The 57,671-nt window shown below is 71.4% G+C and carries 50 protein-coding genes, 1 pseudogene and 1 riboswitch (1 of these 52 cut by a window edge); of the genes and pseudogenes, 23 read left to right on the top strand and 28 right to left on the bottom strand.

The window, feature by feature from the left end; genetic code table 11:
• The 3 genes from QF027_RS11935 to QF027_RS11925 all read right to left on the bottom strand — a co-directional run.
• Positions 1-1,093, bottom strand: partial view of a peptidoglycan D,D-transpeptidase FtsI family protein gene (locus QF027_RS11935; protein ID WP_307074390.1) — the 5' portion only. Its footprint begins 359 nt before the window's first position; only the first 1,093 of its 1,452 coding nucleotides appear in the window; its start codon is at positions 1,091-1,093; its stop codon lies off the left edge, out of view.
• Between the two features lie 104 nt (positions 1,094-1,197).
• A complete protein-coding gene (locus QF027_RS11930; RefSeq protein ID WP_306983342.1) occupies positions 1,198-1,668 on the bottom strand; it encodes a GNAT family N-acetyltransferase in 471 nt (156 codons plus the stop codon).
• A 3-nt stretch (positions 1,669-1,671) separates the two neighbouring features.
• Positions 1,672-2,445, bottom strand: a complete 774-nt coding sequence (locus QF027_RS11925; protein WP_007381154.1) for an IclR family transcriptional regulator — start codon at positions 2,443-2,445, stop codon at positions 1,672-1,674.
• Positions 2,446-2,627: 182 nt separating this feature from the next.
• On the opposite strand from QF027_RS11925, the gene QF027_RS11920 reads away from it, so the two are divergent.
• The 6 genes from QF027_RS11920 (at position 2,628) to QF027_RS11895 (ending at position 8,416) form a co-directional block, all read left to right on the top strand.
• Positions 2,628-4,094 (top strand): aldehyde dehydrogenase (NADP(+)), encoded by a 1,467-nt coding sequence (locus QF027_RS11920; protein WP_306986741.1) that lies wholly within the window; start codon positions 2,628-2,630, stop codon positions 4,092-4,094.
• A 45-nt stretch (positions 4,095-4,139) separates the two neighbouring features.
• Positions 4,140-4,748 (top strand): DUF1349 domain-containing protein, encoded by a 609-nt coding sequence (locus QF027_RS11915; protein ID WP_306983347.1) that lies wholly within the window; start codon positions 4,140-4,142, stop codon positions 4,746-4,748.
• Between the two features lie 91 nt (positions 4,749-4,839).
• Positions 4,840-5,565 (top strand): DsbA family oxidoreductase, encoded by a 726-nt coding sequence (locus tag QF027_RS11910; RefSeq protein ID WP_306983349.1) that lies wholly within the window; start codon positions 4,840-4,842, stop codon positions 5,563-5,565.
• Between the two features lie 98 nt (positions 5,566-5,663).
• Complete coding sequence (locus QF027_RS11905) at positions 5,664-6,716, top strand: aminotransferase class V-fold PLP-dependent enzyme (RefSeq protein WP_307074389.1); 1,053 nt, start codon at positions 5,664-5,666, stop codon at positions 6,714-6,716.
• A gap of 58 nt (positions 6,717-6,774) precedes the next feature.
• Positions 6,775-7,383: an RNA polymerase sigma factor gene (locus tag QF027_RS11900; protein ID WP_307074387.1), complete on the top strand. Its 609-nt coding sequence runs from the start codon at positions 6,775-6,777 to the stop codon at positions 7,381-7,383.
• A gap of 34 nt (positions 7,384-7,417) precedes the next feature.
• Complete coding sequence (locus QF027_RS11895; RefSeq protein WP_307074385.1) at positions 7,418-8,416, top strand: maleylpyruvate isomerase family mycothiol-dependent enzyme; 999 nt, start codon at positions 7,418-7,420, stop codon at positions 8,414-8,416.
• A gap of 21 nt (positions 8,417-8,437) precedes the next feature.
• On the opposite strand, the gene thpD is transcribed toward QF027_RS11895, so the two are convergent.
• The 5 genes from thpD to QF027_RS11870 form a co-directional block, all read right to left on the bottom strand.
• A complete protein-coding gene (gene thpD / locus QF027_RS11890; protein WP_307074383.1) occupies positions 8,438-9,328 on the bottom strand; it encodes an ectoine hydroxylase in 891 nt (296 codons plus the stop codon).
• An 8-nt stretch (positions 9,329-9,336) separates the two neighbouring features.
• Positions 9,337-9,747, bottom strand: a complete 411-nt coding sequence (locus tag QF027_RS11885; protein WP_266379969.1) for an ectoine synthase — start codon at positions 9,745-9,747, stop codon at positions 9,337-9,339.
• A gap of 44 nt (positions 9,748-9,791) precedes the next feature.
• Positions 9,792-11,063, bottom strand: coding sequence for a diaminobutyrate--2-oxoglutarate transaminase (ectB, locus tag QF027_RS11880; protein WP_307074381.1), 1,272 nt, complete (start codon positions 11,061-11,063; stop codon positions 9,792-9,794).
• 40 nt (positions 11,064-11,103) lie between these two features.
• Entirely contained in the window at positions 11,104-11,631 is a 528-nt protein-coding gene (gene ectA, locus QF027_RS11875; RefSeq protein ID WP_307074379.1) for a diaminobutyrate acetyltransferase, read from the bottom strand.
• A gap of 340 nt (positions 11,632-11,971) precedes the next feature.
• Positions 11,972-13,072 carry a pyridoxal-phosphate-dependent aminotransferase family protein gene (locus QF027_RS11870; RefSeq protein ID WP_307074378.1) on the bottom strand — a complete coding sequence of 367 codons (1,101 nt, stop codon included), beginning with the start codon at positions 13,070-13,072 and terminating at the stop codon, positions 11,972-11,974.
• A 249-nt stretch (positions 13,073-13,321) separates the two neighbouring features.
• Here QF027_RS11870 and QF027_RS11865 point away from each other — a divergent pair, with 249 nt between their 5' ends.
• The 10 genes from QF027_RS11865 to QF027_RS11820 all read left to right on the top strand — a co-directional run bounded on the left by QF027_RS11865 (position 13,322) and on the right by QF027_RS11820 (position 25,455).
• Positions 13,322-14,524, top strand: a complete 1,203-nt coding sequence (locus tag QF027_RS11865) for an RNA-guided endonuclease InsQ/TnpB family protein (protein WP_307074375.1) — start codon at positions 13,322-13,324, stop codon at positions 14,522-14,524.
• Positions 14,525-14,712: 188 nt separating this feature from the next.
• Entirely contained in the window at positions 14,713-15,564 is an 852-nt protein-coding gene (locus QF027_RS11860) for a transporter substrate-binding domain-containing protein (RefSeq protein WP_306983365.1), read from the top strand.
• Complete coding sequence (locus QF027_RS11855; protein WP_306983367.1) at positions 15,561-16,394, top strand: amino acid ABC transporter permease; 834 nt, start codon at positions 15,561-15,563, stop codon at positions 16,392-16,394. The genes QF027_RS11860 and QF027_RS11855 overlap by 4 nt, the downstream gene beginning before the upstream one ends.
• A complete protein-coding gene (locus tag QF027_RS11850) occupies positions 16,391-17,173 on the top strand; it encodes an amino acid ABC transporter ATP-binding protein (protein WP_307074373.1) in 783 nt (260 codons plus the stop codon). Before QF027_RS11855 ends, QF027_RS11850 begins: the two co-directional genes overlap by 4 nt.
• Positions 17,174-17,498: 325 nt before the next feature.
• On the top strand, positions 17,499-18,590 hold the full coding sequence (locus QF027_RS11845; RefSeq protein ID WP_307074371.1) for an amidohydrolase family protein: 1,092 nt from the start codon (positions 17,499-17,501) through the stop codon (positions 18,588-18,590).
• Positions 18,591-18,858: 268 nt separating this feature from the next.
• Complete coding sequence (locus tag QF027_RS11840; RefSeq protein ID WP_307082344.1) at positions 18,859-19,713, top strand: ABC transporter permease; 855 nt, start codon at positions 18,859-18,861, stop codon at positions 19,711-19,713.
• Positions 19,710-20,597, top strand: coding sequence for a carbohydrate ABC transporter permease (locus QF027_RS11835; protein WP_306983373.1), 888 nt, complete (start codon positions 19,710-19,712; stop codon positions 20,595-20,597). The genes QF027_RS11840 and QF027_RS11835 overlap by 4 nt, the downstream gene beginning before the upstream one ends.
• A gap of 202 nt (positions 20,598-20,799) precedes the next feature.
• Positions 20,800-22,437 carry an extracellular solute-binding protein gene (locus tag QF027_RS11830; RefSeq protein ID WP_307074369.1) on the top strand — a complete coding sequence of 546 codons (1,638 nt, stop codon included), beginning with the start codon at positions 20,800-20,802 and terminating at the stop codon, positions 22,435-22,437.
• A 43-nt stretch (positions 22,438-22,480) separates the two neighbouring features.
• Positions 22,481-23,554 (top strand): LacI family DNA-binding transcriptional regulator, encoded by a 1,074-nt coding sequence (locus QF027_RS11825; RefSeq protein WP_306983377.1) that lies wholly within the window; start codon positions 22,481-22,483, stop codon positions 23,552-23,554.
• Complete coding sequence (locus QF027_RS11820; RefSeq protein WP_307074367.1) at positions 23,551-25,455, top strand: DUF2264 domain-containing protein; 1,905 nt, start codon at positions 23,551-23,553, stop codon at positions 25,453-25,455. The genes QF027_RS11825 and QF027_RS11820 overlap by 4 nt, the downstream gene beginning before the upstream one ends.
• Here QF027_RS11820 and cobC read toward each other — a convergent pair.
• Genes cobC through cobM form a run of 6 tightly spaced genes read right to left on the bottom strand, consistent with a single transcriptional unit; the run spans position 25,403 to position 31,702 of the window.
• Positions 25,403-26,473 carry an Rv2231c family pyridoxal phosphate-dependent protein CobC gene (gene cobC, locus QF027_RS11815; RefSeq protein ID WP_307074365.1) on the bottom strand — a complete coding sequence of 357 codons (1,071 nt, stop codon included), beginning with the start codon at positions 26,471-26,473 and terminating at the stop codon, positions 25,403-25,405. The genes QF027_RS11820 and cobC overlap by 53 nt on opposite strands.
• Positions 26,463-27,392 carry a sirohydrochlorin chelatase gene (locus QF027_RS11810; protein ID WP_306983383.1) on the bottom strand — a complete coding sequence of 310 codons (930 nt, stop codon included), beginning with the start codon at positions 27,390-27,392 and terminating at the stop codon, positions 26,463-26,465. Before QF027_RS11810 ends, cobC begins: the two co-directional genes overlap by 11 nt.
• Entirely contained in the window at positions 27,389-27,979 is a 591-nt protein-coding gene (locus QF027_RS11805; RefSeq protein ID WP_307074364.1) for a precorrin-8X methylmutase, read from the bottom strand. The genes QF027_RS11810 and QF027_RS11805 overlap by 4 nt, the downstream gene beginning before the upstream one ends.
• Positions 27,976-29,661: a precorrin-3B C(17)-methyltransferase gene (gene cobJ / locus QF027_RS11800; RefSeq protein WP_307074361.1), complete on the bottom strand. Its 1,686-nt coding sequence runs from the start codon at positions 29,659-29,661 to the stop codon at positions 27,976-27,978. The genes QF027_RS11805 and cobJ overlap by 4 nt, the downstream gene beginning before the upstream one ends.
• Complete coding sequence (gene cbiE, locus QF027_RS11795) at positions 29,658-30,887, bottom strand: precorrin-6y C5,15-methyltransferase (decarboxylating) subunit CbiE (RefSeq protein WP_307074359.1); 1,230 nt, start codon at positions 30,885-30,887, stop codon at positions 29,658-29,660. The genes cobJ and cbiE overlap by 4 nt, the downstream gene beginning before the upstream one ends.
• A complete protein-coding gene (cobM, locus tag QF027_RS11790) occupies positions 30,884-31,702 on the bottom strand; it encodes a precorrin-4 C(11)-methyltransferase (protein WP_306983392.1) in 819 nt (272 codons plus the stop codon). The genes cbiE and cobM overlap by 4 nt, the downstream gene beginning before the upstream one ends.
• A 95-nt stretch (positions 31,703-31,797) precedes the next feature.
• On the opposite strand from cobM, the gene QF027_RS11785 reads away from it, so the two are divergent.
• Positions 31,798-32,526, top strand: coding sequence for a ZIP family metal transporter (locus QF027_RS11785; protein ID WP_306983394.1), 729 nt, complete (start codon positions 31,798-31,800; stop codon positions 32,524-32,526).
• 56 nt (positions 32,527-32,582) lie between these two features.
• Here QF027_RS11785 and cobI read toward each other — a convergent pair whose 3' ends face one another.
• The 11 genes and pseudogenes from cobI to tnpB all read right to left on the bottom strand — a co-directional run bounded on the left by cobI (position 32,583) and on the right by tnpB (position 47,621).
• On the bottom strand, positions 32,583-33,329 hold the full coding sequence (gene cobI, locus QF027_RS11780; protein WP_307074358.1) for a precorrin-2 C(20)-methyltransferase: 747 nt from the start codon (positions 33,327-33,329) through the stop codon (positions 32,583-32,585).
• The gene (locus QF027_RS11775) at positions 33,314-34,852 is read right to left on the bottom strand and encodes a cobyrinate a,c-diamide synthase (protein ID WP_373432412.1); all 1,539 of its coding nucleotides are present in this window, start codon (positions 34,850-34,852) and stop codon (positions 33,314-33,316) included. The genes cobI and QF027_RS11775 overlap by 16 nt, the downstream gene beginning before the upstream one ends.
• Positions 34,849-35,457: a cob(I)yrinic acid a,c-diamide adenosyltransferase gene (cobO, locus tag QF027_RS11770; RefSeq protein WP_307074354.1), complete on the bottom strand. Its 609-nt coding sequence runs from the start codon at positions 35,455-35,457 to the stop codon at positions 34,849-34,851. Before cobO ends, QF027_RS11775 begins: the two co-directional genes overlap by 4 nt.
• Positions 35,457-37,448 (bottom strand): putative cobaltochelatase, encoded by a 1,992-nt coding sequence (locus tag QF027_RS11765; protein ID WP_307074352.1) that lies wholly within the window; start codon positions 37,446-37,448, stop codon positions 35,457-35,459. The genes cobO and QF027_RS11765 overlap by 1 nt, the downstream gene beginning before the upstream one ends.
• Positions 37,445-41,101, bottom strand: a complete 3,657-nt coding sequence (gene cobN, locus QF027_RS11760) for a cobaltochelatase subunit CobN (protein WP_307074350.1) — start codon at positions 41,099-41,101, stop codon at positions 37,445-37,447. The genes QF027_RS11765 and cobN overlap by 4 nt, the downstream gene beginning before the upstream one ends.
• Positions 41,098-42,609 carry a cobyric acid synthase gene (locus QF027_RS11755; protein WP_307074349.1) on the bottom strand — a complete coding sequence of 504 codons (1,512 nt, stop codon included), beginning with the start codon at positions 42,607-42,609 and terminating at the stop codon, positions 41,098-41,100. Before QF027_RS11755 ends, cobN begins: the two co-directional genes overlap by 4 nt.
• A complete protein-coding gene (locus QF027_RS11750) occupies positions 42,606-43,547 on the bottom strand; it encodes a cobalamin biosynthesis protein (protein ID WP_307074347.1) in 942 nt (313 codons plus the stop codon). Before QF027_RS11750 ends, QF027_RS11755 begins: the two co-directional genes overlap by 4 nt.
• 101 nt (positions 43,548-43,648) lie before the next feature.
• Positions 43,649-43,788, bottom strand: a riboswitch (cobalamin riboswitch).
• 149 nt (positions 43,789-43,937) lie between these two features.
• Positions 43,938-44,159, bottom strand: coding sequence for a hypothetical protein (locus QF027_RS11745; RefSeq protein WP_020121372.1), 222 nt, complete (start codon positions 44,157-44,159; stop codon positions 43,938-43,940).
• Positions 44,160-44,185: 26 nt separating this feature from the next.
• Positions 44,186-45,424 carry an inorganic phosphate transporter gene (locus QF027_RS11740; RefSeq protein ID WP_306983410.1) on the bottom strand — a complete coding sequence of 413 codons (1,239 nt, stop codon included), beginning with the start codon at positions 45,422-45,424 and terminating at the stop codon, positions 44,186-44,188.
• 153 nt (positions 45,425-45,577) lie between these two features.
• Positions 45,578-46,090, bottom strand: a pseudogene (locus tag QF027_RS11735) (GH25 family lysozyme); the annotation flags it as partial.
• A 67-nt stretch (positions 46,091-46,157) separates the two neighbouring features.
• The gene (gene tnpB / locus QF027_RS11730; RefSeq protein WP_307074345.1) at positions 46,158-47,621 is read right to left on the bottom strand and encodes an IS607 family element RNA-guided endonuclease TnpB; all 1,464 of its coding nucleotides are present in this window, start codon (positions 47,619-47,621) and stop codon (positions 46,158-46,160) included.
• 553 nt (positions 47,622-48,174) lie between these two features.
• Between tnpB and QF027_RS11725 the strand changes: the two genes are divergently transcribed.
• The 3 genes from QF027_RS11725 to QF027_RS11715 all read left to right on the top strand — a co-directional run bounded on the left by QF027_RS11725 (position 48,175) and on the right by QF027_RS11715 (position 52,145).
• Positions 48,175-48,909, top strand: coding sequence for a class II aldolase/adducin family protein (locus tag QF027_RS11725; RefSeq protein ID WP_307074343.1), 735 nt, complete (start codon positions 48,175-48,177; stop codon positions 48,907-48,909).
• Between the two features lie 505 nt (positions 48,910-49,414).
• A complete protein-coding gene (locus QF027_RS11720; RefSeq protein WP_307074341.1) occupies positions 49,415-50,590 on the top strand; it encodes an alpha/beta hydrolase in 1,176 nt (391 codons plus the stop codon).
• Positions 50,591-50,747: 157 nt separating this feature from the next.
• On the top strand, positions 50,748-52,145 hold the full coding sequence (locus QF027_RS11715) for a hypothetical protein (protein ID WP_307074338.1): 1,398 nt from the start codon (positions 50,748-50,750) through the stop codon (positions 52,143-52,145).
• Between the two features lies 1 nt (position 52,146).
• On the opposite strand, the gene QF027_RS11710 is transcribed toward QF027_RS11715, so the two are convergent.
• Both QF027_RS11710 and ypfJ read right to left on the bottom strand, forming a co-directional pair.
• Entirely contained in the window at positions 52,147-52,560 is a 414-nt protein-coding gene (locus tag QF027_RS11710) for a VOC family protein (protein ID WP_307074336.1), read from the bottom strand.
• A gap of 118 nt (positions 52,561-52,678) precedes the next feature.
• The gene (gene ypfJ, locus QF027_RS11705) at positions 52,679-53,569 is read right to left on the bottom strand and encodes a KPN_02809 family neutral zinc metallopeptidase (RefSeq protein ID WP_307074335.1); all 891 of its coding nucleotides are present in this window, start codon (positions 53,567-53,569) and stop codon (positions 52,679-52,681) included.
• A gap of 198 nt (positions 53,570-53,767) precedes the next feature.
• Between ypfJ and QF027_RS11700 the strand changes: the two genes are divergently transcribed.
• The 3 genes from QF027_RS11700 (at position 53,768) to QF027_RS11690 (ending at position 56,881) form a co-directional block, all read left to right on the top strand.
• Positions 53,768-55,366, top strand: coding sequence for an ABC-F family ATP-binding cassette domain-containing protein (locus tag QF027_RS11700; protein ID WP_266525017.1), 1,599 nt, complete (start codon positions 53,768-53,770; stop codon positions 55,364-55,366).
• A gap of 350 nt (positions 55,367-55,716) precedes the next feature.
• The gene (locus tag QF027_RS11695) at positions 55,717-55,938 is read left to right on the top strand and encodes a helix-turn-helix domain-containing protein (RefSeq protein ID WP_004002281.1); all 222 of its coding nucleotides are present in this window, start codon (positions 55,717-55,719) and stop codon (positions 55,936-55,938) included.
• 130 nt (positions 55,939-56,068) lie between these two features.
• Entirely contained in the window at positions 56,069-56,881 is an 813-nt protein-coding gene (locus tag QF027_RS11690; RefSeq protein WP_306983421.1) for an enoyl-CoA hydratase/isomerase family protein, read from the top strand.
• Here the strand turns inward: QF027_RS11690 and QF027_RS11685 are convergent.
• Entirely contained in the window at positions 56,878-57,594 is a 717-nt protein-coding gene (locus QF027_RS11685) for a nucleopolyhedrovirus P10 family protein (RefSeq protein ID WP_307074334.1), read from the bottom strand. The genes QF027_RS11690 and QF027_RS11685 overlap by 4 nt on opposite strands.
• Positions 57,595-57,671: the final 77 nt, after the last annotated feature.

The raw sequence follows: 57,671 nt of genomic DNA, 5'->3' as shown, positions 1-57,671 counted from the left end.
CGGTGATCGTCGACACCATGTGGGGCGTCACCAGCTTGCCGCCGTTGGCTATGGCCGCGGAGACCATGGCCATCTGGAGCGGGGTGGCCGTGACATCGAACTGGCCGATGCCGGTCTGGGCCGTCGAGGACTTGTCCATGCCGGAGGGATAGACGCTGGTGTAGGCCCGCACCGGCACGTCCTGCTGGTCGTCGTTGAAGCCGAACTTCTCGGCCATCGCCTTCACCTTGTCCTGGCCGAGGTCGACGGCCATCTTCGCGAAGACGGTGTTGCAGGAGTACCGCAGCGCGGTGCGGATCGTGGCGTTCTCGCAGGGCGCCGAGGCGCTCTCGTTCCCCAGCTCGGTCACCGTGCCCGGCAGGGTGTACGGGTCCGGACTGGTCGTCTTCTCGTCCACCGAGGAGTACAGGCCGTCCTCCAGCGCGGCCGCGGCCACCACCAGCTTGAACGTCGAGCCGGGCGGCAGCGGCTGGCGCAACGCGCGGTTGGTGAGCGGCTTGTCGGAGTCCGTGGTGAGCTGCTTCCAGGTACTGGCCGCGGTGTTGGCGTCCGTCAGCGAGGACGGGTCGTACGACGGTGTCGACACGACCGCCAGGATCTTGCCGGTCGTCGGGTCGATCGCGACGGCTCCGCCCTTCTTGTCGCCGAGCGCGTCGTACGCCGCCTTCTGCACGGCGGGGTCGATCGTCGTGATCACATCACCGGGCTCGGCCCGCTGATTGGTGACCGTGTCCATGACGGTCTTCAGCCTGCTGTCGGTGCCGTTGAGGAGGTCGGCGTAGATGCCCTCGAGCTGGGTCGGGGCGTAGGCCTGCGAGGCGTAGCCCGTCACCGCCGCGTACAGCTTGCCGTTCGTGTACGTCCGCTTGTACGCGAGGTCGCTGTCCGTCACCCTCTCGGAACCCGTGACCGCTTTTCCGGCCACGATGATGTTCCCGAGCGGCGAGGAGTACGTCTCGATCGCGTTCCGCCGGTTGTCGTTGTCGTCCGCGAGTGCCTGGCCCTCGTAGAACTGCACCCAGGTCGCTCGGATCAGCAGAGCGAACACCAGGAGCAGCGCGAAGACCGATGCGCGCCTGATCGTCTTGTTCATCCCACTGAGAAGACGATCAGGCGGCAGCGGATCGTTCCCATGCGTCCGCTTTTCTCATCGGACGTTCATCCGAGGCCTGTCGTACGGCTTGTTCCGCGGCGGTCTCACGCGCCCAGCGTGAGCACCAACTCGTCGATCTCCGCTCCGCGCGCGTGGGCGTACCCGGACGCCTGAGCGGTCACCCGGAATCCGCACTTCTCCAGGACGCGCAGGGAGCCGGTGTTGTCGGCGGCCGCGCGGGCGTACAGGGGACGCTCGGGCACCTGGGCGACCAGCTCCCGCAGCGCCGCCGTGGCGATGCCGCGCCCCCAGTAGGCGCGGTCGATCCAGTACGTCACCTCGCGCTCGCCCGGTTCGCCGTACACGGCCGCGCTGCCCACCACGTCCCCGTCGGCCAGGATCGTGCGCTGCACGTCCGCGGAGGCCCGGATCCGTTTCCAGTGGGCGTCGAAGGCGTCCCGGTCGGCCGGGTCCTTCGGCGTGAAGGCCGCCATGTGCAGGGCCTCTGGGTCATTCATCTGCCGGAAGAAGACCGGCAGATCGCTGTCATGAACCTCGCGGAGAACGATCTGCATGCCTCAGAGCCTACGGGTGGCCAGTGTCAGCCGGTCCCGCGCGTCGAACAACGCGTCCTTCACCATCTGCTCGTGGGCCGGGGTCAGCCGCGCCACCGGCACCGAGCAACTGATCGCGTCACGCGCGGGCGTGCGGTACGGGATCGCGACGCCGAAGCAGCGCAGCCCCAGCGTGTTCTCCTCGCGGTCCACGGAGAAGCCCTGCTCCCGGATCTGGTGCAGCTCCTCGATGAGCTTCTCGCGGTCGGTGATCGTGTGCTCGGTGAGCGCGGGCAGGGTCTCCGGCAGCATCTTGCGGACCTGCTCGTCGGAGTACGTGCTCAGCAGCGCCTTGCCGAGAGAGGTGGAGTGCGCCGGGAGCCGGCGGCCCACTCTCGTGAAGGGCCGCAGGTAGTGCTGCGACTGCCGGGTGGCGAGGTAGACGACGTTCGTGCCGTCCAGACGCGCGAGGTGGATGGTCTCGGTGGTGTCGTCGGAGAGCCGGTCCAGGGTCGGCCGGGCCGCCGCGACCACCTCGTCGCCGTCGATGTAGGAGGTGCCGACGAGCAGCGCCCGCACCCCGATGCCGTACCGCGTGCCCGTCGCGTCGGTCTCCACCCAGCCCAGCTCGACAAGCGTGCGCAGCAGCATGTAGAGACTGGACTTGGGGTACCCGACGGCCTCCTGGACGGCCGCGAGGGAGTGCATGCCGGGGCGTCCGGCGAAGTATTCGAGCAGTTCAACCGTCCGTACCGCGGACTTGACCTGTGACCCGCCGCCCGTCTCGCCAGCCGACATCGCCTTGACCCCTTCGTTCGACGGGAAATAGTCTCCAACAGCATATTCACCATCAGGGACAGCGTTCAGCATATCGAACGGACCTGGTGACTGACCCAGATACACGTGGAGGGACCGCGGTGGCAGCAGCACCAGTCTGGAGTGTCGACCCCCGAACCGGGAAGCAGCGCGAGCAGGTTGCGGTGGAGGCCACAGCCCAGGAGGTGGACGCCGCCGTCCGCGCCGCGCACGACGCGCGCGCGTCCCTCGCCGACCGCACCGTCCGCGCGGCCTTCCTGCGCACCGCCGCCGACCGGCTCCAGGACTCCAAGGACCACCTCGTCGAAGCCGCCGACGCCGAGACCGCGCTCGGCCCGGTCCGGCTGACCGGCGAGCTCGCCCGCACCAGCTACCAGCTGCGGGCCTTCGCCGACATCGTCGACGAGGGCGAGTTCCTCGGCGTGGTGATCAACCACCCCGACGACACCGCCACGCCGCCGATCCCTGACCTGCGCCGCTACAAGGTCCCGCTCGGTGTCGTCGCCGTCTACTCGGCCTCCAACTTCCCCTTCGCCTTCTCGGTCGCCGGCGGCGACACCGCAAGCGCGCTCGCGGCCGGCAACCCCGTCGTCGTCAAGGCCCACCCCGACCACCCGGCCCTGTCCGAGCTGGTCGCGTCCGTGCTGCGCCGGGCCGCCGCCGAGCACGGCATCCCCGCGGGTGTGCTCGGTCTCGTCCACGGCTTCGAGGCCGGTATCGAGCTGATCAAGCACCCGCTGGTCGCGGCCGCGGGCTTCACCGGTTCCGTGAAGGGCGGCCGTGCCCTGTTCGACGCGGCGGCCGCGCGGCCGGTGCCGATCCCGTTCCACGGTGAGCTGGGCTCCCTGAACCCCGTCGTGATCACCGAGGAGGCTGCGGCCGAGCGCGCGGAGGCCATCGGCGCCGGGCTCGCGGGCTCCATGACCCTCGGCGTCGGCCAGTTCTGTGTGAAGCCGGGCCTGGTCCTGGTGCCGTCCGGCGCGGCGGGCGACGGCCTGGTGAAGTCCCTGACCGACGCCGTCAGCGACACCGACGCGGGTGTCCTTCTCGACCACCGCATGCGGGACAACTTCGTCGCCGGGGTCGCCGAGCGCACCGAGCTTCCCGAGGTCGAGTCGCCGGTGACGCCCGGAGCGGGCGGCGAGCACACGGTGAGCGCGGGCTTCCTGACGGTGGCGGCGGAGAAGCTGACCACCGAGGGGGCGTACGACCTGCTCCTGGAGGAGTGCTTCGGCCCGGTCACCGTGGTGGCGCGCTACGAGGACGACGACGAGGCGCGGGCCGTGCTGTCCCGGCTCCCGGGCAACCTCACCGCGACGGTGCACCTGTCGGCGCAGGAGGCCGCGGGCGAGGGGCGTGGCGCCGAGATCCTGGCGGAGCTGACGCCGCTGGCCGGCCGGGTCCTGGTGAACGGCTGGCCGACAGGCGTGGCCGTGGCCCCGGCCCAGCAGCACGGCGGCCCCTACCCGGCGACGACGTCCACGTCGACGTCGGTGGGCGGGACGGCGATCGAGCGCTGGCTGCGGCCGGTGGCGTACCAGAACGCGCCGGAGGCCCTGCTCCCGCCGGAGCTGAGGGACGACAACCCGCTGGGCCTGCCCCGCCGTTTCAACAACCGTCTCGAGCGCTAGACACCCGAGACCCGCGCGCGGAGAGGGAGCTGGAAAACTCTGAGGATGGACGTCGAACTTCCCGAACTCCCTTTCCCTCTCCGCACCTACGGCCCCGACGGGCACTGGGCCCATGAGGACGGCATCCTCTCCGGGTGGGCCGGTCCCCGGCAGGACCGGTTCGTGCCGCCCACCGGGGAGTCCCTGGACCCCGCCGCCGACGCGCCGCGGCTGCTCGGTGCCCCCGAGGGCGACTTCCAGCTGATAGCCCGCGTCACCGTGGGCTTCAACGGATCGTTCGACGCGGGCGTGCTCTACGTCCATGTCGGCGAGCGGGCCTGGGCCAAACTCTGCCTGGAGAACTCCCCGGACGTGCCCACCGTCTGCACGGTCGTCACCCGTGGGCACTCCGACGACTGCAACTCCTTCACCGTGGACGGCAGTTCGGTGTGGCTGCGGGTCAGCCGCACCGGCCGCGCCTTCGCCTTCCACGCCTCCCGCGACGGCAAGCACTGGACCTTCGTCCGCCTCTTCACCCTGGGCGACGAGAAGGAGACCGGCGCGGCCCTGATCGGCTTCATGGCGCAGTCGCCGATGGGGGAGGGGTGCGTGGTGACCTACGACCACATCGAGTTCAGGCCCGAGTGGCCGGCCGACCTGCGCGACGGAACCTGAGCGACCCCGGGAATGGAACCCGCTGCTTGAACGTTCATCCAACCAGTGGAGGGAGTCTCCGCAGCCGTCCGACCTGGAGAGAGCCGTAGACATGCGCGTCGAGATCTGGAGCGACATCGCCTGCCCCTGGTGCTACGTGGGCAAGGCCCGCTTCGAGAAGGCGCTGGAGGCCTTCCCGCACCGTGACGGCGTCGAGGTCGTCCACCGGTCGTTCGAGCTGGATCCTGGGCGGGACAAGAGCGACGTGCAGCCCGTCCTCGCGATGCTCAGCAAGAAGTACGGCATGAGCGAGGCCCAGGCCCAGGCCGGCGAGGAGAACCTCGGCGCCCAGGCCGCCGCCGAAGGGCTCGCCTACCGGACCCGGGACCGCGACCACGGCAACACCTTCGACCTGCACCGGCTCCTCCACCTCGCCAAGGAACAGGGCAGGCAGGACGAGCTCGTCCAGATCTTCTACCGGGCCAACTTCGCCGAGGAGAGGTCCCTGTTCACCGAGGGCGACGAGCGCCTCGTGGAGCTCGCCGTGGAGGCCGGCCTGGACGCCGACGAGGTCCGCAAGGTCCTCGCCGACCCCACCGCCTACGCCGACGACGTCCGCGCCGACGAGCGCGAGGCCGCCGAGCTCGGTGCCAACGGCGTCCCCTTCTTCGTCCTGGACCGCACGTACGGCGTCTCCGGAGCTCAGCCCGCCGAGGTCTTCACCCAGGCCCTCACCCAGGCCTGGGGCAACCGCTCCCCGCTGAAGCTGATCGACCAGGGCGACGCCGGTGCCGAGGCCTGCGGTCCCGACGGGTGCGCCGTACCCCGGCAGGGCTGACAAACCCGCAGGTCGGGGCGGACGTATAAGCGTTCCTTGGCGAAACCACGCAGAAAATCGCAATGGACCGACAGGTCTCCCGGCCCCACAGTGGACCCATGGAGACCTTCGAGAGCCTCGTCCGCGCCGAGTTCGCCCCGAAGAACACCTTCCTCAACACCGCGAGCAGCGGCCTGCTCCCCGCACGCACCGTGACCGCCCTCCAGGAGGCCGCGCTGATCCGTGCCGAGGGCAGGCCGCTGGACCCGCTGTTCCAGGACGTGGAGATGTCCCGTGCCGCGTTCGCCAGGCTCGCCGGCGTCCCGGTCGCCCGGGTCGCGGCGGGACCGTCCGTGTCCACCCACTCGGGCCTGGTCGCCGCCTCGCTGCCGCCGGGCGCCGAAGTCCTCACCGCCGAGGACGACTTCACCTCCGTCGTGAACCCCTTCCACACCCGCGGCGACCTGAAGGTGCGCATCGTGCCGCTGGAACGGCTCGCCGACTCCGTCCGCCCCGGCACCGCCCTCGTCGCGGTCAGCGCCGCCCAGTCCGCCGACGGCCGGATCGCCGACCTGCCCGCCCTGCGGGAAGCGGCCAGGGACCACGGAGCCCGCACCTACGTCGACTTCTCGCAGGCCGCGGGCTGGCTCCCGGTGGACGCGCGGTCGTACGACTACACCGTCTCCACCACCTTCAAGTGGCTGCTCGGCCCGCACGGCGCGGCCTTCCTCGCCGTGCCGGAGGACTTCGGCGACCTGAAGCCGGTGCTCGCCGGCTGGGTCGCGGGGGAGATCCCGTGGGACAGCTGCTACGGCCCCGTCGCCGAACTGGCCCACTCCGCCCGGCGGTTCGACGTCAGCCCGGCCCTGTTCACCTACACGGGCACCCGCCGCTCCCTCGAACTCCTGGAGGAACTCGGCGTGGACGCCGTGCGCGCCCACGACCTCGCCCTCGCGGACCGCTTCCGTACGGGACTCGCCGCCCTCGGCCACGCACCGCTGCCGGCCCCCGGCTCCCCGATCGTGTCCGTGCCCGGACTCGGCCACCGGCAGCGCGAGTTGAGCGCCGCCGGCATCGAGGTCTCCGACCGCGCGGGCAACCTGCGCGCCTCTTTCCACCTCTACAACACCGCCGCCGATGTCGACCGGCTCCTGGACGCCCTGTCTGCCTGAACCGCTGGCGCCGCGCCGCCCGGGACGCTAGGAAGGGGCATCAAGGGGTGGTGGTGCCGTGGAGTCCACGGACGGGACGACGTCCGTACAGCGACCCGCAGACGCGGAGCTGCACCGGCGGCTGGTGTACGGCGACGAGTCCGCGCTGGCCGAGGCGTACGGGACGTACGGCGGGCTGGTACGGGCGGTCGCGGTGCGCGTGACCCGCAGCCGGGCCGCCGCCGAGGACGTGGCGCAGGAGGTCTTCGCGCAGCTGTGGAGCAGGCCGTACGCCTTCGACGCGCACCGGGGCAGCCTGCGGACCTGGCTGTCGGTGCTGGCGCACCGGCGGGCCGTGGACTGGGTGCGCAGCGAGGCCCGGCACCGCAAGGACGTCCGCGCCGACGACCCGGCCCTGCACGGCATCCCGGACGCCTCTCCCGGCCCCGCCGAGGCGGTCGTCGACCGGGAGCGGTCCCTCCTGCTGCACACCGCTCTCGCCGAACTCCCGCAGCCACAAAGGGAGGTGGTGCACCTCGCCTACTTCGCGGGCCGCACCTACCGGCAGGCCGCCGCCGAGCTCGGCATCCCCGAGGGCACCGCGAAGACCCGGCTCCGCACCGCCCTGCGCGCCCTCGCGGAGACTTTGGCCGACCCACCCGACCCGGCGTGGGAAGAGGGCGCATGATGGCGACAGGGGAACACAGGGAAGGGGGCGGGCGGTGACCGATCACGACGACGTACGCGACCTGCTGGCCGCCTGGGCCTTCGGCGCCCTGGAACCGGCCGAGGAGCGGCTGGTCCCACCGCACCTGGCCGAGTGCGAGCGCTGCGCGGCGGAGGCGGAACGGCTGCGCGCGACCGTACGGCTGCTGGACGGCCCGCCGCCCGACGAGCCGCCGTCCCCCCTCGACACCCCTCTCACCGGCGCCCTCCGCGCCCGCCCGGCGCCACCCCGCGTGGCCCGGCACGCCGCCCCCTACGCGGCGGCCGTCGCCGGGCTCGAGGCGCTGCTGCCGGAGATGGCGGGGCGCTGGTCGACGCCGGTCGTGCACGACTGGGACGTGCACGCAACGGTCGCCCATCTGCTGGCCGCCGACGAACATCTGGCCCTGCGGCTCGGGATCGACGCCCGGGTGCCGGGCGCGCGGATCGACGAGGACACGGACTGGACGGACGCCTGGGAGAGGCGTACCGCCGAGGTGATCGCCCATGAGCACGGCCGTACGCCCGAGGAGACCGTGGCCGACTGGTCCGCGCAGGCGGCCGCGCTCCTCGGCACCCCGCATGCCCGCGATCCCGAACTCGCCGCCGGTACAACCCTGTTGATGGGCCTTCGGCTGTCCGTCACCGAGCACTTCCTGGCGCGGGCCTTCGAGGCGTGGATCCACACCGACGACATCGGCTGCGCCCTGGGCCTGGCCGTGCCGCCGCCGCCCGAGGAGCACCTGGGGCAGCTGGTCAGGCTGGCCGTCCGCGTTCTCGGCACCGTCCTCGGGGCCGAGGCGCCGCCGGTGCTGTTCGCGGTCAGGGGCGGCGAGGAGTGGATCCTGGGTTCGCAGAGCGACCCCGTGGCCGCCGAACTCACCCTGGACGCCGTGGACTTCTGTCTGCTGGTCGGTGGGCGGCACGCGCCGGACACGGTTCCCCGGGACACCACGGGCGACGCGGCCGCCGTACGGAACGTACTGGAGCGGGCCGCGTCGCTGTCGTGGCTGTGAGGGGCACCCCACAGAACGGGGTCACTTCACCGGAGTGAAATCCCTTGCTCCGATGAACTCCGGCCGCCGGATGGGCGCCGCGAACGGCTCCACGGCCTGGTTCTCCACGCTGTTGAACACGATGAACACGTTGCTGCGCGGGAACGGCGTGATGTTGTCCCCGGAGCCGTGCATACAGTTGCAGTCGAACCAGGTCGCCGAACCGGCCTTGCCCGTGAACAGCTTGATGCCGTACTCCGAGGCCATCGCCGTCAGCGCCTCGTCCGACGGCGTGCCGGCGTCCTGCATCTGCAGCGACTGCTTGTAGTTGTCCTTCGGGGTGGACCCCGCGCACCCGAGGAAGGTGCGGTGGGACCCCGGCATGATCATGAGGCCGCCGTTGGTGTCGTAGTTCTCGGTCAGCGCGATCGAGACGGACACCGTCCGCATGTTCGGCAGACCGTCCTCGGCGTGCCAGGTCTCGAAGTCGGAGTGCCAGTAGAAGCCGCTGGCCCCGAAACCGGGCTTGACGTTGATCCGCGACTGGTGGACGTAGACGTCCGAGCCGAGGATCTGCCGGGCCCGGCCGACGACCCGCTCGTCGCGCACCAGATTCGCGAACACCTCGCTGATCTTGTGCACCTCGAAGACCGAGCGGATCTCCTTGGACTTCGGCTCGATGATCGAGCGTTCGTCCGCGCGGATGTCCGGGTCGGTGACGAGCCGCTCCAACTCATGCTGGTAGACGGGGACTTCGTCGGGGCCGATGATCTGGTCGACGGCGAGGAAGCCGTCGCGCTCGAACGCCTCCAGGTCGCCGGTGGCGATCGGTCCCGGCGCGCCGGGGGCCGACCAGACGACCGGGTCCTTGCGGGGGATCGACACCTCGGTGGCGCCGCGGCTGGGGTAGAGATCGGTGACGGTGGTGGTCATGGGTGCGGTCACACCTCCTCGGACTCGGGTTCGGTGAGCAGCGGGTAGACGCCGTTCTCGTCGTGGTCCTCCCGGCCGGTCACGGGCGGGTTGAACACACAGATGCAGCGGAAGTCCTCCTTGACCCGCAGCGTGTGCCGCTCGTGACCGTCCAGCAGGTACATGGTCCCGGGCGTGATCGAGTGCGTCTGCCCGCTCTCGTGGTCGGTCAGCTCGGCCTCGCCCTCGACGCAGACGACGGCCTCGATGTGGTTCGCGTACCACATCGACGTCTCCGTACCCGCGTACAGGATCGTCTCGTGCAGCGAGAAGCCGACCCGCTCCTTGGCGAGCACGATGCGTTTGCTCTCCCAGGTGCCGGACGCGGCCCTCACATGCCGGTCGGTGCCTTCGATGTCCTTGAAAGAACGGACGATCACGGTGCTGCGATGCCTCCTACGTAGACGGTGGTTCAGACAGTGATTCAGACGGTTTCGCGTACGGAACGGGCGAGGATGCTGAGTCCCTCGTCCAGTTCCTCGGGGGTGATCGTGAGTGCCGGAAGCAGCTTCACGACCTCGCTCTCGGGGCCCGACGTCTCGATGAGCAGCCCGAGTTCGAAGGCGCGGTGCGCCACCCGCCCGGCGCGCTCCTTGTCGTGGAACTCCAGGCCCCACACGAGCCCGCGCCCGCGGTACTCCTTCACGTCGGCCAGGTTCTCCTCGGTGATGGAGATGAGCCCCTGCTCGACCTGCTCGCCACGCTTGCGGGTCTGCTTCTCCATCGCGGACCCGTCCGCCCAGTACTGCTCAAGGGTGGCGGTGGCCGTGACGAAGGCGGGGTTGTTGCCGCGGAAGGTGCCGTTGTGCTCGCCCGGCTCCCAGATGTCCAGCTCCGGCTTGAACAGGCAGAGCGACATCGGAAGGCCGTAACCGCTGATGGACTTGGACACGGTGACGATGTCCGGCGTGATGCCCGCCTCCTCGAAGGAGAAGAAGGCACCGGTACGCCCGCAGCCCATCTGGATGTCGTCGACGATGAGCAGCATGTCCTGCCGCTCGCACAGCGCGGCGAGCGCCTGCAGCCACTCCCGCCGGGCGACGTTGATGCCGCCCTCGCCCTGCACGGTCTCGACGATCACGGCGGCCGGCTTGTTCAGGCCCGAGCCCTGGTCCTCCAGGAGCCGCTCGAACCACAGGAAGTCCTCGACCGTGCCGTCGAAGTAGTTGTCGAACGGCATCGGCGTGCCGTGCACCAGCGGGATCCCGGCGCCGGCCCGCTTGAAGGCGTTGCCGGTGACGGCGAGGGAGCCCAGCGACATCCCGTGGAAGGCGTTGGTGAAGGACACGATGGCCTCGCGCCCCTTGACCTTCCGGGCGAGCTTGAGCGCCGACTCCACGGCGTTGGTCCCCGTGGGCCCCGGGAACATGACCTTGTACGGCAGGTCGCGCGGCCGCAGCACCAGGTCCTGGAAGGTCTGGAGGAAGGCGCGCTTGGCGGTGGTCGACATGTCGAGCCCGTGCGTGACGCCGTCGCGCTCCAGGTAGTCGATCAACGCCCGTTTCAGCACGGGGTTGTTGTGGCCGTAGTTCAGTGAACCGGCGCCGGCGAAGAAGTCCAGGTACGCGTGGCCGTCCTCGTCGTACATGCGACTGCCCTGCGCGCGGTCGAAGACGGTGGGCCAGCCGCGGCAGTAGCTGCGCACCTCGGACTCGAGGGTCTCGAAGACGCTGAGGTCGGGCTGGGTGATGGTCACGACGAATCGCTCCTCGGGTGCGTGGGGGGCGTGGGGGTGGTCAGGCGGAGGGAGTGGGGGAAGCGGGGGAGAGGGGCCCGATGCGGTAGAGGACCTCGGGGTCGTGCGGCCCGTCGGGGAACAGGCTCGAGTGGAACAGCACCTCGCGCTCCAGGCCGGCGCCACGGCGTTCGGCGAACGCCGTGAACAGCCGCTCGGAGGCGGTGTTGCCCGGCGTGATGGTGGTCTCGACGGTGGTCAGCCCGCGCTCGGCGGCGAGCCGCGCGGTCAGTCCGTCGAGCAGGGCGGCGGCGAGTCCGCGGCCGCGGTAGGCCGAGTCCACCGCCACCTGCCAGACGAGCAGGGTGCCGGGCCGGTCCGGGCGGACGTACCCGGTGACGAATCCGATCGGCTCCCCGCTGTCGTTCCGTGCGACGGCCGACGTGGCGGCGAAGTCGCGGCACCACAGCAGATAGCTGTACGACGAGTTCAGGTCGAGGACCTCGGAGTCGCGGGCGATCCGCCACAGTGCGGCTCCGTCCGCGACCGTGGGCCGGTCGATTTGCAGGTCTGCTTGTGCGGCAGTCATGCGAATTGAATTTACCGAGGGAAATTCAAAATTGCATCGCCGGATGGGGTTACGTGCGGGCGCTCCATGTGTTATCACGCGGGCGCGCGCCGACGCGCAAGAAGTGACCGTTATGCACCGTTACACCCAGCAAATAAGGGGCAAACCGATCACGGTGTGTAACGCGTCACAGGCATGTAACCCCCACGAGATCTCCCCGAATTCAGCCGGTTCGCGTTCGCAGAATCTTTGCGTTTAGGTCCAGGAAAAGCGGGCAGGAGAATACGGGAAGCTATTCTCTGATAAACCCCAGAATTACCCTGACAATTATGGGCCCGTTAATGAAAAAGCCGGAAGAGGGCTACCGCCACGCGTCCTCCGCCGCGCGCAGCGCGCCTTCCACTTCCACCGCGAGTCCCTTCTCCCGCAGTGCCGCGCCCAGTGCCGCCAGGCTCGCCCGCACGGCCCCCCGTGTCGCGTCCGCCCCGTAGTGGTTGACGCGGATCATCTCCTTGGCCAGCGCGCCCCCGCCCGCGGCCAGCGGCAGGGCGGGGGCGGAGGACAGGGCCCGGGACACCAACTCGGAGGCGACGACCCCCGCCGGGGTGCGAAGGGTCGTGGCGACAGGGGCGGCCTCGCGGTCCTCGTACACGTAAGGCTCCAGACCGCCGCCCAGGGCCCGCGCTCCCGCCCGTGTCGCCGCGGCGGCGGCCCGGTGCCGGGCCATCACCGCGTCCAGCCCGTCCGCCTCGATCCGCTCGACGCACGCCTCCAGCGCCAGCATCTCCAGCTGCGCCGGAGCGTGCAGCAGGGCCTTGCGGCCGCCGTCGATCCAGCGTTCCTTCCAGTCGAGGAGGGAGAGGTACGACCGTCGCGGCGCCCTCGGGTTCGCGGCCATCCGCGCCCACGCCCGCTCACTCACCGACACCGCCGACACACCCGCGGGCCCGCCCATCGCCTTCTGCGCCCCGATCACGCACAGGTCCACACCCCACACGTCCGGCAGCACCGGCTCGGCACCGACGGAGGCGACCGCGTCCAGGTAGAAGAGGGCGCCCCGCCGCCGTACGACCTCTCCGATCTCCGCGACCGGGTTCGTGTTGCCGGTCGCCGCCTCCGCGTGCACCAGGGACACGAAGTCGATCGCCGGGTGCTCCTCGAACGCCGCGGAGATCTGCGTGGCCGTCACCGCCGTGTGGAACGGCACAGCGAGGTCGATCACCGTAGCCCCGCAGTCCCGCAGCCAGTCCCCGAAGGTCTGCCCGTACGGGCCGGTGATGACGTTCAGTGCGGTCGTACTCGGACCTGCCGTGGCGCGAATCGCCCCTTCCAGCGGCAGCAGCGCCTCGCCCTGCATGATCACGACGTCCTGCTCGGTGCGCAGCAGCCGCGCCACACGGTCCTCGATCGAGGCGAACTGCGTCGCGCCGAGCGGAGCCAGGTCCAGGAAAGGGTGGGTCAAGGCGGTGCTCTCTTCGTTCACGTTCTTGCGAGGACGCCCTGGAGTTTACGCCGGGCAGGAATCGCCTCTCGTGTCGGTGACGCGGGGCGTCGGCAAGGCCGTCACGCGCCAAGAAGGCGAACGGGTGTTCTCGATTTCGCTGGTTGGGATGAGAGTGCGCGATCGGGGCACGGTTGTGCGTGTGTCGTACGTACGGTCTTTCCGTGGGGGCTGGGATGACGCCGTGGAGCGTGTGGCGGGGGTGGGTTCGTGTCGGCATTTAAGGAGGTCGGTGGGACCGGGCAGGTCCGCTACACGTACCGGCTGCGCCCGTCCTCCACCGGCCGTGATGCGCTGTTGACGGAGTGGGCGCGGTGCCGGTGGGTGTGGAACGAGTGCGTGGCCCGCTCGAAGAAGGCCCACCGGGACGGTGAGACGTGCGGTCCGGCCCGGCTCGACAGGCTACTCACCGAGGCCCGGGGTGCGAACGCTTGGCTGCGGGCTGGTAGTTCGGTGCCGCAGCAGCAGATCATCCGCGACTTCGGCAAGTCGCGCGCCAAGGCACTCAAGGATGTCAAGGACCGGCTGCCCATGCGCCAGCGGGCCGGAATGCCCCGGCCCAAGAAGAAACGCCTGGCCGACCCCACGCTGAACTACACGCGGCGCGGCTTCCGCCTCAGGGACGGGCGCCTCCACTTGGCGGGCGGGATCGTGCTGGGCGTCGTGTGGTCGCGGGACCTGCCTGCCGAGCCGTCGTCGGTCCGCGTCTACCGCGACAGTCTCGGCCACTGGTACGCCTCCTTCGTGGTATCTGCCGAGGCTGAGCCGTTGCCGGAGACCGGCCGTGTCATCGGCATCGACTGGGGGATGACGGAGACCGCCACCACGACATCCGACGCACACGACCTGGCGCACCCTGAACACGGCAAGAGGGCCCAGGCCAAGGTGTCACGGTATGACCGGATGATGGCTCGCCGTAAACCCGCTAAGGGGCAGGCCGCATCGAAGGGCTACCGCGCGGCCAATCTGCTGCGCGCCAAGGCCCACAAGAAAGTGGCCCGGCAGCGGCAAGGCACCGGCCGCAAGCGGGCCAAGAAAGTGGTCCGGGACCATGACGCGATCGCGGTGGAGGATTTCCGCCCGAAGTTTCTCGCCAAGTCGAGCATGGCCCGCAAAGCCGCCGATGCCGCGATCGGCGCGACCAAGAAGGCCCTTACCGAGATGGGCCGCAAGCACGCGCGGGACGTGCGCCTCGCACATCCGGCCCACACCACGATGGACTGCAGTAGGTGCGGGGCGAGAGCCAAGCACGCCCTGCCGCTGTCCGAACGCACCTACACCTGCATCGCGCGCGGAGCCGTCTCTCCCAGGGACAAGAACTCCGCCCGCGTGATGCCGGCCCGGGCAGGTTTCATCCCGGCTGGTGTCGAGGGCATAAGACCTCCCGGACCGTCGGTCCGGGAGGCAGCCTGAGCCAGGAATCCCCTCCCCCAGGGAAGGGGAGGATTCAATGGGGTAGACGTGATCGAGGTAACCCCTGGGGCACCCCCCGACGACCGGCGACTCCCAGGCTGAACGGCCTCGCAACCATCGGATTGGTTTGAGAGACTCAAACCTCTCCTTATAATCGGAACCCACAGTTCCCCCACAGGAGGCCTCCCGTGAACACCCTCTCCGGGCGCCGGACCCGCGTCCTGGCCGCCACCACCGCGACGGCCGGGCTCCTGCTCGTCGCTGCCTGTACCTCCAGCGACGACGGCGGCAGCGGTTCGAAGACCGCCGCGGGCGGGGTCGAACTGGTCAAGGGCGGGCAGCTCACCACCTGCACCCACCTGCCGTACCCGCCCTTCCAGTCGGAGATCGACGGCAAGGTCCAGGGCTTCGACGTCTCGCTCATCGACCTGGTGGCCAAGGACCTGGGGGTGAAGCAGGAGATCCTCGACACCCCCTTCGAGAACTTCAAGACCGGCGCCTTCCTCAACTCCGGCGAGTGCGACCTGGCCGCGGCCGGTATGACCATCACCGAGGAGCGCAAGAAGAACGTCGACTTCTCGGACCCCTACTTCGACGCCACCCAGGCACTCCTGGTCGCCAAGGGCAGCGGGATCTCCTCGCTCGCCGACGCCAAGGCGAAGAAGGTGCAGCTCGGCGCCCAGGCGCAGACCACCGGCGAGGACTACGTCAAGAGCCAGGGCTTCGACCCGGTCTCCTTCGAGTCCTCCGACGCCGTCCTCAACGGCCTGCGCTCCGGCCAGGTCAAGGCCGTCGTCATCGACTACCCGGTCGTCCAGGGCTGGCTCAAGAACAAGGCCAACGCCGACGCCTTCCAGGTCGCCGACAACATCAACACCGGCGAGCAGTACGGCTTCACGGTGAAGAAGGGCAACAGCAAGCTGCTGGCCGCCGTCAACAAGGCGCTCTCGGACGCCAAGGCCGACGGCACGTACAAGAAGCTCTACGAGAAGTGGATCGGTCCGTACGACGAGTCGGTCGCGTCCCCCTCCGCCTCATGACCGCTACGGACGCACAACTCCAGCCTCGTAAAAAGGGTCTGACCCGACGTCAGAAGCGCAGCCTGTCCCGTGGCGTCCAGTACGTCGTCTTCGTCGGCGTCGTGATCGCCTTCGCGGTCTCGGCGGACTGGGGGCGGCTGAAGAACCAGTTCGCGCAGGCGGACATCGCCGACCAGATGTTCCCCGACGTCATCACCCTGGCGCTGAAGAACACCGTGCTCTACACGCTGTCCGGCTTCGTCGTCGGACTCGTCCTCGGCATGGTCATCGCGCTGATGCGGCTGTCGTCGGTGGGTCCGTACCGCTGGTTCGCCGGCGTCTACATCGAGATCTTCCGCGGTCTGCCCGCGCTGCTGATCTTCATCTTCATCGGCGTGGCCGTACCGCTCGCGTTTCCCGGTACGGAGATCATCGGCGGCACGTACGGCAAGGTCGCCCTCGCGCTCGGTCTGGTCGCGGCGGCGTACATGGCGGAGACGATCCGCGCGGGCATCCAGGCGGTGCCCAAGGGGCAGATGGAGGCGGCCCGTTCGCTGGGCTTCTCACCGGCCCGCGCGATGGTCTCGATCGTCATCCCGCAGGCGTTCCGGATCATCCTCCCGCCGCTGACCAACGAGTTGGTGCTCCTGTTCAAGGACTCCTCCCTGGTGTTGTTCCTCGGCGTCACCCTGGAGGAGCGCGAACTGTCCAAGTACGGCCGCGACCTGGCCAGTACGACCGCCAACTCCACGCCGATCCTCGTCGCGGGGCTGTGCTATCTGCTGGTGACGATCCCGCTCGGGTTCGTGGTCCGCCGTATGGAGGCCAAGGCCCAGGAGGCCGTGAAATGACCGTTGAGACGAGCCGGCCGGAGATCGAAGTACGCGGCCTGCACAAGTCGTTCGGCACCAACGAGGTCCTCAAGGGCATCGACCTGGAGATCGGCCAGGGCGAGGTCGTCTGTGTGATCGGGCCCTCCGGCTCGGGCAAGTCGACGCTGCTGCGGTGCGTGAACCTCCTGGAGGAACCGACGAAGGGCCAGGTCTTCGTCGGCGGCACCGAACTCACCGACCCCGACGTCGACATCGACGCGGTACGCCGCCGTATCGGCATGGTCTTCCAGCAGTTCAACCTGTTCCCGCACCTCACGGTGACCGAGAACCTCACGCTGCCGCAGCGCCGGGTCCTGAGGCGGGACAAGGCGCAGGCGGCAAAGGTGGCCGCGGAGAACCTGGAGCGCGTGGGGCTGGCGGAGAAGGCGAACGCCTACCCCGCCTCCCTCTCCGGCGGACAGCAGCAGCGCGTCGCGATCGCCCGCTCGCTGTCCATGGGCCCCGAGGTGATGCTCTTCGACGAGCCGACCTCGGCTCTCGACCCGGAGCTGGTGGGTGACGTCCTCGCGGTCATGCGGATGCTCGCCCGGGAGGGCATGACGATGATGGTCGTCACCCACGAGATGACCTTCGCCCGTGAGGTCGCCGACCGGGTCGTCTTCATGGACGACGGACTGATCGTCGAGGACGGCACCCCGGCCCAGGTGATCGGCGCCCCGCGCCATGAACGCACCCGCCACTTCCTCTCCCGGCTCCTCGACCCCGCGATGGCCGACGTGGAGGAGGACGGCGCCTGAAAGGGACGTCCATTCCCCTGTCGCGCGACGCCGGGTAACCGCCGTCATCCGGGCATGGCGACTCTCGACGACACGGGCGGCTTCGCAGCGGGCGGCACCCTGCCCCCGCTGCCGGAGGACGGGGAGCGCTGTCGGGCCGTGGCGGGGCACCCGGGCGACATCGAGTGCCGGAGCCTTCGAGCCGCGCCCCTTCCTGACCTGGGCGGCTCGGCAGGGCGGACCCGCCCCCGGCGTCGGGGCGGCGGTCCTCTTCGACGTCCATCAGCTCGCCTTCGAGGGACCACCGCCCTGCGAGCAGTGACCTCGCGCTGGCTAGGGTGCGGTCATGAGCGATCGCGCGGTGCTGCACGTGAAGGGCCGGATCCTGGCCGGCCCCGAGGACGTCCGGGACGAGCTGTGGGTGGTCGACGGGCGGATCTCCTACGACCGCCCCGTCGCCGCCCGTGACATCCGTACGGTGTCGGGCTGGGCGCTGCCCGGTCTGGTGGACGCGCACTGCCATGTGGGCCTGGGCGCGCACGGTCCGGTCGACCAGGACGTGGCCGAGAAGCAGGCCCTGGCCGACCGGGAGGCCGGCACCCTGCTGATCCGCGACGCCGGGTCGCCCTCCGACACCCGCTGGGTGGACGACCGCGAGGACCTGCCGAAGATCATCAGGGCCGGCCGGCACATCGCCCGCACTCGCCGCTACATCCGCAACTACGCCTGGGAGATCGAGCCTGAGGACCTCGTGGCGTACGTCGCCCAGGAGGCCCGGCGGGGTGACGGCTGGGTCAAGCTGGTCGGCGACTGGATCGACCGCGAGGTGGGCGACCTGGCCCCCAGTTGGCCCCGGGAGGCCATCGAGGCGGCGATCGCGGAGGCCCACCGCCTGGGCGCCCGGGTCACCGCGCACTGCTTCGCCGAGAACTCCCTGGAGGACCTGGTCGAGTCGGGCATCGACTGCGTCGAACACGCGACGGGCCTCACGGAGGACCTGATCCCGCTGTTCGTCTCCCGGGGCGTCGCGATCGTGCCGACCCTGGTCAACATCGCGACCTTCCCGAAGCTCGCGGACGGCGGCGAGGCCAAGTTCCCCCGCTGGTCCGCCCATCTGCGCCGACTCCACGAACGCCGCTACGACACCGTACGGAACGCCTACGACGCCGGCATCCCGGTCTACGTCGGCACGGACGCGGGCGGCACCCTCCCGCACGGCCTGGTGGCGGCGGAGGTCGCGGAACTGGTGACGGCCGGCATCCCCCCGCTGGAGGCCCTGTCGGCGACGGCATGGGGCGCCCGGAAGTGGCTGGGACGCCCCGGCCTGGAAGAGGGCGCCGCCGCGGACCTGGTGGTCTACGCACAGGACCCGCGCACGGACGTACGCGTGCTGGCGAACCCGCTCCAGGTCGTGCTGAACGGCCGGGTGGTGCAGTAGGTCCCGGGCCGCCGCCCGGCACGCTCCCGGATGGCGCAGCGGCCTTCCCCCGTGCGCGCCCCGTCCTGACCGGCCTGAGAGCGTTTTCACTCGCGGACATGCTTCTGTGCACCGCCCTGACCTGCGTCAACTCATCAGCTTTGTCAGAACTGTTGACCCCTGCATGAAAGCGCTTTAACTTCCTCTTCGGTCTGAGCCACCAGGAAGAGGGAGAGCCTTGGCAGTCGTCCGACGAAAACGCTTTCAGAGCAGGGTCCTTTTCCTGCTGATGCTGCCCGGCCTCGCCTACTTCCTGCTCTTCCACTACGGCGCGCTGGTCGGCAACGTCATCGCGTTCAAGGAGTACGTCCCCTTCGACGGCCTGTGGGGCAGCCCCTGGACCGGACTCGGCAACTTCCGGCGGATGTTCGAGGACACCGCGTTCTGGGACTCGGTGCTCAACACCGTCTGGATCGCCGTCCTCCAGCTCGTCTTCTACTTCCCGGTCCCGCTCGGCCTCGCCCTGCTGCTGCACAGCCTCACCCGGAGCAGCGTCCGCCGGTTCGTGCAGTCGGTCGCCTATCTCCCGCACTTCATCTCATGGGTGATCGTCGTCGCCCTCTTCCAGCAGCTGCTCGGCGACACCGGACTGCTCAACTCCGGCCTGGACGGCATGGGGTTGCACACCGTCGACATCATCGGCAACCCCGACGCCTTCAAGCCGCTCGTCGTCGCCCAGGTCATCTGGAAGGACGCCGGCTGGGGCACGATCATCTTCCTCGCCGCCCTCGCCCAGGTCGACGAGCAGCAGTACGAGGCCGCCGCGATCGACGGAGCGGGCCCCTGGCGGCGCTTCTGGCACGTCACCCTGCCCGCCATCCGCCCGGTGGTCGTCCTGCTGCTCATCATGCGGCTCGGCGACATCCTCTCGGTCGGCTTCGAGCAGATGCTGCTCCAGCGCGACGCGGTGGGCCCCGAGGCCTCCGAGATCATCGACACCTTCGTCTACTACCAGGGCATCGTCGGTGGCGACTACGGATTCGCCGCCGCCGCGGGCCTGTTCAAGGGCGTCATCGGCGCCCTTCTCGTCTACGCCGCCAACAAGGTCGCCCACCGCCTCGGCGAACAGGGGGTCTACAAGTGAGTGCCCAGGCCCGTCCGGGATGGATGGAGAAACCGAAGCCGGTGACGCAGGCCGCGAAGGCGGTGGCCCTCGCCGTCGTCGTGCTGCTGGTCTGTGTGCCGTTCCTCGTCATCGTGTCGACCTCGCTCGCCTCCACCGAGGAGGTCGTCGACAACGGGGGCTGGGTGCTGTGGCCCACCGACCCCTCTCTCACGGCCTATCGCGACATCCTCGACGGCGGCATCGTCACCCACGCCCTGGGCGTCAGCGTCGGCGTCACGGTCGTGGGAACCCTGCTGAGCCTCCTGTGCACGGTCACCCTCGCCTACGCCCTCGCCCGCCCCGGAGTCTTCGGCGGCCGGCCGGTGCTCCTGCTGGTCCTGTTCACCTTCCTCTTCCCACCCGGCATGATCCCGAGCTTCCTGCTGGTCAAGGAGCTCGGCCTGCTGGACAGTTACGCCTCGCTGGTCCTGCCCGTCCTGGTCAACGTCTTCAACCTGGTCGTCCTGCGCGGCTTCTTCCAGGGCATCCCCGACGAGCTGTACGAGGCCGCGCGTCTCGACGGCGCGGGGGACTGGCGAGTGCTGGTCTCCGTCGTACTGCCGCTGTCCAAGGCCGCGTTGGCCGTCGTGGGGCTCTTCTACGCGGTGGCCTACTGGAACTCCTGGTTCTACGCCTCCCTCTACCTGGAGAGCGACCACTGGCCACTCCAACAGGTGCTGCGCACCTACGTGGTGGCCGGTTCCGGGCTCACCGACGCCACCACCGGCGAGGGCACCGTCACCGCCCCGCAGACCGTGCAGATGGCGGTCCTCGTGATCGCCACCGTGCCGATCCTGCTGATCTACCCCTTCCTCCAGAAGTACTTCACCAAGGGCGTGCTCACCGGCGCCATCAAGAGCTGACCTTGGGGGTGTCATTTGGACCAGCTCGGCATCGCTCCGCGTCGACTCCCTCCTCCGCCTTGCAGCTGCACGCTCCCCCACGCTCGGCTTCGCTCGAGCGGGGAGACCCCCATGGCCCCGCTCGAGTCAGCCAAGAAGCACCGTTCCTCACAGCCGACCTGATCCACATGACACCCCCAAGCCGACACGAGGTGATTCACCCATGCCCAGCCTGTCCCGACGCACCCTGCTGCTGTCCGCGGCGGCGGCCTCCGTCTCCGGATCGCTGACCGCCTGCTCCACCGGCTCCGGAGACAGCGACGTCTCCAACGCGGGCAAGAAGCTGGCCCCCTGGCCCGCGTACAAGGCCGCGAGCGGACCCAAGCCGGATCTCGCCCCCACCGAGGCGGGCGTCCAGGCCGGATACACCGCCTACCCCGCCGACCTCGTCAGGTCCGTCCCCCGTACGCCCGGCGACGGCTCGACCGTCAAGGTCATGTCGGTGTCCTTCGGCACCCCGCCCAAGCCGGCCTCGGCGAACCGGTTCTGGGCGGCCGTCGAGAAGGCGCTGGGCGTGAAGATCGAGTACACGATCGTCTCCCAGGCCGACTACCAGAAGAAGATGGCCACGGTCATGGCGGGCGACCCCGACACCCTGCCCGACATCATCAACCTGTTCTCCGGCTTCGTCCTGCCCCGCGAGGCGGAGTTCGTGCAGCGACGGGCCGAGGACCTCACGCCGTACCTCTCCGGCGAGGCGATCAGCGATTACCCGAACCTGGCCGGGATCCCCACCCACGCCTGGCAGGACATGGGCCGCGTCGGCGGCCGCATCTACGGCATCCCCCTCGAACGCCCGCTGCCCGGCTCCACCCTCTGGCTCAACCAGGGCATGTTCACCGACGCCGGCATGAAGGAGGGCTGGACCTCCGAGGACTTCGCCGCCGTCGCCCAGCGGGCCACCAGCGGCCGCACCTACGCACTCGGGGCCGCCAACGGCTCCCTGTTCGGCAACGCCGTGCACGCCGCCGCCCACCGCGCGCCCAACGAGTGGGCCGTCACCAAGGACGGCACCTTCCGGCACTGCGCCGCCGACGAACGCTACAAAGCGGCCATCGCCTTCCAGGCCCGGCTCCGCAAGAACGGCTCCTACTACCCGGACTCCACGTCCGTCTCCCAGATCGACCTCACCACCCTCTACTACAACGGCACCGTCGGCTCCATGCAGGACGGCTTCGGCGCCTACCTCCCCAAGTACCGTGAGTCCCAGGGCAAACTGACCCCGGCCGCGGCCCTCCCGTACAGCGTGGACGGCACGCCCGGCGGAATCGTCGCCGCCCGCCGCTCGTTCGGCTACACCGTCCTGAAGAAGGCCAAGAAGGAGCGCATCGAGCTCCTCCTGCGCATCCTCGACTACCTCGCCGCCCCCTTCGGCAGCCAGGAGTGGGAGCTCGTCCACTACGGCGTCGAGGGCACCCACTTCACCCGCGGCAAGGACGGCTCCCCCGAGCCCACGAAGCTCGGCGAGGTCGAGAACAACACCAACCTGCCGCTGAAGTACCTCGCCGAAGGCCCGCAGGTGCTGTTCGTGCCGGGCATGCCGGACGCCGTACGGGCCCTGCACTCCTGGCAGCAGAAGGTCGTGCCCCACGCCATCCGCAACGCCTCCAACGGCCTGCAGTCCCGCACCAAGAACGCCCAGGGCACCACGCTCAGGGCGATGCTCGACGACGCCGTCACCGGGATCGTGGCCGGGCGGCTGCCGCTGTCCGAGTGGGACGCGGTGGTCAAGAAGTGGCGGGCCCAGGGCGGCGACAGAATGGCCGGGGAGTTCGCGAAGGACTACGCGGCCAATACGTGAGGCGCCGCCGGTGGAACAGGAGACGCGGGGGATGGAGAACGACATGACGGACACGGGGTCCAGGCGGCGGGTCACGATCCGTGAGGTCGCCGAGCGGGCGGGGGTGTCGATGGCGACGGCCTCGCGCGCGCTCAGCGGCAATCACCCGGTGCCGGCCGCGACCCGGGCCCGTGTCCTGCGTGCCGCCCGGGATCTCGACTACGTCGCCAACGCGCACGCCCGGGCGCTGGTCGGCGGGGGCCGCAAGATGGCCGCCGTCGTCGTCCGGCAGGTCACCAGCCCCTTCTACGCCCAGGTCGCCGAGGGAGTGGAGGCCGAGGCCGCCGACCGCGGGTGGCTGTGCGTGGTCGGGGCGACCGGCGGGGATCCGCAGCGGGAGATGGAGTTCGTGCAACTGATGCGGGAGGAGGGGGCCCGGCTGGTGATCCTCGTCGGCGGAGTCGTCGAGGACGAGGCCTACCGCTCGCGGGTGGCCCACTACGCGCAGGCCCTCGACTCCTCCGGGGCCCGGCTGGTGCTGTGCGGCCGTCCCGCTCCGGACCCCGACATCCCGGCGCTGGTCGTCGAGTTCGACAACGAGGCCGGGGCCCGGGCGATCACCGGGCATCTGCTGTCCGCGGGGCATCGGCGGATCGTCTTTCTCGGGGGTCTGCCGGGCAACACGGCCCTGGACGCGCGCGTCGCGGGATACCGGGCCGCGCTCGCCGAGCACGGGCTGCCGCCGGCCGCCACGCGGGTCGTCGACTGCGGGCTGGGGCGGGCGGCGGGGTTGCGGGCGATGGCCGAACTGCTCAAGGAGACCAGGGAGTTCACGGCGGTGGTCGCCGGGGACGACATGGTCGCCGCAGGCGCGCTCCGCGCGATCGCCGACGCGGGACTCGTCGTGCCCGACGACATCTCCGTCGTCGGCTACAACGACATCCCGCTCGCCGAGGACTTCAACCCCCCGCTGACGACGGTGCGGACGCCCGCCGAGGAACTCGGTCGCGCCGCCGTACGCATCGCCCTGCGCGACCCCGAACACGCCGCCGGAAGCCATCATCTGCTGGGCACGCACATCGTCGTACGCAAAAGCGTCGCCCCACCACCGACCGACGGAGGACTCACCCCCGTATGACCGCGCCGCATGTGTCGCCCCCCGACGACCCGACGCACCACCCCGACCTTCCGCCCACCGACCCCCTCCTCTCCCCCCTCACCGGTTGGACCCGCGCCCACTGGGAAGCCGTCGCCGACCGGCTGCTCGACGGACTCCTGCCCTACGCCACCCCTGGCTTCGCCCAGTACCGGCTGCCCGGGCCGCCCAGTCACTCCGGGGCCTGGTCCGACGGCCTCGAGGGGTTCGCGCGGTCCTTCCTGCTCGCCGCCTTCCGGATCGCCGGGTCGGCGGGGCGGGTCGGCCCCGCGCTCATCGAGCGGTACGCCGCCGGACTCGCCGCCGGCACCGATCCGCACCACCCCGAGCACTGGCCGCCGATCACCGACCGCGCCCAGCCGATGGTCGAGGCGGCCTCGATCGCCCTCGCGCTGCACGAGTCCCGGCCCTGGCTGTGGGACCGGCTCGACGACAGTGTGCGGGGCCGGGTCGTCGAGTGGCTCGGCCGGTTCGTCGGGGCGAGGGCCAACGACTCCAACTGGCGGCTCTTCCAGGTGATCACGGAGGAGTTCCTGGCCTCCGTCGGCGCCCCGCACAGCCGGGAGGAGATCGACGCGGGGCTCGCCCGGCTGGACGACTGGTACCGGGGCGGCGGCTGGTACACCGACGGGAAGGGAAAGAAGTTCGACTACTACAACGCCTGGGCGCTGCACCTGTACCCGGTGCTGTGGGCCCGGATCGCGGGACCCCGCGCCGACCTCGAGACCGTGGCCCGCCACCGCGCCCGGCTGCGGGAGTTCCTCGGCGTCCATCAGTACTTCTTCGGCTCCGACGGCGCCCCCGTCCACCAGGGCCGCTCCCTCACCTACCGGTTCGCGGCCGCCGCCCCCCTCTGGGCGGGAGCCCTCGCCGACGCCACCCCGCTGCCGCCCGGCCTCACCCGCCGCCTCGCCTCCGGCACCCTGAAGCACTTCACCGAGCGGGGCGCCCCCGACGAGCGCGGCCTGCTCACCCTCGGCTGGTACCGGCCGTTCCCGGGAGTGCTCCAGCGCTACTCGGGCCCCGCCTCCCCGTACTGGGCGAGCAAGGCGTTCCTCGGTCTGCTGCTGCCCGCGGACCACCCGGTGTGGACGGCCTCCGAGGAACCCGGCCCCATCGACACCACCGACACGGTCCTCGCCCTGCCCGCACCCGGCTGGCTGATCCACTCGACCGCTTCCGACGGGATCGTCCGCCTCGTCAACCACGGCACCGACCGCCTCCCGCCCCCGCCCGCGGCCGACGACGACAGCCCGCACTACTCCAAGCTCGCCTACTCCACCGCCACCGCCCCCGAGACCCCCCTGGGCCCCGACAACCACCTGGCCCTGCTCGCCCCCGACGGCACCCCCTCCGCACGGGGCCGCATCCACCCGCTGGGCTGCGAGGGCCGTACGGCAGCGTCCTGGCACGAGGCCCACGGACACCGCGTCGAGACGGTGAGCGTGGTCCACGGACCGTGGGAGATCCGCGTGCACCGCATCGACCCGGCCGCCGGCACCCCCGCGCGGGAGGGAGGCTGGGCGCTCGCCGACGACACCGCGCCGCCCGTCGTCGAGTCCGGCCCCGGCTGGGCACTGGCCCGCCGCGCCGACGGGCTGACCAGTGCCGTCGTAGGACTGTACGGCTGGGGCGAGGGCGTCGGGAGGGTCGTAACGGCCGAAGACACCAACGCGTACGGGCGGTACTCGGCGACCCCCGTCCTCGAAGGCACCGGCGCCCTCCTGATCACCCTCGTGGCTCTCGGCACCGACGTACCGGTCACGGGCGCGGACGCCACGCTCACCCCCGGCGGCACCGTCGAGATCCGTTTCCCCGACGGCACCCGCTTCAGTGCCGGGCCAGCGTCACCGCCTGATCCAGGGCCTGAAGAAAGGAGTTGACCGTCGCCCGGTCCCGCACCGCGAGCCGCAGCCACTCCTCGCCGAGCCCCGGGAACGTGTCCCCGCGCCGCACCGCGAAACCGAGATCGCGCAGATGCCGTCGTACGCCGGTCGCCCTCGGCAGTCGTACGAGGACGAAGGGGCCCTGTGCCGGCTCCACCACCCGGAGCCCGTCCGACGCGAACTCCCGCAGCCCGGCGACGAGATGGGCCCGGTCGGTGGCCACGCGGTGGGCCGCGTGGGCGGCCTCCGCCACGGCGCGTGGCTCCATGCAGGCCAGGGCCGCCGCGAGGGCCGGTGTGGACACCGGCCACAGGGGCTGGGCCCGCTCCAGGGCGGCGATCGTCTCCGGGGCGGCGAGGACGTAGCCGATCCGCAGCCCGGCCAGGCCCCAGGTCTTCGTCAGGCTGCGCAGGACGACGAGTCCGGGCACGTCCGTCCGCCCGGCCAGGGCCTCGCGCTCGCCCGGCACCGCGTCCAGGAACGCCTCGTCCACCACCAACGTCCGCCCGGGACGGGCCAGTTCAGCGATCGTGGCGGCCGGATGCAGGACCGACGTGGGGTTGGTCGGATTGCCGACGACCACCAGGTCGGCGTCCTCGGGGACGGCCGCCGGGTCGAGCCGGAAGCCGTCCTCCTCCCGCAGCAGCACCCGGTCGACCGGGTGCCCGGCATCCCGCAGCGCCGCCTCCGGCTCCGTGAACTGCGGGTGCACCACCACCGGGTGACGAACCGTCAGACCGCGCGCGAGCAGCACGAACGCCTCGGCGGCCCCCGCCGTCAGCAGCACCCGTTCCACGGGCACCTCGTGCCGGGCCGCCACCGCCGCCCGCGCCGCACGTCCGTCGGGATAGGCGGCGAGCCCGGTCAGCGATCCGGCGATCCGTTCCCGCAGCCAGAGCGGGGGAGTGTCCGCGCGGACGTTCACCGCGAGGTCGGTGAGCCGCGCCCCGTCGTCCCGCACCTCGGCGTCGCCGTGGTGCCGCAGGTCGTGGCCGCCCGCTCGGTCAGTGCGCATGGGTGTGGGCGTCGTGGTGGTGGCCGTGGTGGTGATGGTGGCCGTCGTCGTCCGGGTGGAAGTGCGGCTGCTGGGGCAGACCCACCTTGTCCTCGAAGCCCGGCAGCGCGATGCGGTACACGCACGAGTCGCAGTTCATCCGCAGATCGCCCCTGACGGCCTCCTCGTACCGCTCCATCACCAGGTCGAGCAGCTCCGGCTCCGGACCGATGACCTCCGCCGAGCGCACCTCGACCTCCGGGTGGGCGGCCGCCCAGCCCTCGGTCTGGTGCTTCACCCGGTCAGGCAGGATCCCGGTGAACAGGAAGTAGGGCAGCACGACGATCCTGCGCGCGCCCAGGGCCACACACCGGTCGAGCCCGCTGGGCACGTCCGGCGCGGCCAGCGACACGAACGCGGTCTCCACGCCCGCGTATCCGCGTCCCTCCCACAGCAGCCGGGCCGCCTTGTACACCTCGGCGTTGGCGTCGGGATCGGTGGAACCCCGCCCGACGAGCAGCACGGTCACATCGGCCCGGTCCATCGGGGTGCGCCCGCCGGTGGCGCCCAGCGCCTCGTCGAGACGCCGCTCCAGGACGTTCAGCAGCGCCGGGTGCGGCCCCAGCGGACGCCCGTAGGTGTACGAGATCCCGGGGTGACGCTCCTTCTCGCGGGACAGCGCCGCCGGGATGTCGCCCTTGGCGTGTCCGGCCGACACCAGCATCAGCGGTACGGCGGCGAACCGGCGGACGCCGCGCTCCACCAGCTCGGCCACCGCGTCGCCCAGCGGCGGCGGGGAGAGCTCGATGAAGCCGCCCGCGACGGGCAGTTCGGGATGGCGGGCCCCCAGCTCCCGGACGAAGTCACGGAACGCCTCGGCTCCGGCCTCGTCCCGGGTGCCGTGACCGGCGATGAGCAGGGCGGGCGGCGGGGTGGTCACGATGTCTCCTCAGAAGGGTGAAGGGGGTGGTACAGCAGGGCGTTGAGCGCCGCGGAGGCGACCGCCGAACCGCCCTTCTCGGACACGTTGCTCACGGCGGGCAACCCGCTCTCGCGCAACGCGGCCTTGGACTCGACCGCGCCGACGAAGCCGACGGGCAGCCCGATGACGAGCGCCGGGGCCGCGTCCAGGGTCAGCAACTCCTCCAGCGCGGTGGGCGCGTTGCCGATCACCCAGATCGCCCCGGGGCCGACCTGCTCGTGGGCGAGGCGGATGGCGTGGGCCGAACGGGTCAGCCCGGGCCCCGACTCGGCGTCCCTCAGCCGGCAGACGGTCTCCCGCCGGGTGATGCCGGCCGCGACCATCTCCACGTCCGTGACCACGGGCGCGCCGGAGTGGAGCGCGGTGTGCGCCTTCTCCAGGTCGCTCTCGGCCATGACGAGATCGGTGGCGTACTCCAGATCGGCGGCGGAGTGGATGACCCTCTCCACCACCGCCCGGGTCAGCGGCGGGAAGTGCGAGGTGTCCAGGCGGGCGCGCAGCCGCCGGTAGGACTCCACCTCGATCGGGTGGACGACACGGTTCACTTGGTGCCCTCCTGCCAGCGGTAGCCGCGCGGCGTCACCATGCGCCCCGCGATGTCGCGGGTCGCCGTGTTGCCCACGGTCACGACCGTCATCATGTCGACCGTGGCCGGGTCGAGAGCGGCCAGTGTCGTCAGCCGAGCGGACCCGTCCGGCCGCGACGCGTTCCGTACGACACCGACCGGCGTCGCCGGCTCCCGGTGCTCGGCGAGGATCGCCAGCGCCTTGGGCAGCTGCCAGTCCCGGCCCCGGGAACGGGGGTTGTAGAAGGTGACCACGATGTCCGCCTCGGCCGCGGCCCGCACCCGCCGCTCGATGACCTCCCACGGCGTGTGCAGGTCGGACAGGCTGATGGACACGTGGTCGTGGCCCAGCGGGGCACCGAGGATCGCGGCCGCCGCGAGCGCGGCCGTGACCCCCGGCACCCCGATCACGTCGATGTCGTCGGAGGCCTCGGCGAGCGCGGGGGAGGCCATGGCGTACACGCCGGCGTCCCCGCTGCCGATGAGCGCGACCGCCTGGCCCTTCCGCGCCTCGGCCACGGCGGTCCTGGCCCGCTCCTCCTCGGCCCCGAGCCCCGACTCCAGGATCCGGGTGCCGGGCCGCAGCAGATCACGGATCTGGTCGACGTACTGGTCCAGCCCGACCAGCACCGAAGCGCGCCGCAACTCCGCCTTCGCGCGGGGCGTGAGCAGGTCCCGGGCGCCGGGGCCGAGCCCGACGACCGCGAGCCGGCCGCGCGCGGGACGCCGTACGACAGCGCAGGTCGCCATGGCGGGCCGCGCGGCCGATTTCCGCTTGGCGACGAGGAGTTCACCGCCGCCGATCAGCGCGGCGGCTTCGGCGACGGAAGGGGTGCCCACGGCCGCGAGGGGCGCGTCCGACGGGTTGGGCACCTCGACGGCGGCCAACTCCTCGGCGGAGCGGGTGACCAGGGGAACGCCGAGCCGCTCGGCCGCCGCCACGATCCCCGGTTCCTGAGCCTTGGCGTCCACGGTGGCGAGGTGGGCGATCGACTTCGAGGACAGCTTGGCCTCGCGCAGCGAGCCCTCGATCAGCTCCAGGACCTCCTCGACGGGCGCGCCCTTGGAAGCGCCGACGCCGACGACGAGCGTGGGCGGCCGCAGGACGACCTCCCGCTCAGGCACCGGCTCGACGAGCCGGTCCGTCACCCGGATGCCGTACGCCCCCTCCCCGGCGACCGGCAGTGGCGGCAGCGGCCAGCCCGACTCGTTGTGCAGGGCGACGGGTTCCCCGTCCAGCAGCGCCCGTGAGACGGCGGCCACCGCGCCCTCCACCGGCAGCCCGAGCGTGTCGAGCCCGGGCACCCCCACCGCGTCGGTGGCCGTCGTCACCACGGGTTCGGCGCCCAGCAACTCCCCGACCTCCCGGGCGAGTTCGTTGGCGCCGCCGCCGTGCCCGCCGACCAGGGACACGGCGAACCGGCCGCCCTCGTCGACACACACCACACCCGGGTCGGAGGCCTTGTCACCGAGCAGCGGCGCGATCAGCCGCACGACCGCTCCCGTGGCCAGGAAACACACGAGCTGCTCGCACTCCGCGAACGCCCGCCTTACGGCGTCCCCCACGGGCCCGTCGTACACGCGCGTACGGTCCGGCCATGCCGCGGCCAGCCGGTCGCGTGCCGCCGCCCCCGCCGCGGTGGCGGAAATGAGGCCGATCACTGAGCAACTCCTTCATGAGAGACGGGGTTTCTGGCACCCCACAGCAGAAAGACCGGATTGGTCGCCGCGAGCCGGGTCACGTCCCCGGGCAGCGGTGCGAGGCGGGACGACTGGAGCAGTACGCCGTCGCAGCCGAACCCGGCGTCGGTGAGTGCCGCGCGTACGGCCGGCACCCGGTCGAGCGCGGCCATGGCGACGACGACGCTCCGCCGGGCCCGCCGGGCGCACACGGCGACGATGTCGGGCAGTTCGCGTCCACCACCGCCGACGAACACGGCGTCCGGGTCGTCGAGTTCCGTGAGCGCGTCCGGAGCGGACCCGTGCACGGTCCGTACGTCGACTCCGTGGGCGGCCGCGTTGGCGCGGATCCGCTCGACACCGTCGGGTGCCTTCTCGACCGCGACGACGGCGGCACCGAGCCGCGCGCACTCCACGGCCACGGACCCGGAGCCCGCGCCGACGTCCCACACCAGATCCCCGAGCCGCGGCCCGAGCCGCGCCAGCGCCAGCGCCCGCACCTCGAACTTGGTGATCATCGAGTCCCGGTGGGTGAACTCACCCTCTTCCAGGGCCCATCGGGCGGGCGAGGCCGCGGGCCCGGCCACCGTGCGCACCGCACCGAGCGCCCGCGACTCGTCGAGACACAGCACGACACTCACCGCCGTACCCCAGTCCCGGGCGGCGGCCTCGGCGGGGGTGACACGCTCGACGAGTTCGTCGTCGGTCCCCAGGGCGGAGGCGACGATGAGAAGGCGAGTGTGGGCCGTGAGCGCGGCCCCCAGCTCGGCGGGACCCGCCCCCGGCCCCGTCAACACCGCCACCTTCGGTCGCGCGCGGCACACGTTCACCGCCGTCCGCAGATCACGCCCGTGCGCACTGACCACCACCGCGTCGTCCCACGGCAGTCCGGCCCGCGCGAAGGCGGCGGCGACGGACGAGACCTGGGGCCGCACGTCCAGAGCGGCGGGCCCGAACCGCTCGGCCAGCACCCGCACGATCCCGAAGAACCCCGGGTCGCCCGAGGCCAGCACGACCACCCGCCGCTCCTTCTCCAGGTACTCCGCCATGGTGTCGAGGGCGGGAGCCAGCGGTCCGAGCACGATCCGCTCCGCGGCCTCCGGCAGCCGTACGGCGTCCAGGTGCCGCCACCCGCCGACCACCAGCTCGGCGCCGGCCAGGAACTCCTGGGGCGGCGCCCCCGTCCCCGTACCCACGACCGTGATCACGTGCTGGCACCCCGCTCCCGCAGGGCCCGCCGGGCCTCCGGGTCGGCCTTGCGGTACCCGTGGAAGTGACCGGGGTGGTAGAGGTGCGACCGGGTGCCCTCGGAGTCCAACGCCGGGCCGACCAGGAAGAGCGTGTGCTTCCAGAGCTTGTGCTCCTTGACGGTCTCCTCCAGCGTCTCGATCGTGCACCGCACGACCAGTTCCTCCGGCCAGGTCGCCTGGTAGGCGACGACGACCGGCGTGGAGGTCGGATAGCCGCCCTCGAGCAGCTCCCGCACCAACTGCCCGCTGCGCGCCGCGGACAGGAAGATCGCCATGGTGGTGCCGTGCTTGGCGAACTCCCGCACCTCCTCGCCGGGCGGCATGGGCGTCTTGCCGCCGCCGAGCCGGGTGAGCACGACGGACTGCGCGACCTCGGGGATGGTCAGCTCGCGCTGCGCGAGCGCGGCGACCGCGGAGAACGCCGAGACGCCGGGCACGATCTCGGTCTCGATGCCGATCCGCGCGCACCGGTCGAGCTGCTCCTGCGTACCGCCCCACAGGGCCGGGTCGCCGGAGTGGATCCGGGCGACCTTGAGGCCCTCCTCGCGCGCCCGCTCGTACACCGCGACCACGTCCTCCAGCGACATGGTCGCCGAGTCGAGGATCTCCGCGTCCGCGCGTGCGTGCTCGAGGACCTCCGCCTGCACCAGGCTCGCGGCCCAGATCACGACGTCGGCCTCGGCGATGGCGCGCGCGGCCCGGAACGTCAGCAGATCGGCGGCGCCGGGGCCGGCACCGACGAAGGTCACCTTGCCGGTGGGGGCATCGGCCATGGGAATCGGTCCTCTCGTCACAAAAGGTCTTACGGATGCGGTCGGCGCGGTGGCCGGATGTGCGCGAACGGGGGTTGATCGGATACGAAGGCCCTATGGCGGTCTTCGTCGCGCTCGGCGCGTTCCTGATGACGCTGGCCGGCGGCTGGACGGCACAGCGGGTGACCGACCGCCGTCATCTGGTCCTCGGCCTGGCCGGCGGACTGATGCTCGGCGTGGTCGGCCTGGACCTGCTGCCGGAGGCGCTGCACGCGGCCGGCGACGAGGTCTTCGGCGTCCCCGCGGCCCTGCTCCTCTTCGTGGCCGGCTTCCTGCTGGCCCATCTGGTGGAACGTCTGCTGGCCGCCCGTCAGGCGGCGCACGGGGGCGAGGAGAAGGACGGCCGGGCGCCCGAGGTGGGCCTCACGGCGGCGGCCGCGATGGTCGGCCACAGCGCCATGGACGGCGTGGCGATCGGCGCGGCCTTCCAGGTGGACGGCGGCATGGGCACGGCCGTCGCGCTCGCCGTCGTGGCCCACGACTTCGCGGACGGCTTCAACACGTACACGATCACGAGCCTGTACGGGAACGCCCGCCGCAGAGCGCTGGGGATGCTGTTCGCGGACGCGGCGGCCCCGGTGGTGGGCGCCGCCTCGACGTCGTTCGTGACCATCCCGGAGGGTCTGCTCGGCGGCTACCTCGGCCTCTTCGGCGGCGCGCTGCTCTATCTCGCGGCGGCCGAGATCCTCCCCGAGGCCCACCACGAACACCCCGCCCGCTCGACCCTGCTGTGCACCGTCGCGGGCGTGGGTTTCATCTGGCTGGTGGTGGGCCTGGCCGGCTGATCCGGCGGCTCTGGAGGGGCTTGCGGAGGGGTCTGCGGAGGGGTCTGCGGAGGGTGTCACAACTTGCCACCCCGGGTGCCGTCCCGCCGCGCGGGCGCGATGAGGGTGGACAGATATGGCAGGGGAGCCCCGTCGAGCTCGGCGGCGGGCCGGATGGACTCGGCGTCCAGCCCCAGCGCCGATCCCCATACGGCGTCCTCGATCCGCCCGGTCTCCCTGAGCACCTCGGCCACCTCGGCGGCCTGCCGCCCGAACTTGTAGGCGACGACGGTCCCGGGCCCGTTGAGGGCGTCCTTGAGCACGGCGGAACCGGCGGTGACGGGCACGAGCGTGAGCGGCTCGGTGCCCTCGGTCAGTACGGCCCCGGACCGCGCCGCGAGATCCTGCATGGCGGTGATCCCGGGCACGGTCTCGACGACGACGTCGGCCACGAGCTCGCCGATGGTGTGGGCGAGATAGGTGAAGGTGGAGTAGACGTTGGGGTCGCCGATGGTCGCGAAAGCGACGGAGCCGTTGGCACGCAACAACTGCGCGACCCGCTCCCCGGCGGCGTCCCAGGCGGCCTCGCGGCGGCCGTGATCCGTGCGCTCGTTGAGGGCGAAGACGACCCGTACGACCTTCTCCTGTGGCACGTAGTGCAGCACGGTCGCCTCGGCCCGCCCCCGCTCACCCGTGTCCATGACCGGCACGACGACCACGTCGGCGGCGCGCAGGGCGTTGACGCCCTTGACGGTCACCAGCTCGGGATCCCCGGGCCCGACCCCGACCCCGATCAACCTGCTGCTGCTCATGACGTCCGGCACCTCTCCACGAACCGACGGGCGACACCGGGCTGCGAGGCCCAGTGCGTGTGCAGATAACTCGCGTGCACACCACGCTGTACAAATCCTTCGAGCCGCCGCCGGGGCACCCGCACACCCCAGGCCGCGGCGTCCCCCGCCCCCGGCTCCACCACGGTCCGGTGGAACTCGTGCCCCCGCATCCGTGTCCCGGCGACGGCGAGCGAACTGTCGCTCACGGCGACGGCGTCGCGATACCCGAGGGTGAGCTTCTCCTCCATCCGCGCCGAGGCGTCGAGCACCCCGCACATCGGCTGCCCGTCGAGCTCACGGCACAGATACAGCAGCCCGGCACACTCGGCGGCGACGGGAGCGCCGGTCTCCGCGAGGGCGGCGACGGCTTTCCGCAACGGTTCGTTGGCGGACAGCTCGGCGGCGTAGACCTCGGGGAAACCGCCCCCGATGACCAACCCGCTCGTCCCGATCGGAAGTTGCTCGTCACGCAGCGGGTCGAAGGTGACGACCTCGGCTCCTGCGGCGGCAAGCAGTTCGGAGTGCTCGGCGTAGGAGAAGGTGAAGGCGGGACCGCCGGCGACCGCGATGACGGGAGTGATCGGCTGCGGGCCCGTGGGGGCTGGTCGCGCAGTTCCCCGCGCCCCTGGGTGGCTCAGCTCCTCCGGCATCGACGAATCCAGCCCCTCCGGCGTTTGAGGAGCGGGGGTCCAGGGGGCAGAGCCCCCTGGGAGCGGGGTCGAAGGGGCGGCAGCCCCTGGGTACGGGAAGGGTAGGGGCGGCGGGGGCGAGGAACCCAACACCTCAGCCGCATCCCAAGCCGCACAGGACAACGCCCCCGCACCCCGCGCCAGCGAAACCAGCCCATCGAGATCGCACCCGGCACGGACCTGCTCCGCCATCGCCGCGACGGCGTCCACCGCCGCCCCCCGCCGCTCGGCGACCGGCACCAGCCCCAGATGCCGAGACGGCGTGTCCACCTGGGCCACCCGCCGCAGCACCCCGAACACCGGCACCCCGGCCGACTCCAACGCCTCCCGCAACAACGCCTCATGACGGTCGGACGCGACCTTGTTGAGGATCACGCCCCCCACCCGCACCTCGGGATCCCACGAGGCGAACCCGTGCACCAGCGCGGCAACGGACCGGGACTGCGACGAGGCATCCACGACCAGCACCACGGGCGCCCGCAACAGCTTCGCCACATGAGCCGTGGACGCCAGCTCCCCTTCCCCCGCGGCCCCGTCGAACATCCCCATCACCCCCTCCACGACGGCGATGTCACACCCGCGCGCCCCATGCAGGAACAGCGGAGCCACCAGCTCCGGCCCACACAGATACGCGTCGAGATTCCGCCCCACCCGCCCGCTCGCGAGCGCGTGATACCCGGGATCGATGTAGTCCGGCCCCACCTTGTGCGGAGACACGGCGAGCCCCCGCGCGGCGAACGCGGCCATCAACCCCGTGGCAACGGTGGTCTTGCCGCTGCCGGACGACGGCGCGGCGATGACCAGCCGAGGGACGGAAGACGTCACCACTCGATGCCCCTCTGCCCCTTCTGCCCGGCGTCCATGGGGTGCTTCACCTTGGACATGTCGGTCACGAGATCGGCGAAGTCGACCAGCTTCTCGGGCGCGTTGCGCCCGGTGATGACCACGTGCTGGGTCCCGGGCCGATTCCTGAGCACGTCAAGAACCTCATCCGTGTCCACCCACCCCCAGTGCATGGGGTAGGCGAACTCATCGAGCACATACAGCTTGTACGTCTCGGCGGCGAGGTCCCGCTTGACCTGCTCCCAGCCCTCCCGGGCCTTCTCCTCGTTGCTGAGGTTGTCCCCCTGGAGATCGCGCTGCACCCAGGACCAACCTTCACCCATCTTGTGCCAGTCGACCGACCCGCCCTCCCCGGACGCCCCCAGCACCCGCAGCGCGTTCTCCTCGCCGACCTTCCACTTCGCCGACTTGACGAACTGGAACACCCCGATGGGCCACCCCTGATTCCAGGCCCGCAGGGCAAGCCCGAAAGCGGCGGTCGACTTCCCCTTGCCGATGCCCGTGTGCACCACCACCAACGGCCGATTACGACGCTGACGAGTCGTCAGTCCATCGTCCGGCACCACACTCGGCTGTCCCTGAGGCATTACGCGGCCCTCCTCTGTACGTCCTTCACCAGTCCGGCGATCGAGTCGGCCCGCAACTCGTCCAACGTCACCGCCGTGCCGTCCAGTTCACCCGCGAGCTGCCCGGCGAGTCCCAGCCGCACCGGCCCCGACTCACAGTCGACGACGACGGAGGCGACGCCGTCCGCGGCGAACAGCCGAGCCGCCCGCCCCGCGAGCGCGACCGGCTCGGGCCCACCGGTGGCCCGCCCGTCCGTCACCACGACGACCAGCGCCCGCCGAGCGGGATCCCGCAGCCGCTCCACCCTCAGCACCTCGTGCGCCCGCAGCAGCCCGGCCGCGAGCGGGGTACGCCCACCGGTCGGCAAGGTCTCCAGCCGGGCGGCCGCGGCGTCCACCGAGGACGTGGGCGGCAGGGCGACCTCCGCCGCCGACCCCCGGAACGTCACCAGCCCCACCTTGTCCCGCCGCTGATAGGCGTCGAGGAGCAGCGACAGCACAGCCCCCTTCACAGCGCTCATGCGCTGCCGCGCCGCCATCGACCCCGAGGCGTCGACGACGAACAGCACGAGGTTCCCCTCGCGCCCCTCCCGCGTCGCCTGCCGCAGATCGTCACGCCGGACGACGAGCCCACGACCCGTCCGCCCCCGCGCCCGCTGATGCGGGGCGGCCGCCTGCACGGTGGCCGCCAGGTGCAGCTTGGTCAGGGCTCCCTGGGGCCGCCGAGCACCGGTCGTCCGCCCGTGCTCGGTCCGCGCACGGGACCGCCGCCCGGCAGCGCCGTCGCCGAGCCCGGGCACGCTGAGCACCTTGGTGCGGAAGGGCTCGGAAGCCCGAGCGGCGGACTGCTCGCCGGAACCGGCACCGGACGGCTGCGGCTCGCCACCGTCCCCCGCCTCCGGCTGCGCACCGGAACCCCCGTCGGTCTGCGGCCCGTCGGACGACGGCGGCTGCCCGCCACCCCCACCGGGCCCGTCCGGGTCGGGATCCTCGTCGCCCTCGCCGCTGAACTCCGCCAGCGTCTCGTCGAGCTTGTCCTCGTCAAGTCCCGGCGCGTCAAAGGGGTTACGGCGTCGGCGGTGCGGCAGCGCGAGGAGCGCGGCCTGCCGCACGTCCTCCGCGAGCACATCGGTCCGCCCGGCCCACGCCGCGAGTGCGGTCGCGGTGCGCGCCATCACGATGTCGGCCCGCATGCCGTCCACCTCGAACGCGGCACAGGTCGCCGCGATCTGCCGCAGCGCCCCGTCGCCCAGCCGCACCGACGGCAGCAACTCCCGCGCGGCGACGATCCGTTGCCGTACGGCACTCTCCTCGTCCGCCCAACGCGCCGCGAACCCGGCCGGATCGTCGTCGTACGCGAGCCGCCGCCGCACGACCTCCACCCGCTGGTCCGGCTCCCGCGAGGCCGCGACCTCGACGGTCAGCCCGAACCGGTCGAGCAACTGCGGCCGCAGCTCGCCCTCTTCGGGGTTCATGGTGCCGACGAGCAGGAACTTCGAGGCGTGCCGTACCGAGACGCCCTCCCGCTCGACGTACGACGCCCCCATCGCGGCGGCGTCCAGGAGCAGGTCGACCAGGTGGTCGTGGAGGAGGTTGACCTCGTCGACGTAGAGGATCCCGCGGTGGGCGTCGGCGAGGAGTCCCGGCTCGAAGGCCTTCACCCCCTCCGCGAGCGCCCGCTCGATGTCGAGGGCGCCGACGAGCCGGTCCTCGGAGGCGCCGACGGGGAGTTCGACCATGCGGGAGGGACGCATGCCGCCGTTGCCCGCCTCGTGCGGACCGTCCGGGCAGGACGGGTCCGGTGCGGCGGGATCACAGGAGAAACGGCAGCCGGGGACCACCGCGACCTCCGGCAGCAGCGCCGAGAGCGCGCGCACCGCCGTCGACTTGGCGGTGCCCTTCTCGCCGCGCACCAGCACCCCGCCGACCGCCGGCGAGACGGCGTTCAGCAGCAGCGCGAGCCGCAGGTCCTCCTGGCCGACGACGGCCGTGAACGGAAACGGGGTACTCACTTCGCGTCACCCTCCAAGTCGCCCTCGAGCTCCAGGTACGTGGCCCGCAGCCGCTCCAGCGTGTCCGCGTCCGGCTCGGCCCACAGTCCACGGTCGGCGGCCTCCAGGAGCCGCTCCGTGATGCCCCGCAGCGCCCAGGGGTTGGACTTCTTCATGAAGTCCCGGTTCTCCGCGTCGAAGACGTACTCCGCGCTGAGCTTCTCGTACATCCAGTCGTCGACGACGCCCGCCGTGGCGTCGTAGCCGAAGAGGTAGTCGACGGTCGCCGCCATCTCGAAGGCGCCCTTGTAGCCGTGCCGGCGCATGGCCGCCATCCAGCGCGGGTTGACGACCCGGGCCCGGAAGACCCGGTGGGTCTCCTCACCGAGCGTCCGCGTCTTCACCTGGTCCGGCGTGGCCGAATCGCCCACGTACGCCTCGGGGTTGGCGCCTGTGAGGTGGCGCACCATGGCGACCATGCCGCCGTGGTACTGGAAGTAGTCGTCGGCGTCGACCAGGTCGTGCTCGCGGGTGTCGACGTTCTTCGCGGCCACGTTGATCCGCTTGAACGCGGTCTCCATGTCCCCGCGCGCCGCTCGCCCGTCCAGCCCGCGCCCGTAGGCGTAGCCGCCCCACACCGCGTACACCTCGGCGAGGTCGGCGTCCGAGCGCCAGTTGCGGGCATCGATCAGCGGCAGCAGACCGGCACCGTACGCCCCCGGCTTGGACCCGAAGATCCGGGCGGTCGCCCGCCGCCGGTCACCGTGCTCGACGGTGTCCTCGTCGGCGTGCGCCTTCACGAAGTTCTGGTCGGCCGGCTCGTCCAGCTCGGCGACCGTGCGGACGGCGTCGTCGATCAGGCCGACGACGTGCGGGAACGCGTCCCGGAAGAAGCCGGAGATGCGGACCGTGACGTCGATGCGCGGACGGCCGAGCTCGGTCAGGGGAACGACCTCGAAGCCGGTGACCCGCCGCGAGGCCTCGTCCCACACCGGACGGCAGCCCAGCAGCGCGAGGATCTCGGCGATGTCGTCGCCCTGCGTACGCATCGCGGACGTACCCCAGACCGTGAGCCCCACGGACTTCGGGTACGCGCCGGTGTCGGCCAGGTACCGCTGCACGAGCGAGTCGGCGAGCGACTGGCCGACCTCCCAACTCAGCCTGGAAGGAATGGCCTTGGGGTCGACGGAGTAGAAGTTCCGGCCGGTCGGCAGGACGTTGACGAGCCCGCGGGTCGGCGAGCCGGAAGGCCCCGCCGGGACGTAACCGCCGTCCAGGGCCTTGAGGATGTGTGCGATCTCGTCCGTCGTACGGGCCAGCCGGGGCACGACCTCGGTGCAGGCGAACTCCAGCACGGCGACGGCCTCGGGGAGTTCGGTGCCCAGGACGTCACGCACGAGACCGGGGACGGCCCTCACGTCCCAGGACACGGCCTCCATGCCCTCCGCGACCCGCCGGCACAGCTGCTCCAGCAGGTCGATCGCGTCGGCGGCCGTCCGCGCGGGACCCTCGACGAGGTCGGACAGCTCCACCGGAACCTTCAGCGGCGCCCCCGGTTCGGCGAGCAACTCCTTCTCCACCAGCCCGAAATGAGCCGCGAAGGAGGCGCGCAGCCCCGGCAGGGCGTTCGCCTGGCCGCCCCACACCTGCGAGGCGCGCAGCACGGCCAGCACGAGGTTGACGCGGGCCTCGTCGACCGGACTGCCCCCGAGGATGTGCAGCCCGTCGCGGATCTGCACGTCCTTGATCTCGCACAGATAGCCGTCGATGTGCATGACGAACTCGTCGAACGCCGTGTCGTCCGGCTGCTCGTCCACATGCAGGTCGTGGTGCAGCTCGGCCGCCTTGACCAGCGTCCAGATCTGCGCGCGCACGGCCGGGGCCTTGGTCGGGTCGAGGTCGGAGACGAGCGCGTACTCGTCCAGCAGCTGCTCCAGCTTGGCGAGGTCGCCGTAGGTGTCGGCCCGCGCCATCGGCGGCACGAGGTGGTCGACCACGGTGGCGTGTCCGCGCCGCTTGGCCTGGGTGCCCTCGCCGGGGTCGTTGACGATGAAGGGGTAGATCAGCGGCAGCTCACCGAGCACCGCGTCCGGAGCACAGCCCCCGCTCAGACCGAGGCCCTTGCCCGGCAGCCACTCCATCGTGCCGTGCTTGCCCATGTGGACGACCGCGTCGGCGCCGAAAGAGTTGTCCAGCCACCGGTACGCGGCCATGTAGTGGTGTGACGGCGGCATGTCCGGGTCGTGGTAGATCGCGATCGGGTTCTCCCCGAAGCCGCGCGGCGGCTGGATCATCACGACGACGTTCCCGAACTGGAGCGAGGCCAGCACGATGTCGTCCCCGTCGACGTACAGCGAGCCCGGCGGCTCACCCCACGCGTCCACCATGGCCTGACGCAGCCCCGGCTCCAGCTTGTCGAACCAGCCCCGGTAGTCGGCGAGCGGCACCCGCGCGGGAGCCGACGCCAGCTGGTCCTCGGTCAGCCACTCGACGTCGTGTCCGCCGGCCTCGATCAGCCGGTGGATCAGCTCGTCGCCGTTGTCGGGGTACCCCTCGACGAGGTATCCGGCATCCCTGAGTGAGTCCAGCACCCGCACCGCCGAAGCGGGCGTGTCCAGGCCCACCGCGTTGCCGACCCGGGAGTGCTTGGTCGGATACGCGGTGAAGACCAGCGCGAGCTTCTTCTCGGTGTTCGGCTTGTGCTTCAACTCCGCGTGCCGTACGGCGATCCCGGCGACCCGCGCGGCCCGCTCGGGGTCCGCCACGTACACCGGGACGTCGTCGGGCCCCTGCTCCTTGAAGGAGAACGGCACGGTGATCAGCCGTCCGTCGAACTCCGGGATCGCGACCTGCATGGCCGCGTCCATGGGGGAGAGGGCGGCGTCCGACTCTTCCCAGGCGGCCCTGGACGAGGTGAGGCAGAGCCCTTGCAGCACGGGCACGTCGAGGTCGGCCAGCGCCCCGATGTCCCACGCCTCCTCGTCACCGCCTGCCGAGGCCTGCGAGGCGTGGGTGCCGCCGGCGGCGAGGACGGTGGCGACGAGGGAGTCGGCCCGGGCGAGGATCTCGTAGAGCGCGGGGTCCGCCCCGCGCAGCGAACCGCAGTACACGGGAAGGGCGTTGGCGCCCTTCGCCTCGATCGCCTCGCACAGGGTGTCCACGAAGCCGGTGTTGCCGCTCAGCTCATGGGCCCGGTAGAAGAGCACGCCGACGGTGGGGCGGCCTGCCACGAAAGCCAGGTCGCCGTGGACGCCGTACTCCGGCATCTTCTGCGGCTCGACGAACCCCTCCCCGGTCAGCAGCACGGTGTCGGACAGGAACCGGGCGAGTTCCTCCAGGTTGGCGGGCCCGCCCTCGACGAGGTACTTGAGCGCCTCGGCCACCACACCGGCCGGTACGGACGACTCGGCCATCAACTCGGCGTCGGGAACGGCCTCTCCGCCCAGCAGCACGGTCGGGATGCCCGAAGCCTTGAGCGCGGCGAGCCCGTCCTCCCAGGCCCGCTTGCCGCCGAGCAGCCGTACGACGGCGATGTCCGCGCCCTCGATCAGCGCCGGCAGCTCCTGCGCGACATCGACCCGGGTCGGGTTCCCGATCCGGTACGCGGCGCCGGAAGCGGCCCGGGCCGCCAACAGGTCCGTGTCGGCGGTGGACAACAACAACACTGTGCTCATGCGGGCGCTCCCGGTGGAATGAAAGGCAGTCCTTGCGGCGCACCGGACTCGATGAGCCGCCACAGCGCGTCCGTGTCCGCGTGCTGTTCGATCAGGTCGCCGAGCCGGTCGAGCTGCTCCTCGCGCAGCGCGGCGAACGAGGTGTGGGGGGCCGGCACGAACCGGCGGCCCGCGGCGGCCGCCACCTCCCGCAGGAAGGCCCGCCGGAATCCGTCCGACTCCAGCGAGCCGTGCCAGTGGGTCCCCCAGGTCTGGCCGACGCGGCAGCCGTCGAGGAAGGGTTGGCCCCCGTGGATGTCGGCCACCCCGTGATGGATCTCGTACCCGGTGACGTGCTCGCCGAGGGCTTCGCCCTCCGGCCGGGTCAAGGTCTTCTCCCGCGCGAACCGCACCCTGACGGGAAGGACTCCGAGCCCCTCGACGTGTCCCTGTCGGCTCTCGACCTCGTCCTCGATGTGCTCGCCGAGGATCTGGAAGCCGCCGCAGATGCCGAGGACGGGCCGCTGCTCGGCTACCCTGCGCCCGATGGCCGCCGCGAGCCCCCGCTCCCGCAGCCACTGAAGTGCCTTGACGGTCCCACGGGTTCCCGGAATCACGACCAGGTCGGCGTCGGCCAGTTCCTCGGGCCGGTCGACGAACCGGACCACGACACCGGGTTCGGCGGCCAGGGCGTCGACGTCCGTGAAGTTGGACATCAGCGGGATCGCGCAGACGGCGACCCGCAGCACGTCCTCCCCGAGGGGCGCAGCCGTGTTCGACTCCCGGACCGTCCCCCGCAGGGACACCCGCAGCCCGTCCTCCTCGTCGATCCCGAGCCCGTGCCGGAAGGGCAGAACGCCGTACGTGGACCGCCCGGTGAGCCCGTGGAGCATGTCGAGCCCGGGTTCCAGAAGGCTGACATCCCCCCGGAACTTGTTCACGAGGAACCCGGCGACGAGCTTCTGGTCCTCTTCCGAGAGCAGCGCGACGGTCCCGAAGAAGGAGGCGAAGACGCCCCCGCGGTCGATGTCGCCCACGACCAGCACGGGCAGCCCGGCGTTGCGGGCGATCCCCATGTTGACGATGTCGGTCCGCCGCAGGTTGATCTCGGCCGGACTCCCGGCCCCCTCACAGATCACCGCGTCATACGTGCCCCGCAACTCGGCGAGACAGTCGAGCACGGTCCCGAGGAGCTGCTGCTGCCGCCCCCCGTGATAGCCCCGGGCGCTCAGTTCACCGACCGGCTTGCCGAGCAGCACGACCTGACTGCTCTGCTCACCACCGGGCTTGAGCAGCACGGGATTCATGAGCGCGGTCGGCTCGATGCGGCAGGCCTGCGCCTGCATGGCCTGGGCCCGCCCGATCTCCGCGCCCTCCTTCGTCACGAACGAGTTGAGGGACATGTTCTGCGCCTTGAACGGCGCGACCTTCACCCCCTGCCGCACCAGCCACCGGCAGATCCCGGCGGTGACGACACTCTTGCCGGCGTCCGAGGTGGTTCCGGCGACGAGAAGACCCCCGCCACTCATGCCCTACGCCCCTTCACGAAGGCCCGCGCGGCGACACCGACGCCGAGCGCGAGCAGTCCGACGCGCCGTGACAGCCGTACGGCGCGCTCGATGTCGTACGTGGCGACGGCGCGCCCCTCCTGATGCAGCACCGGCCGATGCTCGACCCGCCCCGCGTACGAGAGGGTCCCCCCGAGCCGGACACCCAGCGCCCCCGCGAACGAGGCTTCGACGGGCCCGGCGTTGGGGCTCGGATGCTTGGGTGCGTCCTCCCGCCAGGCGCGCACGGCACCCCGCGGACTGTCACCGGCCAGGGCGGCGAGTACGGCGGTCAGCCGCGCCCCCGGCCACCCGGCGAGGTCGTCGAGCCGGGCCGAGGCCCACCCGAAGCGGCGGTAGGTGACCGACCTGTGCCCCACCATGGCGTCGAGCGTGTTCACGGCCCGGAACCCGAGCAGCCCCGGCACCCCGGCGACGGCCCCCCACACGAGCGCCCCCACGACGGCATCGGAGGTGTTCTCGGCGACGGACTCCACGACGGCCCGCGCGATCCCGTCGGCATCGAGTGCCTGAGGATCGCGCCCACACAGATGCGGCAGCCGGTCCCGGGCCGCCTCGACGTCGCCGGCCTCCAGCGCCCGCCCGATGACCCGGGCCTCCCGCACAAGTGAAGTCCCGCCCACGACGGCCCAGGTGGCGGCGGCGGTGAGTGCGACGGAAGCGGTACGGGACGGACGTACGACGTTCTCCGCCACGGCGCCGAGCCCCACCGCACCGCCCACGCACACGGCGGTGTGCAGCGCCCCCCACCCCCGGTGGTCCCGCCACAACACCCGCTCCACGGCGCCCGCGGCCCGTCCGAACGCGGCGACCGGATGCCCGCGACGCGGGTCACCGAGCAGGAGGTCACCGATCAGACCGGCGGCGGCGCCGTACGCGAAGACGCGATCGGCACGCACCGGCTCAGCCGATCGCGGGGTCGTTCACGTGCCTGGTACTGCGGGTGGATCGGCAGGCGAGCATCGCGTCATGTCCTCACTCAGGGTGTCCACGCCCTGGTTCGACGAGACCGGCGGCGAGAGTTCCTGGCTCCCGGGGCTACCTACCCCGGTGACAGTGGCGGGACCGCGCCGGATTCGCACCGGCTTCCTCTTCTGCCGCCGTATATGGCTCCGGCAGTCCACCACGGCCCTTCGAGAGCCGTCAACTTGCTTCTGACCTGCGGCGGGGGAGTGTGCAGAACCCCACATCGCCGGTCCGGCGGGACAGCGGACCGGGGCGACAGAACGGCCGGGAGGGTACGGAACCTTGAGTTCCGTACCCTCCCGGCCGTCGAGGGACCGGTGCCGTCAGGCCACGATCAGATAGATCCCGTACGCCACCGCCGCCGCGCACGCCGCGAAGCAGGCGTAGGCGCCGGTGACCGCGAGGGCGGCCGAGTCGCCCTGGGCGGTGGCCCGTTCCTGGCGGGACAGGCCCATGATGCCGAGGGTGAACAGGGCCACGAGGCCCACGGTGACGACGAGGCTGACGCCGAAGACGGAGCCGAGTGCTTCCCAGTCGATCTTCATGGTGAGGCTTCCTTAGTACTGCGGGCTCAGACGGCGGCCGGCGGGGCGGCCGGCTCCGTCGTGGCGGGCGGGGCCGGGATCGTGGCGGTGAGGGCCTCGGTCACCGTGACCGCGGGCGGCGGGGTCACGGCGGCGATCGCCGTGGTCACCACGCCGGCCGGCTCGTCGGTGTGGTTGACGTTGGACGCGTCCACGACCTCGCGCCGCGAGATCTTCCAGATCGCCGCGCTGGAGGCGACGAGGAAGACCGCCACGACCGCCGTACCCCAGTCGCCGAGGTCCGTGACCGACTCGGCCAGGGCGCCCACCAGGGCCGCCGCCGGGAGCGTCAGGCCCCAGGCGACGAACATGCGGGTGGCCGTGGACCAGCGGACGACGCCGCCCTTGCGGCCGAGGCCGGCGCCCATCACCGAACCGGAGACGGAGTGCGTGGTGGAGAGGGAGAAGCCGAGGTGCGACGAGGCCAGGATGACGGTGGCCGCGCTGGTCTGGGCGGCGAAGCCCTGCTGCGGCTGGAGGTCGGTCAGGCCCTTACCCATCGTGCGGATGATGCGCCAGCCGCCGAGGTAGGTGCCGAGCGCGATGGCGAGACCCGCCGAGAGGATGACCCAGGTGGGCGGGTCGGAGTCGGGCGCGACGACGCCGCCGGCGACCAGGGCGAGGGTGATGATGCCCATCGTCTTCTGCGCGTCGTTGGTGCCGTGGGCCAGCGAGACCAGGCCGGCCGAGGCGATCTGGCCGGTGCGGTAGCCCTTCGCGGCGGCCTTGCCGTCGGCCTTCTTGCCCAGGCTGTAGGAGAGCCGGGTGGCCAGCATGGCGGCGACTCCCGCGACGATCGGCGCCGCGATCGCCGGGATCAGGACCTTGGTGATGAGCGCGTCACCGTGGACCGCGCCCATGCCCGCCGAGGCGATGGTGGCGCCGATCAGACCGCCCATGAGGGCGTGCGAGGAACTGGAGGGCAGGCCCACCAGCCAGGTCAGCAAGTTCCAGAGGATCGCGCCGACCAAGGCGGCGAAGATGACCTCGGGACGGATGCCGGTCTCGTCGACGAGACCCTTGGAGATCGTGTTGGCGACCTCCACCGAGAGGAAAGCGCCCACAAGGTTGAGTACGGCGGACATGGCCACCGCGACCTTGGGCTTGAGTGCACCGGTCGAGATGGTGGTGGCCATCGCGTTGGCGGTGTCGTGAAAACCGTTCGTGAAATCGAACGCGAGTGCGGTTACCACCACAATCGCGAGGATCAGCGAGAAGTTTTCCATTTACCCAGGCAATCGTTCGAGGTCATTGGCCCGTCGAACGTAGGTAACCTGGATGAACGGAAGGTGAACTGAGGCGGGCCGCACGGTGACCGGAATCTTCTGCTATGGCTTTGCCGGACCTCGCGGCCCCCGCGCGACCCGTGCGCCCCACGGCTACGCCCCCCTGGCGAACCTCCTCAGCTGATTCGCCGACCCGTTGAAGAGATTCTGGTCACCCGGCAGGCTGCCGCTGTTGTCGTACTGCCAGATCGTCCAGTACGACCATCCGGCGGGCAGTGTTCCCGCGTCCGCAGCGTTGTAGCGGGCCACCCACAGCGCGTGGTCGGAGGCGAAGGCGCCGCTGCCACCCGTGCACGTGTTCCACCAGTGGGCGGTCGTGTAGATCACCGGGCGGCGGCCGGTGAGCCGCTTCACCTCGTTGCTGAAGGACGTGATCCAGCCGACCAACTGCGCCTCGGTAATGCTGTAGCACTTGTGCTTCTTGTCGTACGGGTTGTACTCGATGTCGAGCGCGGGCGGCAGGGTCCGGCCGTCCGCGGACCAGGCGCCGCCGTTGCGCACGAAGTACGCGGCCTGCGACTCGGTCGCCTTGACGTAGACGAACTTGGCGCCCTTGGCCCTGGCCTTGTGCCAGTCGACGTTCTTCTGGTGCGACGAGACGTCGTGCCGTTACTCAGAGTCTCAGCGACTCTCAGTAATCCAGGCATTTCTGTCTGGAAGGTCCGTGGCGGTGTCACCAGAGCGTGGGGTGCGCTTCGGTGTCCTGACGACGGTCTCCCGTTTCCTTCTGCCGCTGGTGCGGCAGGGTTGCGCCACCTGCCCGCCCGCCTCGGCCGGTGTTCTGGTCGGGGCGTTGGCGGCGGGTCTTACGGTCGGCTCCACGGGGCTTCGGCGCCGTGTCGGCGCCCTGGTCTCCGGCCACTCCGGTACCAGTGGTGCAGGCCGCCGCGAGGGCGACCAGGTTGCGGGCTGCGTTCTCGTCCCGGTCCATCACAAGCGGGCACTCGTCGCAGTCAAAGACTCGGACGTGCAGCGGCAGCTTGGCTTTCGTTGCGCCGCAGTTCGAGCAGGTCTTGGAGGAGGGGTACCAGCGGCTGGCCACGAGGGTGCGGCAGCCGTTGCGTCGGCCCTTGTAGGTGAGCTGGCGCCGGATCTCCCCGAATCCGGCATCGGCCACTCGGCGGGCGAGCCGTTTGTTGCGGAGCATTCCGGCGACGTTGAGGTCTTCGACCACCACGGTGCCGTACTCGGCGCGTACGTGGGTGGTGAGTTTGTGCAGTGCGTCCGTGCGCAGGTTCGCCACCCGGTGGTGGATCTTGTTGCGCTCGGCGTTGGCCTTCTCCCATCGTTTCGACGGCTTCTGGCCGGTCCTGCGATCCGGTCCCTGCCGTCGGGAGGCCCGGCGGGAATGGAACCGCAGCAGTTTGAGGGCGCCGTCCAGGTGCTTCGGGTTCGGCTCGTAGCGGATCTCGCCGGAGCTGTCGGCCAGGACCGCCAGGTGTTTCACACCCAAGTCGATCCCGACCGCACTGTCCGGCCGGTCGATGCGGGTGATCTCCCGGGTGGTCTCGACCTGGAAGGAGACGAACCAGCGCCCGCGCTCGTGCCGGACGGCTGCGGACAGGACGCGCGCCGTTCCGGCCCGGAGGCGGGCCAGGAGCTTGGCCGTGGGTTCGTGGGTTCGGATCGTGCCCAGCCGGGGCAGGGTGACATGCCGGCCGTCCGGCTCGATGCGGATCGTACCGGTGGTGAACCGGCAGGCCAGGCGGGCTTTCCGCTTCGGCTTCCGGCGCGGGACACCCACCCTGGCGCCCTTGCGTTTGCCCTGCTTGGACTTGGCGTAGTTGTCGAACGCGGCAGCCGCGTTCGCGAGCCCGGTGCTGTAGGCCTCCTTGGAATTCTCCGCCCACCAGTCGGCGAATCTCGGGTCGGTGGTCTTCGCCCTGTTGAACTCCCTGCGCAGCGCGGGCAGCGACCACGACCGCCACGGCGTCAACTCCTCCTCACCGATGCCGTACGAGGCTTCCGCCTTGCGTTGCCACCACGAGGCGGTCACCCAGGACACGGCCCAGTTGTAGGCGGCGCGGGCGGCACCGCAATGCGAGCGCAGCGCCCGCTCCTGCCTGGCGTTGGGGTCGAGAGCGAACTTGTAGGCCTGCACGACACGGCCTGGCTGCGGCCGGAACTTTCCGCTCACTCGGCAGCCTCACCCCCCGCTTCGAAGATCCCCTCACCGCACCCAACGAGCACCGCTCGCAAAGGTCACGTATTCGATGAGGGAACACCCGTTTCCGTCCGGGTAGGCAAAGACCCGGGCCCCTACCAGGCTGGGCACGCCATGACGCACAGTCCCAGTCGGGGAACGTCACGCCATCACGACACAAGTCGAGAGGAGCTGAGACGCACTGAAGGATTGCCCAGCAGTTGTCAGCCCCTTGGGCGGGCTCGCCGCCGAGGCGGGTGTCCCGGCGAGCGCCATGCCTCCCACGGTGAGCGTGGCCACGGACACGGCCAGGGCGCGGGTTCGGTGACGGGCAGGCTTGCGATCACGGGCCATGTGTCCCCCCGGAATGGCGTCGTGCACGACAAAGCCCAGAGATTACTGGAAGACCCTCGGATTGCGGGCGATCTCCGGCCAAGCCATGAGAGAGGGGCGCGTATGCGGATTTGCGCCCTTTCGGAGCTCGGGCGCGCGCCCTACAGTGCCCCGGTCCGAGGCGATCGGGCGCCACGGCTGGCAGGATCGCGGCATGGCTGAGGAACGGTGGGATCCACGGGACGTACGGGGTGTCGGGGACGGCGCGCAGGATGCGCTCGAGTCGGGGCGGCGGGGTGTGCGTGCCGAGGAGGCGGACGCCTGGGGGGAGTTGGTCGACACCGCTCGCCGGACGGTGTCCGACGGACTGGTCGTCGGAACCTCCGGCAACGTCTCGGTGCGCGTCGCGGGCACGGTCCTGGTCACGCCCTCGGGCGTCCCCTACGACCGCCTCACGCCCCACGACGTGACGGGCGTCGACCTCGACGGCCGACAGGTCCTCGGCAGCCTGGTCCCGACGAGCGAACTCCCCATGCATCTCGCCGTCTACCGCAGCACCGACGCCCGCGCGGTCGTCCACACCCACGCGGTGCACGCCACGGCCGTCTCCACGCTGGTGCCCGAGCTCCCCGCGATCCACTACATGACCGGCGCGCTCGGCGGCGCCGTCCGGGTTGCCCCCTATGCCACCTACGGCACCGACGAGTTGGCCGAGAACATGCTCCACGCCCTCGCCGACCGCTCCGCCTGCCTCCTCCAGAACCACGGCACGATCGCCTACGGCAGCACCCTCGCCCAGGCCTACGACCGCACCGCCCAACTGGAATGGATGTGCCACCTGTGGCTGACGGCCCGCGCGGTACCGGGCCTGACCCCGAACCTGCTGACGGAGGAACAGGTGGCGGAGGCGGGGGAGCGGTTGCGGGGGTACGGGCAGCGCGGGGCTTGAATGGGGCGCCTATTGGGGGTGCCGGGTCGGGTTGACGGGCGGGTGCGGGCCCGTTGTGGCTGGTCGCGCAGTTCCCCGCGCCCCTGGGGAGGTGCAGTCACCCACGCCACGACGGGCCGGTAGCCGCGTATGGCGTTGAGGGGACGGGGTGGGGGTGTCCGCCCGCAGTGGCCGGCGTCCGTTACTGAGGACATCTCGATCGACAGCAACCGCCGGACCGAGGACGGATACCCCCACCCCGGCCCGCCCCCCACACACCTGCACGCGCTGCACCCGCCCCCACCGGGGCCGCAGCTGCGCCGCAGGCATTCAGGGGCGCGGGGAACTGCGCAGAACGCCCGCCCCCACCGAACCGGCACGGGCCACCGCAGGCGCCCCCACCGAACCCGTGCAGGCCACCGCAGGCACCGCCACCGAACCCGCGCAGGCCACCGCAGGCCCCCCGCCCAACCGCCGGAGGCACGCCCACTGGCCGTCGGCCGGGTCTGACAGGACACTGAAAGGCGTGCGTACTGTCAAAGCGACGGCCGCTGCCGTCACCGCAGCCCTGGCGGCCGGCACGGCCGGAATCGTCGCCGGGAGGATCGCCAGCGACGCCGGACTGAAGGCGTCACCGGGCCGCCCGCTGCCCGGTGAGCCCCGGCTCACCGTTCACTCCATCGCCGCCGGCCGTATCACCCTCACCCGCGACCTCGCCGCCCTCCGCCCCGGTACCTACGGCCTCGCAGGCGACGCCTCCCACGCCGTCGTGGGCCCCGTCCTCGCCGCGGAACCGCACTCCGCCGACACCGTCGTCCGCCGCCTGGAACGCGTCACCCACGGCACCCTGGAACCCGGCGACAAGGTGTGGCTCACCCCGAACGTGTACGTCGGCAACCCGAAGTCGGTCCTCGGCCTCGACCACACCGACGTCGAGATCCCGGGCGAACTCGGCGCCCTGCCCGCCTGGTTCGTCCCCGGCGTACGCGACACCTGGGTCATCGCGGCCCACGGCCTCGGCACGACCCGCGAACACGCCATGAACCTCATGGAGTTCCTGCACGGCCTCCGCTTCCCGGTCCTCGCCCCCGCCCACCGCGGCGACGCGGGCGCCCCCCGCCCGCCCGACGGCCTGAACCACTTCGGCGACACCGAGTGGCGCGACCTGGACGCGGCCATGGACTTCGCCGTCCGTCAGGGCGCCCGCCAACTCGTCCTGCACGGCTGGTCCACCGGCGCCACGATGGCCCTGCGCGCCGCCGCCCACTCGGGCCTGCGCGACCGCGTCAGGGGGCTGGTGCTCGACTCCCCGGTCCTCAGCTGGGAGCGGACCCTGCGCGCCCTCGCTGCGGCCCGCCACACCCCCGGCGTCCTCCTGCCGCTCGCGGTGCGCGCGGCACAGGGCCGCACCGGACTGCCCAGCGACCACTTCGGCCTGTATGCGGACCGCACCGTCCCCTACGCCGGCCACGTGGACCGGTCCGACGACTCGGGCTCCGACCGGCCCCCGCCGCCGACCCTGATCTTCCACGGCCCGGACGACACGATCGCCCCCTGGGACCTCTCCCGCCGTCTCGCCGGCACCCACCCCGACCGGATCGCCCTCCACACGGTCCGTCAGGCCCCCCACGCGGCGATGTGGAACGCCGACCCGAGCGGCTACGAAGAGGCAATGCGCCGTTTCCTCACCCCCCTGATGTGACCTCCGGGCGCCCCGGTCGCACAGGTTCCGTTTAAGCCCGTACTACTGGCCTGATCTCGGCGTATGCCCCTCCACGTGGCCCCGGCGTCGGCCCGCCCCGTCGCGCGCGGTGGCATTCCGTTTGGGTTTTCGGACCGTCAACCGGAAGACTGCACCCGTGACGTCCCGTATCCCGCGCGACTCCAGGCTTCGACTCGTCCGCCCGCGACCCCTGGCCGCCGCCCCCTCAGCCGTGAACCAACGGCGCCCACGCCGCCCCGCGCCCCGCCCGCCGGAGGGCACACCGGCCCCCGCGGAACTGGCCAGAATGGCGCGCTCCGGTCTCGCCGACGCGGCCCGCGTCGCGCGCTGGGCCGACGGCGCCCTGGGCCCCGGCAGGGACGGCACGGGCTCCGACGGCAAGGGCACCCTCTCCGACGAGACAGCCGGGCGCGCGGCCGGGGATCTCGGCCTGACCGTGGCTCAGGTCCGCGCCGCCTGGGACACCGCCCGCCTCGCCGGTCTGATCGAGGTGCACGGCGACAGCGCGCGCCCGGGCTGGCGGCTGCGCGCCTGGAACCGTGACGACAGCGCCGTACTGCGCGGCTGGGTCGCCCTCTTCGACGCCTGGTCCCTGGCCTCCCCGGAACCCACCGACCGCGAGCCCGCCGCCGTCGCCGAGGTCGTCTCGGCCATGCCCCAGGTGCTCTCCTTCCTCCAGCTGTCGGCCGGCCCCGTCCCGGTCGAGCAGCTCCTGGACCTCCTGGAGCAGCGCGTCACCGAACTGCGCACCGAGCGCTGCGAGATCCCCTACGGCCCCCAGCCGGAGCCCGTGGAGGAGCCCGAGACGGCCGACGCCCCCCTCGCCCCCCTCCTCGACTGGGCTCTGCGCGCCCTCGCCTCCGTCGGCGCCCTGACCTACGGCGACGGCCAGGCCACCCTCACCCCGCTCGGCAGCTGGGCGGTGTGGGTCAAGCTGGAGCAGATCTGCGTCGCCGCGCAGAGTCCGGCCGGAAACATCGAGGTCGCCGCCGAGGAGATGCTGCGCGGGTGCGCCCAGCTGCGCCCCAACGCGGCCCGCGCCGAGTACCGCGCCTGGCTCGCGGCCCGTCCCGTCGGCAGCGCCGTCACCGAGCTGCTCGGCGCCGCCCGCGGAGACGACGCCCTGCTGCGCGGCCTCGCCTTCGAGGCCCTGCGCGTCGTCGGCGCCCCGGCCGAGCCCGACGTCCGCTCCGTGGCCGACGAGCCCACCCTGCGGCCGTACGCCCTGCTGTGGCTGGCCGAGCACGACGGGATCGACCCGGAGGACGCCCACGAGGTGCTCACCCGGGAAGAGGCCACCTGGCTGTGGGTCGACACCGCGGCCGCCGTCGCCGACCACGGCGAGGCCCCGATGCTGGTGCGGCACCTGGAGTCAGCACTCCAGCCGACCGTCCCCCGACTGCTCGACGAGGTCCGGGCCGTCGGTCACCCGCGCACCGTGCAGGTCCTGGTCGCCCTCGCCGCCGCCCACCCCGACCCGGCCCTCGCCAAGGCGGTACGCCGCGCCGCCTTCCAGGTACACACGGGAGGATGAGTCAGGCGTGGATCTCCGGGGCGTACGTCCCGAAGCTCCACACATTGCCCTCGGCGTCCCGCGCCATGTAGTCCCGGGAGCCGTACTCCTGGTCCGTCGGGGGCATCAGGATCTCCGCGCCGTGCTCCACGGCGCGGCGGTGGTGCGCGTCGACGTCGTCCACGACGACGTACACCCCGGTGGTGCCCGCGTCCTTCATCGCCGCGTCGAAGACACCGCCGCGGCCTTTCGAGCCGAGCATCACCGCGCCGTTGCCCTGCACCAGCTCTGCGTGCAGTACCGAGCCGTCCTCGCCCTCGTACACCGACAGCTCGGTGAACCCGAAGGCCTCCGTCAGTTGCTTGATCGCCGCCTTCGCGTCGGTGTACAGCAGCGTCGGGTAGATGCTCGGACGCCCACTGTTCGTGCCTGCCATGCCGATCACTCCCTTGTGATCAAACGCCGGATCGGAAACCGGGCGCATGCCGGGACTTCCCTCTGCCGACCAGTCTCGCAGCGACCACTGACAACGGCCCGGCACCAGCCACGGCCCCTCACCGGAACGTGTCACACCGCCCCATGTCCCCGCTGCGGTACCCCTCCCGGAACCACTGCTGCCGCTGCTCGGCCGACCCGTGCGTCCACGAGTCGGGTGTCACCCGTCCCTGGAACCGCTCCTGGATCCGGTCGTCGCCCACGGCCGCCGCCGCGTCCAGACCGTCGGTGATGTCCGCGTCCGTGAGGCGCGTGATGAGCGGCCGCCCCGTCGACTCGTCCTTCGTCGTGGTCGCGTGGCGAGCCCACACCCCGGCGTAGCAGTCCGCCTGGAGCTCCACCTTCACCGCGTCGCTGTCCGCGCCCGTGCGCCCGTCCTGCGACCGGCTCAGCGTGCCCATCAGGTCCTGCACGTGATGCCCGTACTCGTGGGCCACGACGTACGCCTGCGCGAACGGCCCGCCGGTGGCCCCGAACTCGGACCGCAGCTCGTCGAAGAACCCGAGGTCGAGGTAGACCTTCCGGTCGTCCGGGCAGTAGAACGGCCCGACCGCAGAACTCGCCGACCCGCACCCCGTGTTGACCCGCTCACCGAAGAAGACCGTGGGGGAGCGGCTGTAGCCGGCGCCGCGCCGCGTGAACTCCTGGTCCCAGTAGTCCTGCACGCTGTTGACGACCGCCACCGTCCGGCAGTCGTCCCGCGTGTTCGCGTCCTGTCCGGTCCGGCAGTTCTGCTCGACCTGCGCGAGCCCCGAGGCCGTGGCCGCGGGCTGTCCGCCGCTGTCGGTGAGTCCGAGCTGGTCGGGTCCGACGCCGAGGAAGAGCCCCAGAACGAGGGCGATCAGGCCCACGACACCGCCGCCGACGGTCGCTCTGCCGCCCGGGATGCGGCTGCCGCGCACGTCCTGCACCTCGGAGGTGTCCAACCTGGCGTCGTCGTCGAACTGCATGCGGAACCCCCGCGGCTGGGGACGGAGACGGGACCGACCGATTACCCCGGAGCGAGACCAACCCAACACCCGAACCCAGAAAAAGTGCTTGCATGCCCCCGTTAGACTTGGCCCATGGCCATTCTCCTCGCGCATTAGACGGCGGGAACGTCCTCAGCCGTCCACCCGTCAATCCCGAATCCGCCCTGGAGTCTGTCCGTGATCTCCGCCTCCGGTATCGAGCTGCGCGCCGGCGCCCGAGTCCTCATCGAGTCCGCCACCTTCCGTGTCGCCAAGGGCGACCGCATCGGCCTGGTCGGCCGTAACGGCGCGGGGAAGACCACCCTCACCAAGTGCCTGGCCGGCGAGGGCATCCCCGCCGCGGGTCAGATCACCCGCTCCGGCGAGGTCGGCTACCTCCCCCAGGACCCCCGCACCGGCGACCTCGACGTGCTCGCCCGCGACCGCATCCTCTCCGCGCGCGGCCTCGACGTCCTGCTGAAGAAGATGCGCGACAACGAACAGCGCATCGCCAACGGCCAGGGCGCCACCCGGGAGAAGGCGCTCAGGCAGTACGAGCGCCAGGAGACGGAGTTCCTCACCAAGGGCGGGTATTCCGCCGAGGCCGAGGCCGCCACCATCGCCGCCGCGCTGAACCTCCCCGACCGTGTGCTGGGCCAGCCGCTGCACACCCTCTCCGGTGGTCAGCGCCGCCGTATCGAACTGGCCCGGATCCTCTTCTCCGACGCCGACACCCTGCTCCTCGACGAGCCGACCAACCACCTCGACGCCGACTCGATCATCTGGCTGCGCGACTACCTCAAGACCTACCGCGGCGGTTTCATCGTGATCTCCCACGACGCCGACCTGGTCGAGACGGTCGTCAACAAGGTCTTCTACCTGGACGCCAACCGCGCCCAGATCGACGTCTACAACATGGGCTGGAAGCTCTACCAGCAGCAGCGCGAGGCCGACGAGAAGCGCCGCAAGCGCGAGCGGCAGAACGCCGAGAAGAAGGCCGCGGCCCTGCACTCGCAGGCCGACAAGATGCGTGCCAAGGCCACCAAGACGGTCGCCGCGCAGAACATGGCCAAGCGCGCCGATCGGCTGCTCGCCGGCCTCGAAGCGGTGCGTCAGCAGGACAAGGTGGCCAAGCTGCGCTTCCCCGAGCCCGCGCCCTGCGGCAAGACCCCGCTGATGGCGGAGGGCCTGTCGAAGTCGTACGGCTCACTGGAGATCTTCACCGACGTCGACCTGGCCATCGACAAGGGCTCACGCGTGGTCATCCTGGGCCTCAACGGCGCGGGCAAGACGACCCTGCTCCGGCTGCTGGCCGGGACCGAGCAGCCGGACACGGGCGCGGTCGTCCCCGGCCACGGCCTCAAGCTCGGGTACTACGCCCAGGAGCACGAGACCCTCGACCCCGAGCGCACGGTCCTGGAGAACATGCGCTCGGCGGCCCCCGACCTCGACCTCGTCGAGGTGCGCAAGACGCTCGGCTCGTTCCTGTTCTCCGGCGACGACGTCGACAAGCCGGCCGGAGTCCTCTCCGGCGGCGAGAAGACCCGACTGGCGCTCGCCACCCTGGTCGTCTCCTCGGCGAACGTCCTGCTCCTCGACGAGCCCACCAACAACCTCGACCTGGCCAGCCGCGAGGAGATCCTCGGCGCGCTGAGCACTTACAAGGGCGCGGTCGTCCTGGTGACGCACGACGAGGGCGCTGTCCAGGCGCTCCAGCCCGAGCGGATCATCCTGCTGCCGGACGGCGTCGAGGACCTGTGGGGCGCCGACTACGCGGATCTCGTCGCCCTCGCATGAGTAAGCGCCGTTTGATCGAAAGCGTGATCCACGGCGTATGGATCATTCGGCCCACCGGTGATCCATCATCTGTGTGAGATCTCCTCGTACCGAGGTGTGTCCTACATCGATTTCACGGCCGAGCCCTTCATCGACAAGGGCTCGGCCGTCGTACGTCGCTGACCTGGCATTTCACAAAAGAACCCGTTCGGCGGTACGAACGGGTGCGGGTGGAATTACAGATTCCGCTTGTGGGGATGCGCTCCTGTCGTCAAAACCCTGTCTTACGGACCTTGCCGAATGGGTGGCCATCGGGCCCCGGAGGGGTGATCATGAGGGGACCAGAGCGCACTTCCCATGAGGAGGCACGGGTGGCCGAGACTCTGAAGAAGGGCAGCCGGGTAACCGGCGCCGCGCGCGACAAGCTCGCGGCAGACCTGAAGAAGAAGTACGACTCCGGTGCGAGCATTCGGGCACTGGCCGAGGAAACCGGCCGCTCGTATGGCTTCGTGCACCGGATGCTCAGCGAATCGGGCGTCACGCTTCGTGGGCGTGGCGGAGCGACGCGGGGCAAGAAGGCCGCATCGTCCTGATCCGGGCGGCCCATCGGCTTCGATGGTGGCCACCCGGTCGGTCGGCTGACTGACCGGGTGGTTACTGTGCAGTCACTTAGCTGTGCCGTCCTGCGGCACGGAGGATGACCGCACGCATCGGAGGCACCCCATGGCGACGTCCGGCCAGGATGGCCAGGAACTCGTTCCCCTGCTCGACAAGGACGGCGTACGGCTCACCGTCGAGGACACCCTCGCCACGGTGACGCTGACCAACCCGGCCAAGCGCAACGCCCAGAGCCCCGCTCTGTGGCGGGCGCTCGCCGAGGCGGGCCGGCTGGTGCCGGGCTCCGTCCGGGTCGTGGTACTGCGTGGCGAAGGCAAGTCCTTCTCCGCCGGGCTCGACCGGCAGATGTTCACGCCCGAGGGGATCGAGGGCGAGCCGTCGTTCATCGACCTCGCCCGCAGTGGTGACGCCGAACTCGACGCCGCCATCGCTCAGTTCCAGGAGGGCTTCACCTGGTGGCGGCGTAGTGACGTCGTGTCCATCGCCGCCGTTCAGGGGCATGCCATCGGGGCGGGCTTCCAGCTGGCCCTCGCCTGTGACCTGCGCGTCGTCGCCGACGACGTGCAGTTCGCCATGCGCGAGACCAGCCTGGGCCTGGTCCCCGACCTCACCGGCACCCACCCCCTGGTGGGCCTCGTCGGATACGCCCGGGCGCTGGAGATCTGCGCCACCGGGCGCTTCGTCACGGCCGAGGAGGCGGTGAACACCGGCCTCGCCAACCTCGCCGTACCTCTCGACCAGCTCGACGGCGCCGTGAAGGACCTGGCGGCCGCGCTCCTGTCCGCCCCTCGCGACGCGGTCATCGAGACCAAGGCGCTGCTGCGGGGCGCCCAGGACCGCACCTACGACGAGCAGCGCGCCGCCGAGCGGGCGGCCCAGACCCGACGGCTGCGTGACCTCGCCGGAGTCGGCGACTAGGCCGTCACGGCCGTCACCAGCACGGCCACCGTCGGACGATCCGACAGCACCTCTCCCACGGCGGCGCGGACCTCCCGGGCCACGTCCAGGGGCCGGCGGTCCGCACCCACCGCCAGTTCGACGCGGACATGGCGGCGCGGAAGCGAGCCGTCCCCGGTCTCCCGGTCCTCGATGTGCACCGGACGCCCGAGCAGACCGGTCAACCGGTGCACACCGGGCACCGCCAGAGCGGCGCCGGCCGCGAGGGCCTCGTCGCCCGGCCCCGCCTCCACGGCACGCGGCGGTTCGGGCTGTCGTACGGGAGACGGTTCCGCGTCCTCGTCCACGAGGGCCGTCACCCGCAGGTCCACCTCGCCGAGCTCCAGCCCCAGCAGCCGCGCCGCCGCCCCGGCGAGTGCCGTGCGCAGCCGCTCCGCCGTCACCGGCAGCGGCCGTGCGGGGGTGGCCTCGAACTCCGCCGTGACCCGCAGCGGGCCGGGCGGCAGCGCGCTCGGAGGCGGCGGTACGGCGGGCTCGTGCGTGTCCTCCGGATCGGCGAGGCCGATACGCACGGCGCCGAGCCGTACATCCGGTAGTTCGCGCACGGCGGCTCGCAACACCCCCTGAGCCACCTCCTCGGAGATCCACGCCCCGTCGCGCTGGCCGCCCAGGGGCAGCAGCCGCCCCAACCCCAGCTGATGCCGCACCGTCCGTGCCCACTGCTCCGCCGTCATTACTCCAGCCTGCCGCATCTCCGGCGCGCGATCGCGCAACCGCGCATACGGTGGTCGAAGGAGGACGACCGAAAGGG

The sequence above is a fragment of the Streptomyces canus genome (genome assembly GCF_030816965.1).
GTDB classification, from domain to species: Bacteria; Actinomycetota; Actinomycetes; order Streptomycetales; family Streptomycetaceae; genus Streptomyces; species Streptomyces canus_E.
The sequence above is the reverse complement of the archived record's forward strand: the minus strand, read 5'-3'. Positions and strand labels throughout refer to the sequence as shown.

Bases quoted from the DNA above. Each gene is read 5' to 3' on its own strand.
- QF027_RS11755 (WP_307074349.1), bottom strand. From the start codon at position 42,609: ATGAGTGGCGGGGGTCTTCTCGTCGCCGGAACCACCTCGGACGCCGGC.
- QF027_RS11905 (WP_307074389.1), top strand. From the start codon at position 5,664: ATGGAGACCTTCGAGAGCCTCGTCCGCGCCGAGTTCGCCCCGAAGAAC.
- cobN (WP_307074350.1), bottom strand. From the start codon at position 41,101: ATGAGCACAGTGTTGTTGTTGTCCACCGCCGACACGGACCTGTTGGCG.
- QF027_RS11725 (WP_307074343.1), top strand. From the start codon at position 48,175: ATGGCTGAGGAACGGTGGGATCCACGGGACGTACGGGGTGTCGGGGAC.
- QF027_RS11910 (WP_306983349.1), top strand. From the start codon at position 4,840: ATGCGCGTCGAGATCTGGAGCGACATCGCCTGCCCCTGGTGCTACGTG.
- QF027_RS11820 (WP_307074367.1), top strand. From the start codon at position 23,551: ATGACCGCGCCGCATGTGTCGCCCCCCGACGACCCGACGCACCACCCC.
- cobC (WP_307074365.1), bottom strand. From the start codon at position 26,473: ATGCGCACTGACCGAGCGGGCGGCCACGACCTGCGGCACCACGGCGAC.
- QF027_RS11825 (WP_306983377.1), top strand. From the start codon at position 22,481: ATGACGGACACGGGGTCCAGGCGGCGGGTCACGATCCGTGAGGTCGCC.
- cobM (WP_306983392.1), bottom strand. From the start codon at position 31,702: ATGGCCGATGCCCCCACCGGCAAGGTGACCTTCGTCGGTGCCGGCCCC.
- QF027_RS11830 (WP_307074369.1), top strand. From the start codon at position 20,800: ATGCCCAGCCTGTCCCGACGCACCCTGCTGCTGTCCGCGGCGGCGGCC.
- QF027_RS11855 (WP_306983367.1), top strand. From the start codon at position 15,561: ATGACCGCTACGGACGCACAACTCCAGCCTCGTAAAAAGGGTCTGACC.
- ectA (WP_307074379.1), bottom strand. From the start codon at position 11,631: ATGACTGCCGCACAAGCAGACCTGCAAATCGACCGGCCCACGGTCGCG.
- QF027_RS11745 (WP_020121372.1), bottom strand. From the start codon at position 44,159: ATGAAGATCGACTGGGAAGCACTCGGCTCCGTCTTCGGCGTCAGCCTC.
- QF027_RS11930 (WP_306983342.1), bottom strand. From the start codon at position 1,668: ATGCAGATCGTTCTCCGCGAGGTTCATGACAGCGATCTGCCGGTCTTC.
- ypfJ (WP_307074335.1), bottom strand. From the start codon at position 53,569: ATGCAGTTCGACGACGACGCCAGGTTGGACACCTCCGAGGTGCAGGAC.
- QF027_RS11850 (WP_307074373.1), top strand. From the start codon at position 16,391: ATGACCGTTGAGACGAGCCGGCCGGAGATCGAAGTACGCGGCCTGCAC.
- QF027_RS11845 (WP_307074371.1), top strand. From the start codon at position 17,499: ATGAGCGATCGCGCGGTGCTGCACGTGAAGGGCCGGATCCTGGCCGGC.
- QF027_RS11785 (WP_306983394.1), top strand. From the start codon at position 31,798: ATGGCGGTCTTCGTCGCGCTCGGCGCGTTCCTGATGACGCTGGCCGGC.
- QF027_RS11925 (WP_007381154.1), bottom strand. From the start codon at position 2,445: ATGTCGGCTGGCGAGACGGGCGGCGGGTCACAGGTCAAGTCCGCGGTA.
- QF027_RS11740 (WP_306983410.1), bottom strand. From the start codon at position 45,424: ATGGAAAACTTCTCGCTGATCCTCGCGATTGTGGTGGTAACCGCACTC.
- thpD (WP_307074383.1), bottom strand. From the start codon at position 9,328: ATGACCACCACCGTCACCGATCTCTACCCCAGCCGCGGCGCCACCGAG.
- QF027_RS11710 (WP_307074336.1), bottom strand. From the start codon at position 52,560: ATGGCAGGCACGAACAGTGGGCGTCCGAGCATCTACCCGACGCTGCTG.
- QF027_RS11685 (WP_307074334.1), bottom strand. From the start codon at position 57,594: ATGACGGCGGAGCAGTGGGCACGGACGGTGCGGCATCAGCTGGGGTTG.
- QF027_RS11840 (WP_307082344.1), top strand. From the start codon at position 18,859: ATGCTGCCCGGCCTCGCCTACTTCCTGCTCTTCCACTACGGCGCGCTG.
- QF027_RS11915 (WP_306983347.1), top strand. From the start codon at position 4,140: ATGGACGTCGAACTTCCCGAACTCCCTTTCCCTCTCCGCACCTACGGC.
- QF027_RS11690 (WP_306983421.1), top strand. From the start codon at position 56,069: ATGGCGACGTCCGGCCAGGATGGCCAGGAACTCGTTCCCCTGCTCGAC.
- cobO (WP_307074354.1), bottom strand. From the start codon at position 35,457: ATGCCTCAGGGACAGCCGAGTGTGGTGCCGGACGATGGACTGACGACT.